Genomic DNA, 57,671 nt, shown 5'->3' on the forward strand with positions numbered 1-57,671 from the left:
TCTACCAAAAAAAATTATTTGGTGATGCGTATCTGTCCATTTATTAATCGGAGTCCACCGCATAATTTTTTCTTCAACTGCAAGGGGCGAGTCTTTCCACCTATTCATTCCTAGTCGTTTCGCTACACGTTCAACATGTGTATCGACAGCAAGAGCAGGTATACCAAAAGCATTTGACACGACCACATTTGCTGTTTTACGACCCACTCCTGGAAGCGTCATCATGACATCCCTATTCGGGGGTACCTCCCCACCATAATTATCAATCAATAATTGGCTAAGTGCTTGAATATTTTTTGCCTTATTCCGGAATAATCCGATTGACCTGATATCCCCTTGCAGTTCCTCGACATCAACCGCAAGATAGTCCTCAGGTGTTTTATATTTTTTAAATAGTTCCGCCGTTACTCGATTCACTAAAACGTCCGTACATTGAGCAGATAGAAGCGTCGCTATTGTTAATTCAAAAGGATTGTCATGCACCAATTCACAGTGCGCGTCTGGAAACATTTCACCGAATTGCTCCAGACAAAATCCCCATTGTTTTTTCGTCAGCATGGTATCCCACCTAATCCCGTTCTTCCAGCCAATTATAGAATGGAACACGTTTTACCGAAACAGTTTTTTCATTTTGCTGAGATGGTCGCGGTCCTACAGTTCGGAAAGACTTTGTTTGACGTTCAACATCAGACATTGTTTTAACATTTTTCTTCTTCCACTCGAAAAGAATCCGATCGATATACCGCAGACTAAGTTTTTGAGCAATAACAGCTTCTTTTAATGCTGCACGGATAATTTCAACAGTATGGCCATCATCATCAAGCCACATCGTTATTGATTCGCATTCCATTGGTGACAAAAACCGTCCAAATTCTTGTTCAAATAGCGAAAAAATTTCTCCTTCTGCATTCTTATGGGTCTCTTCCTCAACCTCATTTGTCGCAAGCTCAATATGATCAACTAAACGATTCCAGAGTGGTAGCAAAGAGAATGTCTCATACAATACACCTTTTTGATCCTCATTTTGACCAATTTGGAGAAAACCGCGTTGCATCAGGCGTTGTAATACCATGGATACTTCGTTTTCAGACAAATCCATTCGACTAGTAAAATCTGTAGGTGTTGGGAAATGATTCCCTTCTGATTTATAAGCCGTCATATGCATGATTAGCATCGCGTCCAAATCTTTTATTCCAAGACTCTTATAATGGTGAAAAAAAAGCTGGGAAATGTTAACATTTCCCTGCTCAATCCAAATCCGGAGTCGTTCTTCGTGTTGCATGACCGAACCCCTCTCTTCTATTAAAATCAAAAAGTTTTAAGGGTACAATCTATTCAATAGACGTGGGAATGGAATCGTTTCGCGAACATGTTCCACACCTGAAATCCATGCGACTGTACGCTCAAGTCCAAGTCCAAATCCTGAATGTGGAACCGCTCCGTATTTACTAAGATCCAAATACCATTCATAAGCAGATTCATCAAGGTTGTGTTCTTTAATTCGTTGTTTCATCAGCTCATAGTCATAAATACGTTCAGATCCGCCAATAATTTCTCCATAACCTTCGGGAGCGATTAAATCAGCACACAAAACAACATCATCCCTTGTAGGATGCGGTTGCATGTAGAAGGGTTTAATGCCTATTGGGTAATGTGTGATGAATACAGGTGAATCATAACTTTCTGCAATTGCTGTTTCGTGTGGCGCTCCAAAGTCTTCTCCCCATTTAATATCATCAAATCCGTTTTCATTCAAAAATTTGATAGCATCATCGTATGAAATACGAGGGAATGGTGCTTGGATTTTTTCAAGTTTAGACAAATCGCGGCCTAGTCTTTCTAATTCAATTGCACAGTTTTGCAAAACTGATTGAATAACATGCGTCACATACTGTTCCTGTACTATCAAGCTTTCATCAAACTCGACAAAAGCCATTTCAGGTTCAATCATCCAAAACTCGATTAAGTGACGACGTGTTTTCGATTTTTCTGCACGGAATGTCGGACCGAATGAGAATACTTTTCCAAGTGCCATCGCTGCAGCTTCCATATACAGTTGACCTGATTGCGAAAGGTATGCATCTTCATCAAAATATTTTGTTTGGAACAATTCGGATGTGCCTTCTGGAGAAGAACCTGTCAATATCGGTGGATCTACTTTGACAAATCCGTTCATATGGAAAAACTCATATGTTGCACGAATGACTTCGTCACGAATTTTCATTACTGCATGCTGTTTACGTGAACGGAGCCATAAATGGCGGTGATCCATTAAAAATTCTGTACCATGCTCTTTCGGCGTGATTGGATAATCTACCGCTTCATGAATGACTTCAATATCTTTCACTTGTAGCTCATAGCCGAAAGTTGAACGCTCGTCCACAGTTACTTCTGCTGTAATATAAAGTGAACTTTCTTGTGTAATTGACTTTGCTCTAGCAAATAGATCCTCGCCAACCGCTTCTTTAACGACTACTCCCTGTACGAATCCAGAACCGTCACGAAGTTGCAGAAAAGCAATCTTCCCGCTAGAACGTTTGTTGGCTAGCCATCCACCAATACGAACTGTTTCGCCTGCATGGTTAGGCATTTCATGAATCATGATTGTTTTCATATTAACCTCCAAGAATTTAATCTCTAATCTTATTCTTTCCAGTTTACTTCTACAAATACACGAATTCGTCGAATCGCTTCTTCCAACAGTTCGATTGATGTTGCATAAGACAAGCGAATTGTATCAGGTGATCCAAAACCAGATCCCGGGATAACAGCGACATTTGCTTTCGTCAATAATGCCTCTGCAAATTCATCAACGTTAGCAAACCCTGTTTTATTAACCGCTTCAGATACTTCAGGTAGTAGATAGAAAGCACCTTGAGGTTTAATCACGTTAAATCCAGGAATTGCCGCTAATTGCGGGTAGACCCGTTCCATACGCGATTCAAAATCTGCACGCATTGTTTCTACTGTATCTTGAGGACCATTATAAGCCTCGATTGCAGCATATTGAGAAGTCGTCGTAGGATTCGATGTCGAGTGACTCGCTAAACTCGTCATGGCACTTACTACTACCTCATCCCCTGCGACGTAACCTATACGCCACCCTGTCATTGAGTGTGATTTCGAAACACCATTAATGAGAAGTGTACGACTTTTAGCATCATCAGAAAGTTGTGCTATTGAAATATGCTTTTCATCACCATAAATGAGTTTCTCATATATTTCATCCGAAATGATCCAGATATCTTTCTCTTTACATACTTCCGCAATTTGCAGCAATTCTTCTTTAGAATAAATCATACCTGTTGGATTCCCAGGTGAATTGATGATTACTGCCTTCGTTTTAGAAGAAATTGATTCTCGAATTTGTTCTGCGGTTACTTTAAACTGTGCCGCAGCTGTCCCTTCAATATGTACCGGAACTCCGCCTGCCAACTTTACCTGCTCGGGATAACTGACCCAATAAGGAGTTGGTATGATGACTTCATCACCTGGATCGAGTAAAACTTGGAACAGCGTATACAATACGTGTTTAGCGCCAATCCCAATCATGATTTCTTTCCCAGTATAGTTTAGCTGTTGGTCTTGCTTTAACTTCTGGATGATTGCATCTTTGAGCGCTGGTAACCCACCCGAGGGTGTGTACTTTGTTTTTCCATCTTTCATGGAAGTGTAAGCTGCCTCAATAATATTAGCTGGCGTATTGTAGTCCGGTTCTCCCGCACCAAGACCAATGACATCGATGCCTGAATCTTTCATTTCTTTCGCTTTCGCCGTAATGGCAAGCGTTGTTGATGGTGTAAGCGTATTTACCCTCGCTGCTAATGATTTCGTCAATTAAATCGCTCCTTTAGAGATTCAAAATGCGTTTCCACCATTGTCCGTTCTCAAAAAAGACATAGACATAATTCAGTTTATCGTTTTCACTTTTGAATACTACTTCCCAAACTGCATTGTCTCCTTCAATTCCAAGCGTGACATGAAGAATCTTTTTTACATCCAATTCTTCTTTTACGTTTGCGATTGCTTTTTCTGCTGTAATTCCTTCAGACAACTTGACTTCCTTATAGCGGTCTTTCAATTTCCCGTCGATGAAAACAGCTTTTTCCACCCCGTCTTTGTCTACACCAAACACAGTTACACTCGGAACAGTACCATTAAAGACAGTAGCTGAACTTGCAGAAACGAGTTGTCCCGATTGAACCGCGGATTCGATGGCTTTCTTTTCTGCTGATGAAAAAGGCTTATCAGCATTATAAAAAACAGTGACAGTTATGACGATTGTTAACATTAATAGGAAGACAATGATGAATTTTATCCAGTTCAACATATTACTTCACGTCCCGAACCTTTAAGAAATATTTTCTACTAATTACCTACCTAATCATTATAGCAATTTTCGAGTTCATTAACCATATGATCTAACGACACTTTTTTCACAGGCACGTCCGGAAAAGCTTCAAGGAATCGCTTACCATACTTTTTCGTTTCAATCCGTCTGTCCAATATAATGAAAAAACCTTTATCTGAAGATGATCGAATCAATCTCCCAAAGCCTTGACGGAGTCTCATAACCGCTTCCGGTAGTGCATGTTCCGTGAACGGGTTTAATCCAGCTTCAGTCATTCTGGCCGCTCGAGCTTTGTAGACAGGTTCTTCCGGTGATGAAAATGGAAGCCTTACAACAATCACCGCTGTTAGAGCATCCCCAGGTACGTCGACACCCTCCCAGAAACTATTGGTCCCGAAAAGGACAGAATTGTTGAACTGTCTGAAAGACTTCAAAAGCCTAATTCGACTCCCCGAACTTATCCCTTGTGCAAATAGCGCATAGCCTTCTAACTGTTCACTTTCTGTAATAAGTTCATATGTTTTTCTTAACATATCTTGAGATGTAAACAGAACAAATAGCCTTCCACCCGTTGCCATTACTGTCTGAATCACCGCATCTGTAACGGCTTCAACATAATCAGATTGACTGACATGCTGGATATCAGGCATGTCCTCAACAATGAATATTTCTGCACCTTCATAGAAATGGGCAGGCGCATCAAATGTTACAAGCGGAATCGAATCATCTATGCCAAGTTGCCTAGATATGAAACGGTCATTTCCGGGAACTCTAAGTGTACCTGAAGTCCATACAATTCCAGTCTGTTCATTTTTCATCCTATTGGTAAACTTTTGAATCAGCTGAGACCCATCCAATGAGCGTTTAATAACAGTTAGGCTTCCTGGAACACTTCGTAAATCTTTTTCCATCCAGACAGTGAAATCTTCCGTGTTGTAGTCAAGAAAAACTTCTACCCATTCACCGGCTTTGATAGTCAGTTCTTGTACCCAGAAATTCCATTCCGCTAGAATAGCCTGTTCATCACGCGTCAAATTATCTAAATGGTTCGATAAACCATGCGTGAAAGATTCAGCTTTTCTAATGTAATCAGACAATGCTATAGCAACTTTCGAAAAATGCGATTGATTATATTCCAATTCAGAGAGTGAATAAACGACTCTGTTTCCTTGATGTCTTTTACGTCTTGGAGGATTGAAACCAGTCAAAGTGGAAATCGCATGATCGAACAAAGTTAGGAATTTGATAAATGCGGAATCCAGCAACTCTTTATTGTGAAAGCCATCGGTTCCAAATTTGTTATTCAGCTTGTCAATTTGCTGCAACAATTGTCCGGATGTTTCTGAAGCAAGCTGTCCAAGAACATATTTCCAATTCGTGTACGAAAACACTGTTTCATTCATAAAGGTTGCAGCTTGTACAAATTGATGTGCTTCATCAACAACTACTCCGGCTAGTGAAATGAATATACTTTGTTCGCGATTCAAATCCGACAGCAACATTGCATGGTTTGTAATGATTAAATTCGAATGTTCGGACCCTTGGAGTAGTTTATAGTGATAATCAGCAATTTGTTCATCCCACGCAAGCTTATTCGTTCGCTTCCTAATTCGATCGACAAATAACTGTCCACCGCCAGAAACATTAATCTCTTGCAAATCACCTGTTACGGTTTCTGTAAGCCAGACAAGGATTTGCATTATTGTAAATGTCTCATCGTACGATTCGTCGGCAATTCTTAGAAGTTCCTCGAATTTACCAAGTGAGATGTACTGCTCTCTTCCTTTAAGTAATGTCGCTGTCACATTGCAATCAAGAATTAATTGTACTTTCTTGAGTTCCTCATCCATGATTTTATCAGCCAGATGATTCGTGTATGTGCTAATAACAACTGGCTTCCCTGTCCGTATTGAATGTATGGCTGCCGGTACTAGATAACCAATCGTCTTTCCAATCCCAGTCGGAACTTCTGCAATAATTTCAGTTTGTGTAGACAAGGTATCCCACACTTCATCCATAAATCCAATTTGAGAATCTCTATGTTCAAACTCTGGGTAAGCTTTTTTTAATTGCTCTATTTTTTTTTCATTGTCACCGGGATATACCGGATTTACAAAGTTCTCAGGTTGTTGCATCACCACATTGCGATAGGGTATACCACGGAAAAATGAAAACTCATTGCCTGTACTTTTCGTCCGTGCAATTTTGAGCGCTTCATGAAAAAGTGTCGAAAGATCAGATTTTAATCGAAATGATCTGCGATGTAAGAGATTTAGTGTATCCTCCGGCAATGCGAATAACTTTTTCATGCAGATTAGAAATAACTTCGCGGTTGCTTCTGCATCCTCATCAGCGCGATGTGCAGACGCCAATGGTATGCCTAGTTCTTCGGTAATATCCTGCAGTCTGTAACTCGGAGCGGATGGTATCAAGACTTTGGACAATTCTACTGTATCGATTTTCTTCCCTGTCCACATCGCGATTCCGCATCTTGCAAATTCGCTTTGAAGAAAGGATAGGTCGAAATCCGTATTATGCGCAACAAATACAGTTCCTTCCAATAGAGTGGCGACTTCAGCTGCAATTTCTTCAAAAGATGGTGCATCCTTCACATCTTCATCAGAAATCCCTGTCAAATTACGGATGAAAGCAGGGATTTTTTGTTCAGGGTTTATAAAGCTGACGTACTTATCGCCGATTTTTCCTTCTTTAATAAATACAACCGCGATTTGAATCATCCGATCCCCTTTTGCCGGTGAATGACCGGTTGTTTCTAAATCAACGACTGCATAGGTTTTATTGTGCATTCGATCATCAACTTCCTGTTTATCATACTAATGCAGATTGTATCACATTCCGGCTTTTAAGTTAGTTCAAATCACCAACAGATTGAAAAAAAATCATAAAAAGCTCATTTGAAATCAAGTAACTGATTTCAAATGAGCCCTATAGATTAGAGGGCCATACCCTGCTTTTCCCGAATAATTTCTTTTACCTTGTTTTTATCATCCATAATCAGAACTGTTGGCTCATGCGTACTTGCTTCTTCGTCTGACATATAAACATAGGACAGGATAATGACGATGTCACCGCGTTGTACAAGCCGTGCTGCCGCTCCGTTCACACAGATGACACCACTTCCGCGTTCCCCTGCAATAATATACGTTTCAAACCGTGCTCCATTATTGTTGTTAACTACATGTACTTTTTCATTTGGCAACATTCCTGCAATCTCTAGTAACTCACTGTCGATAGTTATACTGCCTACATAATTTAGATCTGCTTCTGTTACAGTTGCACGGTGTAATTTACTGTTCATCATCATTCTGAACATGACAACCATCCTTTGTTGACATAATAATATTATCTATCAATCTTGTATTTCCAAACTTTACTGCACAGGCAAGAATTGCCTCGTCTGCAGAGAGTTCATATTCTGTAAGTGCTGGGTAAGACAAAAGAGATATGTAATCCACGAGGCCAGAGCTATTGTTGACAATATATGCTTCCGTTATCCGTTCAATTTCATCATTCGGCACACCCTCTTTAAACAATGAAACAGCTTTTTCGAGTGCCTGCCAAATAACTGGGGCTTGCGCACGTTCCGTCGCAGTCAATTTAACATTTCTGGAACTTTTCGCGAGTCCATCCTGATCGCGGACGATTGGAACCCGAACTATCGATGTTCTTAAGTTAAAGTCCCGTACAAACGTCTCGATAATCGCAAGTTGCTGGGCGTCTTTCATACCAAAATAGGAACGGTCAGGGTCGACGATATTGAACAGCTTCAAGACGACTTTCAAAACGCCGTCAAAATGACCTGGACGAGATGCTCCGCACAATGTATTCGCCTGAGGACCTGGCAGAATTCGAATGCCGCCATCTTGTGGATACATTTCTTCCGGTGTAGGCATGAAAAGAATGTCCACGCCTGCCTTTTTTGCTAAACTAGCATCTCTTTCTGCATCACGGGGATATGCATCAAAGTCCTCCCCTGGACCAAACTGAGCAGGATTAACGAAAATGCTCATGACGACGATGTCATTTTGCCCTCTCGCCTGCTCCACGAGCGATAAGTGACCGTCATGCAAAAAACCCATCGTCGGTACAAAACCGACTGTAGAGCCAGAACGTGCATTACGATCAATCAAACTTTGTAATTCAGATATCGTTCGAACAACATTCATTTCATTTGTCACCTCCACTGCCACCATACAATGCAACCAATTCTTCTTCCTCCATCGTAAAACGATGTTGTTCCGAAGGGAATGAACCATCTTTTACTGATGTCACGTACTTGTTCAATCCGTCACGAATAACCGTTCCGGCATCTGCATACGTTTCCACGAATTTAGGGACATGGTGACTTCCGTATTTAATAGTATCATGGAATACAAGTACCTGACCGTCTGTTCCTGCTCCAGCACCAATGCCGATTACTGGGATTGAAACAGCGGCTGAAACTTCCTCACCAAGCTGATAGGGAATACATTCCAATACAATCATGAATGCTCCAGCTTCTTCACATGCACGGGCGTCATCGATAAGCTTTTTCGCGGCTTCAGCCGTTTTCCCTTGCACTTTATAACCTCCGACAACCGATGCAGATTGTGGCAACAAGCCTAGATGTGCAACAATTGGAATTCCTGTTCCAGTGAGCAACCGAATCGTTTCAATTACGTTTCCTGCACCTTCAAGCTTTAATGCATTTGCATTTGTTTGTTGGAAAATCCGGACCGCTTCTGTTAACGTACTGTCCGCAGAGCCATGATACGTCCCAAATGGCATATCAACAACGATGAAGGTATCCTTTGCCCCCCTCCTAGTTGCCTTGCCATGGTGAATCATATCCTCTGTTGTTACAGCGATGGTTGAATCATAGCCAAGTACAACCATTCCGAGTGAATCACCAACAAGAATAATATCGACTCCCGCCTCTTCCGCAAGCTTTGCTGACGGGTAATCGTATGCCGTCAACATGACAATCTTTTCACTGGTCTTTTTCATTTTAATAAAATTTAGTGTACTCTTCATTTTACTATTCCCCTCTCTTTTGAGAAGAAACCGGATATAAAAACCCCTCTGTGCCAAAAATGGACAGAAGGGTTGTATCATCATGTGATGGTTTCCTCCGTCCCTGTCTTTTCATTAAGATCAAGGCAGATCATATTGAACTTTAGGTATTCGTATTTCAAAAGTGGTGCAGCTCACAATAGATACCGCCCTTTGGATTTACTATAACAAATTGAAAGTTCAATGTATACCTATCACTTTGTGATTTCAATATCTGCTGAATAGATTCCTCGAATTGTACCGTCACTGAGCTTCAATTCTAAGACCCCATCATCCGATATCCCAAGTGCAGTACCTACAATTGTTTCATTCAACATGACAGCTCGTATCTGTTTCCCCGTTGTGTTCGAATAGCCTTCCCATAACAGCTTGATTGGTCCAAAACCGTGTTTAACATACAAGTCTGTGTAGAGTTCGAGAAATCCGAGGGTTTTTGCAATAAGTTGCGCTCGGTCGACCGACTTACCGGTAACTATTTTAAGGGATGTCGCAATGTCTTGCAGTTCTTCCGGAAAATCCGTTTTTTCTTGGTTCACATTCATACCGATTCCTAGAATAACTGCTTTTACTTGATCAGGGTCCGCCTGAAGTTCAGTTAATATTCCAGTCACTTTTTTACCGTTGATCAAAATGTCATTCGGCCATTTAATATCTGGATCGATTCCTGTCATTTCTTGAATGGCTCGCGTAACTGCAACCGCCGCAACTAACGTCATCTGTGGCGCTTGTTGCGGCGTTAATGTCGGCCTGGTAATTACACTCATCCAGATACCTTTGCCCGCTGTAGAGTTCCACGGACGAGCCATTCGGCCTCTCCCAGCAGTCTGTTCTTCAGATATAACAACAGTTCCATTAAGTGCACCATTCTGTTCTTCATCATGTGCAATGAATTGTGTCGATTTACACGTATCAAAGTAATGGATGTGTCGACCAAAACTTTTAGTATTCAAATGTTTTTGTACATTTGCTTCGTTCACCCGGTCTGGTGAGTTGATGAGATAATAACCTTTTTTTCGAATTGTCCCTATTTCGTAACCTTCTATTTCAAGTTCTTTTACATATTTCCAGATGGCGGTCCTCGATAACCCGAACTGGTCGGCAATCTCTTGTCCAGAAACGGGTTCACCTTCTGCGTCAAACAACCTTTTTAACAATTCATTTTTTACCAGTGAATTCATTTAGAAACCATTCCTTTATGTCATTGGGCTCATTTTCAAGTGAACCGTGTAGGACAGCTTTTTCAATCTTCCCAATCCATTCACCAAGCCATCTGCCTCCTGATTGATTTGTCCATTCCATCAGTTTTTGACCATCGACAGCAAGAGCTTTTATTGACTGAATTGGTAGCGATTCTTTCATTCGTTTAATTTCTGTAGCCAAAATTGTTTCTTGGTGAGTATGGAACGTCGAAAAAATCTTTTCCGTCGTTAAAAGGACTGACAAATCATTTAAGTAATAGTCGTCAACAGTAAATTGTCGATTTAGTCGATTTGCGTATACATCATTTACTGAACTAAGGAACATCCTATCAACGTTCGACAATTTATATGCTTTTACGATTTCTGATGGTGAGAAGTTGCCCGCAACCATAAAGCAAGCCCAGCCTTCACTCGGCGTTTCAAAAGGTGCAGTCTTATTTAGTTTCTCTATGTCTGTCGGAAATAATGGTAAATGTGAAGCTATCCCTGTTTCTTGTATGCATAGAAAAGCTTTTATCGGATAATTGCCGGAAAATAATTTATCCATTTCAGATTTTAACCGTTCTACAGAAATGTATCGAATCTGTTCAGCATTGAGACGGATTGCTTCAAATGTCTTTTCTTCGATTTCAAAATCTAGGACAGCAGTGAATCGAATTGCTCTGAACATCCGAAGCGCGTCCTCTTTAAATCGATCTGCAGCATTTCCTACGGCCCGGATAATTCGTTTCGTCATATCCGCTTTGCCACCGAAGAGATCAATCAGTTCTCCATCAATTGTCATTGCGAGTGCATTCATCGTGAAATCTCGGCGCCGTAAATCTTCCGCTAAAGATTTTACGAAACGTACTTCATCAGGGCGGCGATGGTCTGTATATAAGCCTTCTGTCCGGTATGTCGTTACTTCTATAGGTTCACCTTTCATCAGCACAAGCACAGTTCCATGTTTGGTCCCTATATCTACGGTCATCGGAAATACTGCTCTCACTTCTGCAGGTTCAGCAGAAGTAGCAATGTCGATATCTGTTGGATTTTTACCTAACAAAGAATCGCGCACTGCGCCTCCAACAAAAACAGCTTCATATCCCGCACTTACAAGTGAAAGAATAACCTCACGGCTAGGTGCAGATCCGAAATTAACTGTCATCTATTTCCCGCCACTTCATAATAAAGATTTTCGTACTGGTCGACAATTGTGGATGAATGGAACTTATCAGATGCAGTAGCCAAACCATTTTCTCTGAAAGTTGCATGCAATTCTCTGTCTTTCAATAACATGAGCGCTTTTTCAACCGCTGCATGCCTGTCTCCTACTTTTACAATAAAGCCATTGATACCATCATTAATTACTTCTGGAATTCCACCCGTATCTGTTGCGATAGATGGAACTCCACAAGCAAGTGCCTCCAATAGTACAAGACCGAAAGCTTCCTTTTCCGATAAATGGAACATTAAATCACTGATTGCCAATAGCTCAGGTAAATCATCCCTTTTTCCAGTGAATATAACATTTCCCTGTAAACCTAACTCCATCACAAGCTTTTCCATATCAATTCGCTCGGGTCCATCCCCGACCAAAATCAGTTTTACGTCAATCTCTGTCATTATTTCCTTAAAACTGTGTATAATATCGGGAATCCGTTTGATTTTCCGGAAATTTGAAATATGGATAATAACTTTTTCTTCTGGTTTGATTCCCAAGTCAATTTTCAAAGCCCCGGGATCCAATGGCCGATACTTGTTTTCATCGATGAAATTATATATTGTCATCAAATCTCTTTTCGGTTTGATTAATTCTAAGGTCTCAAGGCGGAGAGACTCAGAAACTGTGGTTGTAATTGTTGATTTATCAATTCCATAACGAACTGTATTCTTAAGTCCTGGATCATGGCCAAGAATCGTTACGTCTGTTCCATGTAGTGTTGTAATAACACCAATTGTGGAATTTGCCATATCTTTGCCGAGTGCCGCAGATATAGCATGGGGTACAGCATAATGAACATGCAGAAGATCTAGTTTTTCTGTTTCAATCACCTCTGCAATGCGGTTGGCCAGCGCAATATCGTAGGGAGGATATTTAAATACCGAATAGCCATCAATTGTAACTTCATGAAATTGAATATTAGGATGTGCGTCCAGAAAACGGAATGGTTTGCTGGATGTAATATAATGCATTTCGTGGCCTCGTTCCGCCATCATTTTACCGAGTTCAGTCGCGACTACTCCGGAACCCCCGAGGGATGGATAGCAGATGACACCTACTTTCAATTTTTTCAATCACAGCACCCCTTCCGATTTACAGTTATATATTTCTAGTATTAATCGATAAAATTCTCTAGTCCATAGACAAGGTCTTTTCGTTCCATGACATTGTGTATGGCCATAAGAATTCCTGGCATGAAGGAATTCCTATTGAATGAATCATGGCGGATACTAAGCAATTCGCCGTCTCCGCCGAGCAATACTTCCTGATGTGCAAGTAACCCGGGTAGTCGTATGCTATGTATCTTCATGCCTTTTATATCTGCACCGCGTGCACCGGCTTGATGTTCTTTTTCATCAGGGTGTCCTTGTATATGTTCTTCTCTGACCGCGTTAATCATTTCGGCAGTTTTCACTGCAGTTCCTGAAGGAGCGTCGACTTTTTTATCATGGTGCATTTCTAGGATTTCGACATCACCCAAGTAACGTGCTGCTATTGCCGAAAACTTCATCATAAGCACGGCTCCAATAGAAAAGTTCGGGGCAATAATGCCTCCCGTCTGATTGTTGGCTGCCAACTCTGTTAAAAGGGCAATATTATCCTTAGAGAGTCCGGATGTGCCGACGACTGGTCGGATTCCTAGGGTTATTGCATCATGAACATTTTTAAAAACAGCTTCCGGATCAGTAACATCTAAGAGTACATCAGGCTTATTCGTATTTGCCAATCCTTCAAGAGAAGTATAAATTGGAATACCTCCCGGCTCTTCATTTACATCAGTTCCATGTAAAAATTGTCCATCGTACTTATAATCCAGAATAGCAATGACTTCCATATTAGGCGTATTCATAATTGATACTAATGCTGCGCTACCTAAACGGCCGCGTGCCCCAGCGATTGCAACTTTTATCGTCAAATCATTTCCTCCTTTTTGGTCCAGCGATCGGCGTCCCGTTTCTTGAATTTTTCGAGAACATCCGTAAGTGCTTTTTCTAAACTGATTCCTTGTGAATTAGCGAAGCAAATTAGAACAAACAACAAATCTCCAGTTTCTTCTTCAAGTGACTTTACCGCTTCAGTGGATTTTTTCTTTTTCATGCCGTATACATGCTGCACTTCTCGCGATAATTCTCCAAGCTCTTCAGTCATCCGAGCAACTAGTTCCATCGGTGGGAAGTAACCTTCTTCAAAGCTATTAATGTACAGATCCACTTCTTGTTGTAAGTTCTCCATTGTTTGTGATTGTTCCATTTGCGTCAACTCCCACTACCATCGTATTAATTAATAACAGTATTGTCAAAATAAAAATTATAGACGATAATAACCCTAGCGTTTTAAAAAGGAAGGTGTGCACGAAATGTTTCAAGGAATTAAGTTCAAAAATATCTTTTTCATCATTCTCGGTTCTGCAATTTTCAGCTTCGGACTCGTTCACTTCAACATTCAAAATGAACTTGCTGAGGGAGGATTCACTGGGATTACACTGATTCTACTGTTCGCTTTCGATTGGGATCCCGCAATAATGAATCTTCTCCTGAATATTCCAATGTTCATTATCGGATGGAAATTGTTAGGTAAAAAAGTATTTATTTATACGGTTATTGGAACTTTCGCAGTGTCGATTTTCCTGAAAGTTTTCATGATTTATCAGATTGATATCCATTTAAAAGATGATATGTTCCTGGTTTCCCTGTTCGCAGGCGTGTTTATCGGTGTCGGACTCGGAATCATCTTTAGGAATGGAGGTACAACAGGTGGTGTTGATATTATCGCACGTCTCGCCCATAAATACATTGGTTGGAGTATGGGAAAGACAATGTTTTTATTCGACGCGCTTGTCATTTTGGTTTCTTGGGCCGTTTATCTCGACCATCGCTCGATGATGTATACGCTCGTTGCACTATTTGTTGGTTCCAGAGTCATTGACTTTGTTCAAGAAGGTGCCTATGCAGCTAGAGGGGCATTCATTATTTCTGAATTACAAGATGAAATCGCTACAAAAATTACAGCGGATATGGATCGCGGTGTCACTGTTTTTAGAGGTTACGGTCATTTTACAAAGTCCGATAGAGAAATTCTTTATTGTGTTGTTGGAAAAAATGAACTTGTTCGTTTAAAAAACATTATTACATCCGTGGATCCACACGCATTTGTTTCTCTAACCGATGTTCACGATGTCATGGGCGAAGGTTTTACGCTAGATGAACAAAAACGCCCTCTAGAGCGCTAGATTGGCGGTGTGATGGTACTAACCACATCGCGCTGCCTACTGAAACGTCAGACATTAAGCCAAGAAGAAAAATCTACATTATAGGAATCTCTCACGGTGCTATATTTAATGGTTTCTATTAAAGCAAAAAGTCCGTCCCCCGAAAAACGAGGGACGGACTTTTTATGATTAATCTCTGTTCGTAAAGATTAAGAGTAAACGCACCAATTCCATTACTGCAACCGCTGTTGCTGCAACATATGTCATCGCTGCTGCACTCAACACTTTTTTCGCATGTCCTTCTTCTTCATTACGGATGATGCCAAGAGAGACAACCTCATTCATGGCACGGGATGAGGCATTGAATTCCACTGGCAATGTAACAACTTGAAACAGTACTCCGACTGCCAACAGGGCAATACCAATTCCAAGCATGGAATTCATGCTCGAGAAAAACAAACCAATCATAATGAAAACCCATGACGCATTTGAAGTAATATTTGCAACTGGTGCTAAACGGTGACGAAAACGTAGAAATGCATACGCTTCCTTATCCTGTATAGCATGGCCTACTTCGTGGGCAGCAATTGCTGTTCCCGCTACAGATGCTTCATCGAAATTATGTGGTGACAACGCTACGATTTTCGTTAGTGGGTTATAATGGTCACTCAAAAACCCATTTGTCTTAACGACTTGCACGTCCTGCAAACCATTATTATCAAGAATAAGTCGGGCAACTTCTGCACCTGTCATTCCTGAAGTTGAACGTATTTTAGAATATTTTTTGTATGTTCTCTTCACTTTGAATTGGGCATAAAGAGGCAATAAAATTATTGCACCTAGGTAAATCCAAAACATAATCAGCTTCCTCCCCTATTTCTCTGTAAGTTCTATTCTATAATGAACTCACTTCAACCGCAACTGATTGCAATTACCATATGACAGCTTTTGTCCTGTTCTTCCACAACCCAAAAGCAAGCATAATACAGGAAATGGATAGCCAGAATGTAAAATAACCGATGTGTTCCATATGTTTCATTAGGTCGTGGTAAATCGGCATCTGTCCATACACATAATCAATGACATCATTATGGAGTGTCCAAATAGCCGCAATCGCAATATGGACGAAAGAAAATCTATACAAAGGACTGTATAACACACCTTGAACTGCCATTCCAAAATGTGATGCAATGAGCATCCAGCCCATCAAGCCAATTTCGCCTGTCTCGATTAGCGTCAGGATATTCATGACAACCGCCCAAAGTCCATATTTAACGAGTGTTATTAGTGCAAGTGCTTCAATGAGTTTAAAATTCCTTCCGATAAGCCAGCCGAAGATTGCAAGTGTGAAAAACAAGCTTGCAGTTGGACTGTCCGGTACGAAAACCCAGAACTTCGGCTCCGTTATTTCTAGTTGCCACATATACCAATCATATCCAAAAACTGTGCCAAGTAAGTTTATAAAGAACAGTATCCAAAGAAATGATTTATGAGATAGAACGAGCCAAATTTTCTGTAGTATTAACCTCATAGGTACCTCTCCCAAATTACTTATTATATATAGAAAAAAAGAGTCAGTTTCCTGACTCTTTTACATTACTCGCTTTTCAAGCCTGAAATAAATTCGGCAAGTACTTGCAAATCTTCATCTGAGCCTTCCCAAGTTCCAGGAGGCATATCTCCAACACCATCATGAGCGATATCGATAACTTCCTCAGTAGAAAGACCGGTATTTACTAACGGCTTACCTAATCCACCTTGGAATGCATCCCCGTGACAACCGATACAGGATGCTCCAGCGTAAATCTGATAACCTTCTGATTCAGTGTCAAATTCTACTTCCTCAACAATCGCACCTTGTATTTTTTGCTTTTCCCAGTCATGGTTCACATATGATTCCCAAGTCAAATAGAACAAAGCTGCAAATGACAGAAGCATAAATGCTGTTGGAAGAGGGCGTTTAAATGGACGTCGTTCCTTCGTCGTATCCATAAATGGTACAAGCATCAATGCGCCGAACGCAAGTCCTGGCATAACAATTGCACCGATTACATTAAATGGTCCAGAAGCAAATTGATACTTCAATAATTGGTACATTGAAAGGAAGTACCAGTCCGGAACCGGCATGTACATTGTATCCGTTGGATCCGCTTGACGTTCAAGCGGGGACGGGTGAGCAACTGTCAATATTAAATACCCGATAAGGAAAACAGCACCAATCAGCCATTCTTTCAATAGGAAGTTAGGCCAAAAAGCTTCTGTTTTACCCGGATACTCTGAGTAATCCTTCGGGACGTTCGGCATTTTGTTAGTAGCCTTAATGCGCGAATCTCCGACAAATTTCATCCCTTTTCCGCGATGCATAATGTCCCCTCCTTTTTAAAATCATTGGACCCTGTTGTATTTTATAGAGGTCCTGAAATACCTTGTCTTCTGATCATGATAAAGTGTGCTGCAAGCAACCCAAGCAAAGCAGCTGGTAAGAAGAATACATGAATCGCGAAGAAACGTGTTAATGTTTGTGCACCGAGAATCGTCGTGTCTCCAGCAAGAAGTACTTTAATCGATTCACCGATGAACGGGACTGAAGCTGCAATTTCAATTCCTACTTTCGTAGCGAACAGTGCTTTCATATCCCATGGCAGTAGATATCCTGTGAACCCTAGGCCAAGCATGACCATAAAGATCAAGACTCCGACAACCCAGTTCAGTTCACGTGGTTTCTTATAAGACCCTGTAAAGAATACACGCAGCGTATGTAGGAACATCATAACGATAACAAGCGACGCTCCCCAGTGGTGCATACCACGCACAATTTCACCGAATGCTACTTCATTTTGAAGGTAATAAACGGATTTCCATGCATTTTCAATGTCCGGTGTGTAATACATTGTAAGGAACATGCCAGAAAGAATCTGGATGACAGTAATAAAAAATGTCAGTCCTCCGAAACAATAGATGAATGCAGAAAAGTGATGTGCAGGGTTTACGTGCTCAGGTACTTCATGGTCAGCGATATCGCGCCAAATCGGGGTGATATCCAACCGTTCGTCAACCCAATCATAAATTTTATTTAGCACTTCGGTCGTACCCCCTTACATTTTTAAACTAATGTGTTCGGTTTTGTTTTTCCGAGATACACGAAACCGTCTTCGATTTTAACGTCAAATACGTCAAGTGGCCCGAGCGGTGGCGTTCCTTGTACATTGTCACCATTTTTCATATAACGTCCTGCGTGGCATGGACAGAAAAATTTGTCTGGATGCTTTTCATCGCCGCCCCAGTTCACTGTACAACCAAGGTGTTTACAAACAGGAGAAAGCGCGATGACCGTATCGCCTTCTTTATAAACCCAGGCAGCGTTTGCTACGTCAGATGTATACCAGGCATCTTTTCGATCTTTAATAGTAAAATCGACACGAACTGGTACTTCCGTTAGCTCGTCCACTTTTTGCGGAGTCGGGATGAAATCTCCTTCATCTGTCTTCTGCAACACTGGATCAATTGCAAAACGGACCATTGGCATTAACATTCCAGAAGCCATGAATCCACCAACACCCATAAGTGTATAACTCATGAATTGGCGTCTTGACACTTTCTTGCTCATCATTTTCCCTCCTCTTACTTAAAGGTCAGTCCAACGGACATTCTATTGCTAATTGTAATACTAGGACATATCTATGATATATCAATACTAAAGGAAATTCAATCATGCATTCTGAATAGAATTAAGTTTGTGAACAAATATCGAATTTTACTGTTCTGACCACTTTTCCATGAACCTTGGCAATACTTGTCGCAGCTGATCTTCAATAATTGATTTTTTAAGTTGTGGGTCCATACTTTCAAGTGGAATCGGTGGTAGCCAGATGATTTCGCCTTCGATTTCAATACTTGTCCAAGAAGAATCAGTCGTTAAGAAAAACACATATTTGAAAGGTGCTAACGAAAGGTCTCGAGTCAATGTTGTAGCCATTTCTGATAAATTCGTAGACTGCGTATATGCGTATGGCGGCATAAGCATCATACGGCCTTTAAATTGTGTTTCGATAAATGTTGTTAGGTGCATCAGAAACTCAGATGATGATGCACTACTTTTCATGTTGCCTGGCTCTGTATCTACTTTAAGCAAGGGTACAATCAGTGTATCGATATATTCTTTCTGTTGCAAATATGTATCCATATCTTTAGCTGTCCAGTTCATCTCAATAAAACCTCCTTCGAAAATAAGTAAAGAACTCCATCTAGGTGGATGGAGTCATCATTCCTTTGCTATCTTCATGTCATTCAACGTCGCAGATAACGCGATAAACCGCTCTTTGTCATTCGAATCAAGCGCTTCATCCACTCTTTTCATTAGCATATCTACGGTCATTGCAGCGACACTCTCTTCAAGCAATTTTTCCGCAACTTTTCGATCACTTTCACTCACTTGTAGATAGGTTGGAAGAAATGGATTCTCTTCTCTGACGCTCGCATACTCTGGGCAAGAATGACTGTTCGGGAAATTAAGCTGAATATACATTTTGTCATCAGGGTGGAGTCTTAGGTCATGAAATGATTTCTCAGCATCTGCAGTCATTAGATTTCCTTTATAAAAGCGGAACGGGATGCTCTCCGAACCTGTAGTTGAAATCACCATTGCCCGGGGACAGTAATGCGCTTCATCCGTAAAGTGAACGTTTTGTAGAAGGTGCTCATGGCTTAGAAGATAGTTCAAAATCCACACACATTCACGGCGCTTCAATTTGTACCGCTTTAAGAACCAACGTACAAAGTCCTTTTTAGCGGCGACAGGAACCATGGCCGTCATGTCACCCCTCCTCGTCATTTTGTGCTTCCAGGAAAGCTCTCCAATACTCATCAACGGGAACAATTTTAACTATCTCTTTGATAACTTCAAAGGCCTCATCGCGTTTCCCTTCTTCAAGCAGGAATTTTGCATAGTTTCCGAGAAACCCTTGATCATCCTTTAACCCAATATATGCCTTACTATAGGACGCGTATGCATCATCAAATTGTTCTTCACGCTCATACGCATATGCCATAAATGCATCCAATAAAGGGATGTCTATCTGGTCATTTTTCATGTATGAAAGAAGATCTAGCAATTCTTCGTTTTGCTCTCTTTCGTTATACAATGATGCAAGTGTTATAAGTGCCTCACTATATTCAGGGTCGAGAACGAGCGCTTCTTTCAAGTGTCCTTCCGCCTCTTCGGGCAGACCTAGTTTCAGTGCAGATTTCCCCGCCATCAATTGTAGTTCTTTGACAAATTCATCTCTGCGAATTCCAGCTTTAAACATCTCATATGCTCTACGGTCTTCGCCCACCAACAACAAAGATTGTCCCGCAAGCATATAGGCAGAAAAATAATCAGGATCCATTTCAATTAAATTGTCGAGAAGCGCAACCGACCTTTCAGGATTACCGCTTTGATAGTATGCAAATGCTGCACCGAAAAGCGTATCCGGTAATGCATTATCTTCCATTAATTCCTCGTAATATGGAATTGCCTCTTCATAAGCCGCACCTGCGCTATACGTTTCAGCCAGTCTAGATAAAATACGAATGCCACCGATTTCATCCATTTCTTCATGTAACTCAAGGTATAACCGAGCTGCCTCTCCATACTTTCCTGAACCTAGAAGTAATTCCGCATAAGCAAAGCGAATAACTGGCTCATTTGAATCGATTTCATAAGCTTCCTTAATCTTCGAAAGCGCAGCTTCCGCCATTCCGGACATTTGATAGTAATCGGCTAATGCCAACAGTGCCTGTACATACTCTTCATTATCCGGACTCACATCGGTAAGCAACAGGAGCGCTTCATCCTCTTCGCCAAGCTCAAGTAATGTGCCGGCTCGATCTATCTTCAATTGAGCTTCGTCTGGAAGATGGAAGCGCAAAGTTTCGTATAGTTGATCGGCTTCTTCCATGAATCCGTAACTGGCGAACAGTCCCGCTGCTTCATAGAGCAAATCAAAATCGGTCGATTTGTTCAACTGATCAACCGTGCTGCTCAACGCTTCTACTTCTCCTTCTAAGATGTACTGCTCAATCTCTTCTAACTGTCCCATATTTTCACCTGTTCTTTCACGATATATACATTACTCAGTTATCCTTTTTTATTTGGCTGGGTGGCTAGTTTTTCTAGGTTGTCAAAAAAACCTGGATATGAAATGGCTATGCACTCAGGCTCTTCAATTTGAATGGGACCGGATGCAATAAGCGCTGAAATTGCCGCCATCATACCTAATCTATGGTCACCGTAAGAAGCGAGTGTCCCCCCTGTTAACGGTGTTGGTCCATGGATAATCATTCCATCTTCGGTCGCTTCAACGTTAGCACCAAGCTTGTTCAATTCTGACGAGACTGCGGCAATTCTGTCTGTTTCTTTGACTCTTAGTTCGCCTGCGTCCTTAATTATCGTAATACCTTGCGCCTGCGTAGCCATGAGCGCAATAACAGGCAACTCATCAATCAATCTTGGTATTAAGTCGCCACTGATTTCTGTACCCCGTAATTCTGCATAAGTGACCTTGACCGTGCCATACGGTTCTCCGACTCCATCTGTCTCTTCCAAGATTTCAACACTAACACCCATATCCTTAAGTACATCCAGTATGCCTGTTCTTGTAGGATTAAGTCCGACGTTTTTAAATGTGATAGAACTTCCTTGTATCATTCCGGCTGCAGCCATGAAAAATGCAGCAGATGAAATGTCTCCCGGAACAACAACGTCTGTACCCAGGAGCGAATCTCCCCCTGTAACACTAACCTTTGTTCCTTCCACATGAATGGTTGCTCCAAATTGCATTAACATACGCTCGGTATGATCGCGCGAAACAGTCTTTTCTGTAATCGTAGTTGTCCCTTGAGCATTCATGCCAGCAAATATGATTGCCGATTTTACTTGGGCACTTGCAACTGGCATTTCGTAATCAATCGCCGTGAGAGGCCCTCCTTCAATTAAGATCGGCAGAAGATTGGCGTCTACTTCACCTGCTATGGAGGCGCCCATCGCTGCCAATGGCAATGTTACTCTATTCATGGGGCGCATAGACAAAGATTCGTCTCCCGTCAAAACGGATTTGATATTCGATCCTGCAAGTATTCCCAGTAATAACCTCGCTGTTGTTCCAGAATTACCGGCATAAAGATTATCTATTGGTGTTTTCCAATTTTCCATTCCAGGACTATTCACCGAGACATCCGTACCATTTCTAACAATCTCTACTCCGAGTTGTTGGAAAATGTCAATTGTACGCAAACAATCTTCCCCGTCCAGGAAGCCAGTGATTTGGGTATGACCTTTCGCGATGGAGCCAAGCATTACTGCACGATGTGAGATTGATTTATCCCCTGGAACGGCTATTTCACCCAACAATACTGGTTTATCAAATTCCACTGTTTTCATTCCCACCAAAAGCCCCCCTTATACTATGTACATACTATAATCCATTGTTTTGGATAGAGACGTTTTTGCGCGTACTCGATCCTCTGCAGTTTGGAAACTGATCACAAGAATTCCGTATACATCCGTCCGTGTTTCGACGATTCGGATATTAGTTATACTAATTCGTTCAATTGCAAGTATTTTTGTGATTTCAGAAATAATGCCGGGGTGATCCGGGATATCTATATGCAAATCAAATGTCATATAGAGTGCGCCTTGCGAAGTTAATGGTAAATCGTCTCTGAACTTTTTAGCTTCCGCAAAATAGGCGTATATTTTTTCCGGATCATTTGACAGTAACATCTCCCGAACATTGCTCATTTCCACAAACCAACCGTCAAGTTGCTGTAATAGCTCTTCCCTATTCTGAGTTGTGATATCCCGCCACATGACAGGATCAGCAGAAGCAATTCGGGTCAAATCACGGAACCCTCCCGCAGCAAGTTCTTGGACGAACGGCTGATCTTCTTGTTGAAGTGCAAGCCGTCCTACTAGAGATGAAGCAATCAGATGTGGAAAGTGGCTGACGATAGCCGTCATCCGATCGTGTTCTTCAGCATCAAGTACGACAACCTTCCCTTTCGTCGGTGCTAATAATTTACGCAGGCGTTCAACTTTTTCTATATGTGTCCGAGAATCAGGTGTCAATATGTAATAAGCATTTTCAAACAACTGTTCTTTTGCCGCCGAGACACCACTTTTGTGGGAACCCGCCATAGGATGGCCTCCTATAAACGTAATTCCCATTTCGATTAAAGCAGATGCAACTTTCATAATCGAGCCTTTTATGCTGCCTGTATCAGTGATTATGACATCTTCCTTCAATTCCCAGGTAGCTGCCTCCTGTATCATACCAATCGTTGTATTTACAGGGGTGGCAAAGAAAATATAATCTGCGTGCAAGCAAGCTTCTTCAACGGTAGGGGCAATTCTATCGATGATCCCTCTTCGATAGGCTTCTTCCAACGTTTTTGGCGATTGGTCAAATCCCGTCACCTGTATGTCCGACCTTCTTTTTAGAGCTAGACCCAGCGATCCCCCGATCAATCCGAGACCGATAATGGTTACATGTGAACTCATGCGTGAGAACCTTCTACAGACAGCAATGAATCAAATGCAACAAAGAATTTGCTGGTCTGCTCTTCCGTTCCGATTGTCACCCGGACATATCCTGGCGTTCCAAGCGCATTTCCGCTCCGTATGATAAATCCTTGCTGTAACAATTTTTCTGCAGCTTCATCTGCATCGCCCGGTACTTGAATTAGGACGAAATTTGTTTCAGAATCATAGATGTGGATGCCTTTACGTCCAGCATAGTCCTTGAATCGTTCCCTTTGTTGACGATTCAACTCACGACACTTCTCAATGAATGCCGCGTCATCTAATGCCTTTTCAGCAAGCACCACTCCAAACGAGTTGTTATTGAACGGGTTTCTCACTTTGTTGAGATTAGTGATGACTTCAGGGTGGCCGATTGCATACCCTACCCTGAATGCTGCTAGACCATATGCTTTCGAAAACGTACGCAACACGATTGCATTAGGATATTGCTCTAGCAACGACACAGAATCGACATGATCAGAAGCTGTCACGTACTCAAAATAGGCTTCGTCAAGAACAACGAGAACAGTTTCAGGAACTTGTTCCAAGAAAGCTTTCAAGTCGGCGCTCGGTATGACATTCCCCGTTGGATTGTTAGGATTGCATACCCAAACAACGGTAGTTTTGCTGTCGATTTTATTTAGAAATCCATCAAGATCATGTTGTCCATCAGTTTTCAAAGGAACTTCCCTTATTTCGGCACCTTCAATTTTGGCGCTATGAGCATACTGCGGAAAAGTCGGTGTCGCCATCACTGTATTCACTTCTGGACTGAGGAGTGCCCGTGAAATGATCATCACAATTTCGTCAGAACCGTTTCCGAACAATATTGTATCTTCTGTCACAGAATGTTGTATGGCCAATTTACTTCGTAACGCACTGGCATGGCCGTCCGGATAGATTTCATGTTGAATGGAAGCTTTTGCCATGAATTCTTTTACAGAAGGAGCACAGCCATACGGGTTTTCGTTTGAAGCGAGTTTTATAACTTCTTTCAATCCGTACTGCTTTGTCACTTCTTCGATTGATCTACCAGGTTTATATGGAGACATTCCATCAAGTGCTTTTTTCCAGTTCATGTAAATCCCTCCAGTGAATTTTCACGTTATTATTTTTGCAAATCCGGTCGTAGTTTTACAGCTTCATTTTGATAGATATGTTTGATAAGCTGTTGCGGAGTATCTGTATTTACATGCATAAGAATTCTAATGCATAACGGCATAGCTCCCGGCACTTCTATTTCATTCGTACACATGACTGGGACGTACATCCAGCCATTGATTGAACGGACCGCTTTTGCAGGAAATGTCGATTTGACGTCCGTCGTAGTAGACACAAGGACAGAAATAATATCGGTTGGAGAGATAGCGTTCTCTTTCGCCATTTCTTCAACAAGTTCTTGCGTCGCTTCTAGAACTGATTGTTCTTCATCGGATTCGACAGTAGTCGCTCCTCTTACTCCTCTAACCATCACAGCTTCTCATCTCCTTCTGTTCTTTGCTTCAATAGATTGAAAGCATTTTCACATTGCTCTTTTGATAATTCTTTCACAAAGGGATTTCCTATTCCATCTAGCAAAACAAAATGCAGTTTGCCGAAAGAAGCTTTTTTATCTTTTTCCATATAATTCATGAATATATCGAATGCATGTTCATGGACAGGTTGGAAAGTGTAGCCATGCTTCTTGGCGAAACTGATGAAACGAGTTGTCATCTCTTCATTCACAGAACCATGACTTTCGCTCAAGATTAGGCTGTACGCCATACCAATCATTACAGACTCTCCATGGCTTAAACCACCGAACCCACATACCCCTTCCACCGCGTGGCCGAATGTATGGCCGAAGTTAAGATATTTTCGTACAGAATGCTCAAATTCATCTTCCGCTACGATTTTCGCTTTCACTTCTGTCCCCCGTAACAATTCGCTTGACAGCCAATCGAAATCGGGTTGTGAAAAGGACGGATTGTCTAGTAATGCAAGCGTCCATTCCTGATCCGAAATAAATGCATGTTTCAACAATTCAGCCATGCCGGATCTAATCTCACGCGGCGGTAGCGATTCAAAAAGCGATGTGTTAAACAAAACACCGACCGGCTGATGAAATGAACCGACCATATTCTTACCTTCAGGCATATTGATTGCTGTTTTGCCGCCTACCGCACTGTCATGCGCTAAAATCGTCGTGGGGCATTGGAGAAACCTTATTCCTCTCATGAACGTCGCTGCAACAAACCCTGTCAGGTCGCCGCAAGCTCCGCCGCCGAAAGCGATAATAAGGGAATCCCTCGTGAATTTTTCATTCAACAGAAAGGAAAGGCAATCGACGTAGACGGCAGATGTTTTACAGTTTTCTCCAGACGGGACCGTTTTCACGGCGATTTCACGATTCGCAGACTCCAATGCCTTTTGTAAAAGTGGTAAATGGAGGTCAGCAACCGATTCATCAGCAATGATTGCAATACGGTCCGCACTTGCTAGTAAACCAGCGTAGTCGGTCGCAAATAGATTGTATACATCTTTACCGAAATGGACACCGTATTCATGATTTTGGATATTAACAGAAAGTGTCCCCATGTTAAAACTCCTTTACATACCGTCTGTATTCTTCAAGTTCCTTTTTCAAGCCATCCATTGTATCCGAACGGAATTCTTCCATGATTGCTTTTGCCATCTCTGTTGCGATGACATGTTCGGCCACAACTGAAGCCGCTGGTACCGCACATGGGTCAGAGCGTTCGATTGTTGCGACAAAAGGTTCTTTCGTTTCGATATCAACGCTTTCAAGTGGTTTATATAGCGTCGGGATGGGTTTCATGACTCCCCTGACGACAATCGGCATGCCTGTTGTCATTCCACCTTCAAGACCACCTAAACGATTGGACTTCCGGTAATATCCAAGTTCCTCACTCCAAGCGATTTCATCATGGACTTTGCTGCCTGGCATTTTAGCCATTTCAAATCCGAGTCCAATTTCCACACCTTTAAATGCATTGATGCTCATCATCGCTCCTGCAAGTTTACCGTCCATCTTACGGTCGAACTGGACGTAGCTACCGATTCCAGGCGGACAGCCTTCAATAACTACTTCTACGACGCCCCCTGCAGTGTCTCCGCGGCCTTTTGCATCATCAATGGCTTGGACCATCAATTTAGAAGCTTCAGGGTCTGCACAATAGACAGGATCGTTTTCAATGATATCCCTTAGCTCTTCAGTCCCTTTTCTTGCATATGTATCTGGATTGGTTGTTACTCCTCCAATTTCCGTTACGTGTGCGACAGTATGGATGTCGAGTTCCCGAAGAAACTGCTTAGCAACCGCACCAATAGCGACGCGCATCGTTGTCTCGCGCGCGGAAGACCGTTCTAGAACATTGCGTAGATCCCGATGACCGTATTTCATGCCTCCGACAAGATCTGCGTGGCCCGGTCTCGGTCGGGTGATCTGCCTTTTCACATCAGCAGGATTAACATCTTCTGAAAGCGGTTCTACACCCATAATCGATGTCCAGTGTTTCCAGTCATCGTTAACGACCGTCAATGTAACAGGTGAACCTAACGTTTTACCATGACGGACACCTGACGATATGACGACTTGGTCTTTTTCTATTTGCATACGTCTTCCGCGTCCATGTCCACCTTGGCGTCTTGAAAGTTCTCCATTAATCATTTCAGCAGTTAATTCCATTTGGGCAGGTAGCCCTTCAATAATTGCAGTTAGTTGCGGACCGTGTGATTCTCCAGCTGTGAAGTACCTCATTCCATTTCCTCCTCTGACGAATGATCAATCATTCGTTTATAGCACTTTACCAAAGTAAAGTACATTTGACTATATGTTAATATGAAAAATATCCGGAATCTACCCGGATACCTTAAATTTTCTTATAAAAGAACGTATCTTCTGATTCAAAACCATATTTTGTGGGATTAAAAATTTGTTCAGTACTACCTACAAATAAAATCCCGCCGGGTTTCAATGCCTTGGAAAAGTTCATATAAATTTGATGTTTCGCTTCTTCTGTAAAATAGATCATGACATTTCGACATACAATTAAATCGAATCCTGAATCGTATCTGTCTTTCAACAAATTTTGCTGTTTGAACGTCACAGTCCTTTTAACTTCATCCTTCACTTGATAATGATGACCTTCATTGACAAAGTACTGTTTTACTACAGGATAAGGTACTTCCTTTAATGCCCTCTCAGGATAAAGACCTACTCTTGCACGTTCAATTACACCCGAGTCAAGGTCTGTCGCCAATATGGAAATATCATGTAGCGGTACATGCGATGATAAAACGAGTGCGATTGAATACGGTTCTTCCCCAGTCGAGCAAGCAGCACTCCAAATTTTTAGTTTTTTATTCTCAGAAAGAAGTTTAGGAAAAATCTTTTTTTCAAGTGCATCCCACCGCTGGGCATTGCGATAAAATTCTGAGACGTTGATTGTCATACGATCAAGAAATTCCTCAAGTAATACCTTATCATTATGTATAGCGTCGTAATATTCGATGAAATCCCCAAATCCTCGTTTTTCATAAAGAGAAGTGAGTCTTCTTTTCATCTGCGCTTCTTTATAGAGTGATAGGTCTATTCCAGTAATTCTTTTAATATTTGCTATAAATAAAGCATAATCCGGCAATATGTTTCCTCCCGTCCCTATATTCTAACTATTATAACGGATTGGAAGCATTTTCGGAAGAACAAATACAAGAGAAGCCAACTTACAGGCGTTTAGCGCGTGCCAAAGTACACAAATTGATGCATTCGACGCTAAGTGTTTAAAGTATTGAGTCATACTGCGGGGTTACGTAAAGACAAATAACAAAAACAGCCGTGCGTCATTCGCACGGCTGTTCAGTGTAATTAATTGATCCAGTTGTTCATTGATTTGTCATAAGTGATTAGCTCTTCTTCTTTAAAGAAAAGACCAATTTCACGTACAGCGGATTCTGGAGCATCCGAACCATGAATAATGTTTTTACCAACAGTAACAGCGAAGTCTCCACGAATTGTGCCAGGTGCTGATTCTTTTGGATTTGTTGCTCCTGTCATAAGACGACCAACAGAAATAACATTTTCACCTTCCCATACCATAGCGAATACAGGACCAGATGTGATGAAATCTACTAACTCACCGAAAAAAGGACGCTCTTTATGCTCGCCGTAATGCTGTTCAGCAAGCTCTTGTGAGATTGTCATAAGCTTAGCGCCTACAAGTTGGAAACCTTTACTTTCGAAACGACCTACAATTTCACCAATTAGATTACGTTGAACTCCGTCAGGTTTAACCATTAAAAATGTTCTTTCCATTATTAACACTCCTTCTTGTATGTATCAGGATTTCTCCTTTTCGATCGTACCACCCGATGCTTGATTTTTCAACTGTTAGCGCATTAATACTTACGTGTACCAATGAAAGCCGATATTTGCATAAACGCCTTTTTAGCTTCACCTTCCGGCAATGGTAGTAGTTCAGCCATTGCTTTTTGCAAATACAAGTCACTAACAGCCTGAGCCTTTTCAATAGCATCCGTACTTTTTATATAAGTTAACATTTCATCGCGTTCTGATTCCGTCAATGTACCGTTAAAAGAACGCTCCATGAAAGGTTTAAACTTTTCATCATTTTTTATGTATAAGACTGGTAACGTCAGGTGTCCATTCAACAAGTCACTTCCTGCAGGTTTTCCAAGCGCTTTGTCCGTGGAAGTAATATCTAGAATATCGTCTACAATTTGAAAAGCCATTCCAGCAAAATAACCAAAACGACGTAATTTCCTAACAATTGCAGGATCTGCTCCGGAAACCAATGCCCCCAGTTCGCAACTGGATGATAGGAGAAGTGCAGTTTTTCTCTTAATACGACGTAAGTAATCTCGAATTGTCTGATCAGTTTTTCGCTGATGATCAATCTGAATGATCTCACCTTTACAAATCTCTAACATAGTTACTGCAAGTAGTTGATGTACTGCCGGAATTTCGATTTCACCTATGGATGTTAGTGCACGTGAGAAGATAAAGTCCCCAGTATACATTGCAATTCTGTTATCCCACCGCGCCTTTACCGTCTCTAGGCCACGACGTATATCTGAGTCATCAATAACATCGTCATGCACAAGCGATGCCATGTGAACCAATTCAAGTGAAACAGCTACTTTTGCCACGTCTTCCAAATAATAAGTACCAAATTTGGAAGCTAGAATCACAAAAATTGGTCGAATCCTCTTGCCACCTGCACGCAACAAGTGGAGCGATGCTTGCCGTATAATTGGGGAAGATGAATTGACGGATCGTTCAAGTTCCTTTTCTATATAAGCGAGATCCTTCCGGAAATCGGCATAAAGCGACATTAACTTCAATTTCTCCAAAACGATTACCTTCCCCTGCGGTCTTTATTGTTTATAACCCACATGGCCAGCCGCCGCGCCACCACTATATGACTTATATGAAACGTCTACGAATCCCGCTTCTGTGAAGAGCTGGGCAAGCTGCTTCATTCCCGGGAAATCATTCGCTGACTCCTGAAGCCACGAATACTCTTTAAAACTTTTCGCGAATAATTTCCCCATAATAGGCATGATGAATTTAAAATAAAAACGGAATAATTGTCGGTAACCCGGTAGTTCGGTTTGAGATGTCTCCAGACAAGCTACCATGCCGCCCGGCTTTAAAACCCGATTCATTTCTTTCAAAACCGTCAAATAATCTGGTGCGTTGCGCAAACCAAAACCAATTGTCACGTAATCAAAGGAATTGTCCGGAAATGGTAATTCCATTGCATTCCCTTGTAGGAGATTAATATTTGGATGATTTGCGACCTTAGGGCGTCCAGCTTCCAGCATCCCTTCACTGAAATCTAGGCCGGTAACGCTTCCTTCAATCCCCGTCGCCTCTGCAATTGCAATCGTCCAATCTGCAGTGCCGCAACAGACATCTAGTGCATGTGCACCCTTGTGAACAGCCATACGGGACATGATGTCATCACGCCATTTTTTATGCTGATTGAAACTAATTACAGAATTCATCTTATCGTAATCGATAGATATTTTTTCAAAAACATTATGGACTTTCTCTTCTTTTGATAGTGACAAGAGTCATGCCTCTTTTCTCAATTCAGTTTACCAAGGAGCGGGACCGAAAAATCACGGATCTTCTGCTGTAAGAAAGGTTCGAGGAAATCAGCCGAGTCGACCGCTACTTGCAATTCAGTACGAAGGTGTTCTATCGCTATTTCCATATTGTGAGACTTCAACCCGCTACTCGAATTGTATTCCCAATTAGTTGTACCATCTGATTTAATACCCTCAAGCCACATAAGCGGCAATGCTGCACTTGCAATGGGGACGTATTCCGAAAATCCAAATGTAAGTAAAAAATCCGTTATACATCCTGCTTCGATAATGCGTACGGTTTCCACCAGTTTATCCGGACTGTCCGGTAAACGGTTATGAAAAGTTGCCTTCTTCTCGTTAATTCGACCGATTGTTTCAGACAATGAACGGATAAAACCGAAATCGGGGAGAGAAGCTAGAAGCCGGTAATGAACACCACTAAAATGGTCTCCTGACAATACCTTAAGTTGTTGCTGTCTCGACGTGGCGTTGGAAACATCGATTGAATTATGCGCATCAAACGCTGCATGTACTGCACCGACCGCAACTGCTGCAGTATTTACACGATCATTCCATCTTTCCCCGTTTAACAAAGGCAAAAGTAGAAAGAAAGATTTGATAGAGTCTACGGACATTCGCCCTACATCTCTATCTATAATTGGCTCGTAAATTGATCGCTCAACCTCAAGTATATAATTTTCAATATGTGCTTTAGTTTTTTGTATTTCCATCGTCGAATCTCCATTCAATGACGTCTAATGAAAATTGTATCAAGCGAATTAGTCTTTCCCTTCGCTTGTTAAGACACCATATGCGGTATGAACGTCTGCATTTCCACGAATCTTCATGGCTGACGTATGATCAGTAAATTGTGCGATCATCACTTCACCACGGTCTAACTTTTCCGTATGATGGAACTTCGTGTCGTTCCCACGAGTTAAACCGATTACATTGACACCGTCTTCCTTAGCTTTAATTACGATATAGTCGGTTTGTGTCATTTTCACCTCTCCTGTCTAATCTTTAACGGTTTTATCATATCATAGAAAAGGAGTTGCCCGCAAAGGTCTCAGGACATTTTGATAAGAGATAGGATTTCCCCGCGCTTAACATCGTCATTTTCGTAAATACCACGCGCTACTGTAGTTACAGTCTTGGAACCGGGTTTTTTTACCCCTCTCATAGTCATACACATATGTTCAGCTTCGATTACGACATAAACACCGACCGGATTCAGCATCTCCATTAAGGTATCAGCCACAGTGGATGTAATACGTTCCTGAAGTTGAGGTCTCCTTGCAGTTGTTTCAACAGTTCTAGCTAGTTTACTAAGACCAGCGACAACACCATCACGCGGTATGTATGCAATGTGAGCGTGACCAAAAAACGGCACAAGATGATGTTCACACATTGAGTAAAATGGTATATCTTTCACAAGTACTACTTCATCATAGTTTTCGTTGAAAACCGTTTCAAAATAATCTTTAGGATCTTTATTTAAGCCTTCGAACATCTCGGCGTACATTTTCGCAACCCGCTTCGGCGTATCTATGAGACCTTCACGCTCGGTATCTTCACCGATTGCTTCGAGAATCATTGAAACTGCCTTCTCTATTTTCTCATAATCGACAACATTCTTCATACGAATCTTCCCCAATCGGATATAAAGTTATTCCAACAAAAATAGTAGCACACTCCCTCGACTCCGTACAGTTCCTTTACTTTATATGTTGTGTTTTAGTTGGAAATTGGAAAGAAGTCCGCCCCAAGCATCTGAAAAACAGATGCTATGGACGGACTCCTATGTAAATTCAAAGATTATTTAACTGCGTCTTTAAGCGCTTTACCAGCTTTAAAAGCGGGAACTTTGCTTGCTGCGATATCGATTTCTTCTCCTGATTGCGGGTTACGACCTTTACGTGCTGCGCGCTCACGAACTTCGAAGTTACCAAAACCGATCAATTGTACTTTCTCACCTTCAGCAAGAGTAGACTGGATCGTATCGAATACAGCTTCGACAGCTTTTGTAGCATCTTTCTTAGTTAATTCTGCTGCTTCAGCTACAGAGGTAATCAATTCTGTTTTATTCACACCATTCACCTCCTCTCAAAGGGCATTAGCTAGCTTCTAATACTGTAAAAAGAGTATCACAAGAAAATCTCTGACGCAACAATATTATCGCGAAACTGCCAATATCATGCACTTTAAGGGCGAAAAACAGAAAAAGATCCGTTTTTGACGGATCTTTTTCCTTTATACGATAAATGTAATCATACCTTTATTACCATCGTTAACCATCTGCTCAATCGTCTCCCGCAGACGTTTTCGTGCGTTCATCGGAACCGATGCAGTTTTAAAACGAATGCTTTCTTTCATGACTTCATGTAGTGGCGTTCCGAATAATTGGGTTTCCCATAACGCCTCTCTGTCATGTAAATATGCATTCTTCAATTCTTTCAATAAATGATGGCTGTGAAATTCAGATCCGATTAATGGCGAAAATTCAGCTTCCATATCGACCCTGATGATATGAAGTGAAGGTGCTGTTGCTTTCATACGGACACCAAAAAAGTTGTTCTGTTTAATTAATTCTGGTGGTGATGGATTGAAATCATCAATTGTCGGAAGTGCGACACCGTACCCTTGTTTTCTAGCTGTATCAATTGCTTCCGAATACATTTCATATGACTTTTTCGCTTTTGCAGCATCTTTAACAAACAATAACCAGTCTTTTTTTGAACCAATCTCCTGTCCCATGATTTCTTCACAAATTTCACGGAAAGCCTGTTCATCCATATCGATTTTCACAATCGCTTTCCCTTTGCCCGCATCAACTTCAATAACATCAGCATTTTTAACATACTTTTCTTCTTTCAGTTTTTCTGCCAATTCTTGAACTTTACGAATTTTCGAAGCTTCCAAGAATCCTTCGTTTATAACCCTGTCAATGTTAGCATTCAACTCATGCTCACTTCCCAGCACATCCATCCAATCCGGCTTTTGTATTTCGATATCCGAAATTGGGAATTCATACAGTGCTTCTTTTAAGATGAGCTGAATTTCCTGCGCATTCAACTGGTCTGCGCTGATAGCGATAACAGGAACACCATATCTCTCATGCAACTCCTGCTTCAGAGTGACTGTTTTTTCATTCGCTGGCATTTTAGAATTCAGCACAATGACGAACGGCTTACCGATATCCTGTAGTTTAGTAACGATTTCCGCTTCTGCAACTTCAGCTGCAGCTCTTGGAATATTATTGACCGTTCCATCCGTTGTAACCAGAATTCCAATTGTGGAATGATCCCGAATTACTTTGTCGGTACCGATGCGGGCAGCTTCCTCGAAAGGTATTGGTTCGTTGTGCCAAGGCGTGTGAACGTATTTCGGTCCATCCTCATCTTCATACCCTTTAACACCGTCTATGACATAGCCCACGCAATCAGCAAGCCTGATTTGAAACTTTAAGTCTCCATCCCCTACCGAAACCGAAGTCCCTTGAGCGGGTACAAATTTGGGTTCTGATGTCATGATCACGGGTCCAGGTGAACTTTGTGGAAGTTCATCCTGTGCTCGTATTCGATCCGCCGCGTCCGTCATGTTCGGAATCACAACTTCTTCCATCACCCTTTTAACAAATGTAGATTTCCCTACACGAACAGGACCAACGACTCCAATGTAAATATCTCCATCTGTACGTCTAGCCAAGTTTTCATATAATTCTTCTTTCATCCATCGTCCTCCTTTATATGCGCATATTAGTTTATGTAAATAAAAAACGTTTCATGCACGTAGCATGAAACGTTTTTTATTTTGAATTCCTCATAAATATAGGTTCATTCTTTTCATTCACCGTATAAGGGAGAGAGTAGGCCGGTAAAACCGGATTATTATCTGCTAGTAGATAGCGGATATCTTCGCCTTCTTTAACATCCGGCTTTTCTTCTTTCAAAATCCGGTTCAAGTCAATTGAATAATCGATGTAAAATATGCCATCGCCTCCGATTACCAGTGGCAACATAGTTTCCGAGTAGGGGCTAGGGACCGTCAGCGGCTCTTTGAAACCCATCGCTTTGAAGTCAACAGCATAAACATTGTCACCGACCGCATCCTTGAATGAAACTTTGCCATTAATGTTTTTTCGCAAATTCAAGTCACGAATACGTTCAGCTGAGCGTAGATCAACGAGCTTAACAGTTGGGTCCGTTTCAACGTTTGTCAACACATATTGGTAAATGCCACCTGTTTCATAAGCATTAGATGGTATTTTTTCTGTAAAAGCAGGAACAAGTTTAGCAAACTCAATCGGATATTTGATATAAATATCTGTTTCAAGCTCACGTGTTTTGATAGGCAATAGTCCTCCCGAATTCTGTTGGAAGGCATCTACCGCCTTTTGCATTGATTCCAGCTGATCGGCGTAAGGGATTTCCTGACCAGTTGTTTTTTCGGAAGGGTACATACAGCCTGATAAAACAAAAATAAATGAAGACATCAGGAGTAAACTGATTCTTTTTACTGACTTTTTCATCATGCTCCTCCTGTCGGGCCATTAAACACAAGATAAATCATCGCAAAAAATGCGAAAATCAACAAAGAATAAGCGATTAGCGCTAGTAGAAATTTAATTATTTTATTTTTAAGCTTATGTCGGCTTACATAAATAAGACCCATAGAAATGAACATGAATCCCATTGCATAAAACGATAGCCACATCTTATCCATTGAGGACAATTTAAGTCCTCCTTTCGTATAGTTAAAGAATTACCTTGTACCGAAGAGATCTTCCACTTCCTGTTTTTTCATGCGAGTCATTAATTGATCAACAGCATGTTTCGGCGGTATGTCTTCAAATAGAATAGAATACAGTGCCTCTGTGAGCGGCATGGAGACCCCGTACTGGGCTGCAAGCTGATGGGCAGCTTTAGCTGTTCTGACACCTTCAATGACCATTCCCATACCTGATACAACTTCATCTAGACTATTTCCTTTACCGAGCATGTTACCTGCATTCCAGTTACGTGAATGAACGCTTGTACAAGTGACAATCAAATCTCCCAGACCCGTTAGGCCTGAAAACGTCAAAGGATTTGCCCCCATCTTAACACCGAGTCTAGAAATTTCTGCTAACCCTCGTGTAATAAGCGCAGCTTTTGCGTTGTCACCATAACCAAGGCCATCAGAAATACCGGCAGCAAGCGCTATAACATTTTTAAGTGCAGCTCCAATTTCAACACCTAGTAGATCAGAATTGGTATAGACACGGAAGTAATTGTTCATAAATAAGTCCTGAACTTTTTCCGCAGCGTCTAAATCCAGAGAAGCAGCCGTCACTGTCGTCGGATGACGCAGCACAACTTCTTCCGCATGGCTTGGTCCTGAAAGCGCAACAATAGCAGATCTCTTAGTGGAATCCAGTTCCTCCGAAATCATCTCGGAAATCCGCTTCAACGAATCAGGCTCAATGCCTTTAGAAACATGAACAATCAATTTCGGATTGAGTTCCATAGTATTCAGTTCTGAACAGATTTCACGAATTGCTTTTGTTGGAACAGCTATGATGACGGTATCCCCGTGCATCACAGCCTTTTCCAAGTCAGATGTTGCTGTCAAATTGGCCGGTAAAGAAATACCCGGTAAATATGAATGATTTGTATGTTTTTCATTCACTTCGGAAGACTGGTCAGAACGTCTCGCCCAGAGTAAACAGTCATGACCATTTTCTGCTAAGACAAAAGCAATTGCTGTCCCCCAGCTTCCGGCGCCTATAACGGTTACTTTTTCCATTTCATACAGACATCCTTTCTTCTCCAAATCCGGTCAGCTTCTTGCACGTGTTATGAGCCGGATTGGCGTTCCCTCGAAGCCGAATGATTCCCGAAGACGGTTTTGTAAAAAACGCTCATAAGAGAAGTGCATGATTTCAATGTCGTTCACAAAGACGACGAAAGTTGGCGGTTTGACGGCTACTTGCGTGGCGTAATAAATACGCAGTCTACGTCCTTTGCTACTAGGTGCTGGATTTCTTGCAACCGCATCTTCGATTACTTCATTCAAGACACTTGATTGGATTCGTAGTGCATGGTTTTCACTTATTAACTTAACTTTTTCAAACAAAGTATTTACGCGCTGTTTCGTTTTAGCTGAAACAAAAGCGATTGGTGCATAGTCTAGGAATAAGAAATTATCTCGGATATCCGCTATAAACTTATTCATTGTTTTATCGTCTTTCTCAACAGCATCCCACTTATTGACAACAAAAAGGACACCTTTTCCTGCATCTTCCGCGTAACCGGCAATTCGCTTGTCCATTTCACGAATACCTTCTTCCCCATTTATAACAATGAGAACGACATCGGAACGGTCAATTGCTTTTAATGCACGAAGAACAGCATATTTCTCCACATTTTCATATACTTTACCTTTTTTACGCATACCTGCAGTATCGATAATTTTATATTTCTGCCCATCATATTCATAAGCAGTATCGATGGCATCTACTGTCGTGCCAGGGATATCACTAACGATAACTCGTTCCTCGCCTAAAAATGCGTTAACAAGTGATGATTTCCCAACATTCGGTCTGCCGATTAATGAAAACCGAATTACATCATCTTCAATTTCTTCAGCTCCGGGCTCAGGAAAGTCGTTTGCTACCGCGTCAAGCAAATCTCCAAGTCCTAGTCCATGTGAACCCGAAATCGGATAAGGTTCACCAAATCCTAGGGAATAGAAGTCATAAATCATATCCCGCATATCCGGATTATCAACCTTATTCACTGCCAAAACGACAGGTTTTTTCGTTTTATACAATATTTTGGCGACTTGTTCATCTGCATCCGTTACTCCTTCACGGCCATTCACGAGGAAAATGATTACATCCGCTTCATCTATTGCAATTTCCGCTTGTAGCCGGATTTGTTCAAGGAAGGGTTCATCTCCAATATCGATTCCACCAGTATCAATCAGGTTGAATTCGTGCGCGAGCCAATCGGCTGAACTATAAATACGGTCACGGGTAACTCCTGCTACATCTTCTACGATTGAAATACGTTCACCAACGATTCGGTTAAATATTGTCGATTTCCCGACGTTCGGCCTACCGACGATCGCTACAGTTGGTTTATTCATAATCTAACATCCTTCCAGCTTATCTTCTGCATATTATACACAAAAAAAGACGATGATGCCCGTAAAAGCACCATCATCCATATAATTACTCGTTCATAATGTTCACTTGTTCGTTTTCTGGGGATCTAAATCGGGCTGATTGGTTGAAAGTGAAGCTATATTACCATCCCAATTAGTCTCTATTGGCAAACTTCTTCAACTGATCACCAATGACGTCTCCCATTGAGAAGCCTGATGCTTCTTCAGGCATTTCATAGCTACCGTATGAATTATTATCTTCTTTTTCTACAAGATCTTTAATGCTCAAAGAGAGTCGCTTCTCATCTGTATTTACTTCCAACACTTTAACTTCAATCTTTTGACCTTCCTGCAACACTTCGTGCGGCGTACCGATGTGCTGATGGGAAATACGTGAGATATGAACAAGACCTTCGACGCCTGGGAACACTTCCACGAATGCACCGTATGACACAAGTCTTTTCACGGTTCCATCAAGTTTCGTCCCCTTTGGAGCCTTTTCTTCGATACCTTCCCAAGGACCAGGCAAAGTGTCTTTAATGGAAAGCGATATCCGTTCTGAATCACGGTCTATTGACAAAACCTTCACATTCACTTTATCGCCTTCTTTTAAAACATCCGACACTTTTTCAACATGATCATGTGACAATTGTGAAATATGGACAAGTCCATCAATTCCTCCAATATCGACAAAAGCACCGAATGCTGCAAGACGTTGGACAGTACCCTCAAGTATTTCGCCTTCTTTAAGACCATCCAGTATCTCACCTTTTTGCGATTCTTTATCTTCCTGAATAACCGCACGGTGGGATAGAATTAGTCGGTTTTTCTCTTTATCCATTTCAACAATTTTGAAAGTCATTGTCCGGCCTTTATATTCTTCGAAAGATTCGACAAAATAATCTTCGACAAGTGATGCTGGTATGAAGCCCCGTACGCCCAGGTCGACTACTAATCCACCTTTAACGACGTCTTTCACTTCCGTTTCAATCGTTTCTTTTGAGTTAAATTTCTCTTCAAGTGAACCCCAAGCATCTTCCGCGTCGACTTTCCGTTTTGAAAGAACATAATTATCTTCTTCGATTTTCATAATAATAAGTTCAAGTTCATCACCTTCAGCAACCGCATCCGAAGCCGTCTCAATGTGAAGGCTTGATAGTTCACTGATTGGAATAACACCATCAAACGGAGCTCCCGCAATTTCAACTGTCACCGATTTGTCTTCGATTTTCGTCACTTTTCCAGTAACACGGTCACCTTCATTGTAGTTGTTCTCTGTTTCTAAGTTCATCTCTTCAGTCATTATGTAGACCTCCTTCATAAAGAATCTTACTTCCATATTATGCGAATCGATTCATAATAACAAAAATTTACCCTTATTTTGTTCATTTATTTTGTTCGAGAAGGTTTTTGATCTCACTCATTATAACTTCTGTAACCTCTTCAGCCGACGTCCTATTTTCACGGTAAGGCGTCATGTCAAGCGGTTTTCCATAGACAACTGTTAATCTTTTAAATGCTTTATAAGGTCCTATAATTGCGCAAGGAACAACGACAGCATCTCCGCCTTTCAAAGCAAAAAATCCTGCACCTGCAAGACCTTCGCCAAGTTCGCCCGTCTTGCTCCGTGTGCCTTCAGGAAACATTCCGACCACTTTCCCTGATTTCAGGATTTTAAGTGTATTACGAAACGCCTCTCGATCACTCATCCCGCGTTTCACCGGATATGCATTCACTTGTGGCAGGACACTTTTTAATACTGGCAATTTGAAAAGTTCTTCTTTCGCCATGAAGTGAACAGGTCGTGGACAGGTGATCCCAACAACAGGCGGATCGACATTCTCAATATGGTTCGTACAGAGAAGAACACCTCCTTCTTTAGGAAAGTTTTCCTTGCCAATTACTTTAATTCTATATAGCGGATAAAAAATAGTGCTACACAGAAATTTGCCTAGTGGGTATAAATTCATAAACGCATCCTCTTTTCGGCCAGTTCGCTAATTTTTTTCGCCACATCCTCGATGGTCATGGAAGTTGAGTCAATTAGAACGGCGTCTTCTGCCTGTCTCAGCGGAGATACCTCTCTCTCCATATCCGCACGATCACGTTCGCTTATTTCAGCCTTCAATTGTTCAATTGAAGTGATGAAACCGCGACGTTCATCTTCAATATGACGCCGCCTTGCTCTTTCTTCGACAGACGCAGTCATAAAAATCTTGAGTTCCGCATCTGGCAACACAGCTGTCCCAATATCACGGCCATCCATGACAACACCTACTCCTTCGGCTAATTGCCGTTGCTTATCGACCATTAGGCATCTAACACCACTGTGAGCAGCAACTGCAGACACATTGGCAGTTACCAGTTGTGAGCGAATGGATTCAGATACATCTACACCATCAACAATTATGGCTTGACCTACCGGTGACGGTAATAGAACGATTTCAATCTGTTCAAGTAATTTCTCCAGTTCCATTCCATCATTACTATTTATGTTGCGGTCTAATGCCTTATGCGTAAGTGCACGGTACATTGCTCCTGTATCAATATACGTATAACCTAGTTTTTCAGCTGTAATTTTGGCAATTGTACTTTTTCCAGCAGCAGCCGGACCGTCAATCGCGATTTTTATTCTTTTTGTCATTTCTCAAACCCCCGTAATCAATTCGAAAACATTGTATCATAAGTATGACGTCAGCGCCTTTGTTAGGTTGTGAAAGAAAAGGTAAAAGCCGCGGAATTTGTATTTTTCTTTGAATTAACCATTTCCCTTCGGCGCGCTAGTCATGAAAATGAAAAGAGAAAAGCCCTTTTATCACGGACTTTCCCCCATTTAAATTCTATTTAATATCTCTCATTTGCAATTGTCGTTCAAAGCAGAACCGAATGATGGATTGACGCACAAATGCATTTACTTTCTCAAATTCCAGCGAAGCAATTATTCTTCCATCTTTCTCCCATACTCTGACGACCTTTGCAGATAATTTAACATACTTAATATCGTGACTATTGAACGGTAATACGATAATTAACGATACGACTTCCTCAGCGACTAGTGTTGTGAAGTTTGACAAAAAAAGTGCGATACCGCCTGCACTTAAGTCTGCAGCGACATATTGGCTGAATAGACTATTTTTCTCCACAGCGACATCTATTGCTGATTCTACTCTTACAAATTGGCGTCTTTGTATCTTAATGAGCTGATCATCACCAGGATAGGTTAATTTCAGCATGGGGATCCCTTTATTAAGGCGACCACTTACTTCTGTCCGAAATGCATATGAAATTTTGGTGCTATCAGTGAAGTTCACTTGTAACTGCGTTCCATCCATGAAGAATGAAGTGCGTCCGGTTTCAATATGAGTTGGATAGTCAATCATCACGTACCCATCACTCATATCGACCACTTTACTTTTAAACTTTTCACCGTCTTTAGTAAAATCCTTGTCAATAACAATAATTGTCCCTATCGAAAGTAGCACATGTAACACCTGCCATCTATATGTCATACATCCTATTATGTCATGACAAGATGGAAAATCCAATGCCTATTTTACTGTAACCTTTCCGTTTTAATTACTTCGGATGTTTCAGTGTCGACAATAACAGCATACGTACCTGTTTCACCATTTTCATCTAATGTGACAGTCATATAATGTGCAAGTCGCTGTTCCATCTGACGATTTTCAACATATGCATATTCTTCTTTAACAATCGTTACGTTGGTGTGGAAAAATGATTTCCAATCCTTTTTCGTTATCGGTTGCTTCGAAGTTTTCTCTTTACGTACATATTCAGAAGCATCCAATCCGATTATACCTGCATTATCTTTGGCGATTTTCAAATGAATGATATCTGAAAATACTTTTGCACCATATTCAGGTTCTACTCGAACAAACACCATATGCCATGCTGTATTATTTTCCCTTGCCTCTTCATAAACAAGATCCTTATACCCCGCATCTTTTAAAAACGACTCAGCTTTCTTTTTCAAGTCTTCAAACGGAAGGCTTTCTTTTCCAAAAGGTCTTTCCGTTAATAATGATAAGACATGGCCACCTTTTTCTGTGATGTCGATGTAACCGACAGACTCCTCTTCCGCGAAACGAATATGATAAAACGGATAGGGAGATCCTGGTTGGCTTTTTTCTACAACAATGGTTTCGTTTGATAGGTGTGGGAACAATTTTTTAAAGTTGGTAACAGCCTGTTCTTTTGTAACTTTCGGATCTTCTATTTCTTTAAGATCTTTCTTTTTCATCGAATCCGACTCACTTGCCGTGAGCGGGAAATCACTTTCTGTATACTGCTTTACAGCAGTGCCCATTCCTGTCCAATCGTGTCCAGCACTTGCACTATCGAGTCTTTTATTCCATCCATCAACCGACAAATCTCCGGTCACCATGCCTGCAGTTGCAACTTGCCACTCATCCGACATGGAACTCAGATTCTTGGAGGCTAATTTCATTACTCGGTGATATTCAGCATTATCCTTTGAACGGTCAGTTTCCTTTGCAAAGTTACCAAGTCGTCCAAGATAATTCATCCAGGATGTAGAAAAACTTGGATCCATCGGCAGAGAGGATACGGAGTTTTTTATATCAGATGATAAGCGCCAAATGTCCTCCCGTGCTTCAGATGAGCCTTCTGTCTCATTAAATATTAACGTTTTCTTCACCGCAATATCTAATTCTTCCAGCTTCTTCGACGCATCAGTCATCTTATTAGCATATTGGTTGCTTAAGGCTATGGATAGCTCTTTATTTTCAGTCGCTTTAGTATAAGAAAAAATTGAAAGTGCTGCTACAGAGTATATCAAAACAAACATCAGTTTTTTCATAAATCAGCAAATAACAGCAGGAGCCTTTTGTTATTCCCACTATATTTGCCCTATCCTCCTTTCGTGTTCAAATGTTAGTCCTTAATGGCAAAATACATGCAGCCCAATCTTCTTTATTTGTGGTCGCGACCAAATCCATTCACTTGTTGCTGTAATAGGGTTAAAGTAGTAAATCGAGTTTTCTGACGGATCCCAGCCATTAATCGCATCCAGGACCGCCTCTTTTGCTCGTTCGTTGGGAGTAAGCCATATTTGACCATCTGCAACAGCAGTAAAGGCCAGTGGTTGGAAAATTACGCCACCTACAGTATCCGGAAAGTCAGGATGCTCTATGCGGTTTAAAATGACTGCTGCAACTGCTACCTGGCCTTCATATGGCTCGCCCCTTGCTTCACCGTAAACCGCATTTGCTATCAGATTAAGATCTGCATCCGAATACTTTGCAGGTAATTGAACATTCTCTTTTTTCCCTGCGCCTTTATCCACTTGAGATGCTAGCGGCTTACTTCCGTAATGAGTGAACTTATTTCCTTTATTCATATTATCTTTAACGAATTTCTCATCATAATTAGATGCATCCACTAATTTCTTTCTTGTCTGTAACCCTGCAATTCCGTCAACTGGAAGTCCATATTCCTCTTGAAAGTTACGTAAAGCCCAATAGGTTCCATAACCGAATTTCCCATCAATTGTCCCAGTGTAATAACCGATATACTGAAGTCTTGACTGCAGTTCAATAACGTCATCTCCGAAAGCTCCTCGCGCAACATTCTGCGTGCTGAATGCCTCAATTTGACCGGGAGACGCAGCATATGCACTTCCGAGGAGAAGGACGATTGTAATCATGCGGATAATCAATTTTTTCAAGTTCATTCCTCCTTTTAAATCAGTTTGTCCAAAATCATCATTATTATTAGCAAAACAAAAAAATGATTCAGCAATTGCTGAATCATTTAGTGTTCATTCGGGTTTTACGTCTGAATTGTTGCATTGCGAATGAATGTGCATATTTAACTCGTGTTAAGCCAAACCACCATAGAAATAACATAAAAGGAATAATCAGATACAGCCACAAATCATCTACGGCAAGGATGCCATTGTATATGAAGTGAAGACCATATGGAGCTAGTAATGCTAAAAATAAGTACTTATTAACGTGTGCTTCAACTGCGAACTTAGCACGTCCAAAATAATAACCCATGACAACACCGAAAAGGGCATGACTTGAAACTGGCAGTAAAGCACGGAGAAAAGCTGTATCAGTTCCAAATGTTAAGAGATAAATAATATTTTCAACTGTTGCAAAACCTAAGGAAGCGCTGGCACCATAAAGGATTCCATCATAAGCATCTTCAAATTCTACATGACGATAAATCGCTAACAGAAGGATAAGCCATTTAAAAAACTCTTCAAGACCGCTGGTAAAGACTACATTTCGAAAGAAGTAGTTAGAAAAAATGTTTTCCTCTTCGAAAACATGTTGAATGAACAATATTGGGAAAGTCATGATAGCACCATATAAGAATGTATGAAATAATGTCAGAGATGGTTCTTTTGCAATTTGTTTTCTTAAATAAAAATAACTGAAGAGCGCCAATCCCGGCGCAATCGCTACGGTAAGCAAAATGAACATAGGCTGGCCTCCATTTCCGCTTTATTATACCATCAATTCCCTTAAACAGGAGGAACTAAAATGCTGAAAAATATTCTACTCGTACATACAGGCGGCACAATTTCGATGGAACTGGATATCACAACGGGCGGCGTTATGTTAAGTGCGACCAATCCACTAGCATTAGAAATATATAACATCCAACATTTCGCTACGATTACAGAAGTGGAAGCATTTAATTTACCTTCCCCTCACATTACACCCGTAGAGATGTTGGGGCTGCAAAAATTAATATCTCGACATATTGAGGACAATCACTTCGATGGTGTAGTCATTACCCATGGCACGGACACACTTGAAGAGACAGCATATTTCCTAGAACTGTCAACGAATTTCAGCATCCCCATTGTATTAACAGGTGCCATGCGCTCTTCCAATGAAATCGGATCGGATGGCGTTTACAATCTGATGTCTGCTGTCAGGGTTGCAGCTTCAGACTACGCCCTCGGAAAAGGTGTGCTCGTCGTCCTAAACGATGAAATCCATACAGCGACTAACGTGACAAAGACTCATAGTAGTAGCGTATCAACTTTCCAAAGTCCGCAATACGGTCCAATCGGTATCGTAACGAAGTCGGACATTCATTTTCATCATGCGCCACTTTCCCGAACGTATCTCCCAATAGTGAAAATCACTAAAAAGGTAGCAATGTTCAAAGTCTATGCGGGAATGGATTCAGACTTGCTAATATCAATCGCCTCACTCGGGTATGACGGCTTGGTTCTCGAGGGACTTGGACAGGGCAATGTTCCACCTGATCTAATCACAGGAATCAGACAGCTCCTTTCTGACGGTCTTCCAATTATTCTAGTTTCCCGTTGTTTCAACGGAATTGCTCAAGACATTTATGCTTATGAAGGAGGAGGGAAAATGTTGAGTAAAATGGGTGTGCGTTTCGAACACGGACTTAGTGGTCAGAAAGCGCGTTTAAAACTATTGCTAGAACTATGTTCGCAATAGTTTCCTAAGCAACGAAAAAGGCTACGCTTCACCTGTTTTAATCAGGTGAAGCGTAGCCTTTTTCATTTCTCGTTTTTCTTCATTTCGATTGCTCGCGCGATTATGTCACCATGAAACTTTCCATTTTCAATGAAAATTTCATTGGCATTATTTCCAGCTGCTATTACCCCCGCTACAAAGAGCCCTTCCACATTCGACTCCATCGTTTCTTCATCAAAAGTGGGACGTCCACTTTCTTTATCAATTGTAATACCTATTTTCTCCAAAAAAGCGTAGTTAGGATGATAGCCAATCATCGCAAAGACAAAATCATTATCGAATTCGAATGTCTCTCCCTTTTTTTCAAACACAACAGATGAGTTAGTGATTTTGAGTATATCCGCATTAAAATGCATATCAATGTCACCACTGCGGACAAGACTGTCAAATCCCGGTAAAATCCATGGTTTGATACTCGGTGAATAGTCAGAACCCCGATAAATTACGGTAACCTGTGCGCCGGCACGTTCCAATTCTAGCGCTGCGTCAATGGATGAGTTCTTACCTCCAATGACAACAACCTTCTTTCCGAAGTAAGGGTGTGCTTCTTTAAAATAATGGAAAACGTTCGGAAGTTCCTCCCCTTCAATTCCCAATCGATTTGGATTGTCATAATAGCCAGTCGCAACAACAACGTTTGCAGCTTGGTACTCGTTTTTGTCTGTTAAAACGCGAAAGTCTTGACCTACCTTAGTGACGTCTTCCACTTTTTCGTAATTATTGATGGGTATTTTTTTAAATTCAGCTACTTTACGATAATAGACAAGCGCATCATTTCGCTTTGGTCTATCTATTGCAGTGATAAACGGAATATCCCCAATGGATAATTTAATACTGGTACTGAAAAAGGTTTGATGCGTTGGATAATGATAAATCGAGTTCACAATAGTACCCTTTTCAATAACAAGTACGTCATGACCTTTATTTTGCAATTCAATTGCCGCTGAAAGACCACATGGTCCTCCCCCTATCACAATTACATCTTTTAGTACCATTTTAACTTTCGCTCCTTTAGGACGGTTCAAGTGTATCTGATTGCAATAATATGACATTCTGGCTCTGCCCCTAGACGTAACGGTATCTTAGAAGTGCCATATCCATTGCTGATAAGCTTTACCCGACCATTCTTGATGCGGAAGGATCCTTTGTCTTCCAGACCGTATTTACCGATTCTAATTTGACCTCCGTGTGTATGTCCAGCCAGCAATATACGAGGTTGATAAAGCTGTTCCACTTTCCTAAAAAGTGAAGGCGTATGTGTAACAAATATAACATTTTCATACTGTACGATGGATTGAAGAGAAGAATCAATATCGACATTCCCGCTAGATGGATCATCCGTTCCGCCAATCCCCCACTTTGAATGACCAGGAATTGCTACATTTTCATTATCAAGGATTTTTCCTCCGTAGCGGCTAATCATATCCCTAATTTGCTTTTCTCCTGCCTCACGGTCATTGTTCCCCCAGATAAAAAACAACGGACCTAAACTGGCTAACTGACGGATATTCTTCTCGACACGCGCTAATGGGACACCTTTTTCGGCAAGATCCCCGCCGATGATAACTACATCAATTGTATTTTCGAATTGAATTTTAGCTAGTAGCTTATCATCGATTTTACGCCTATGAATATCAGAAATGAAAAATACTGATAGCCTTTTGTCGAGTAAGCTTTGACTTTCTATGTTCATGCTATGGTGAACAACGTTCCTTCTTCTGGCGCTCATAAACATGAATGTGATGAAGCCGACTATAATTAATACTAATAACTTAATTGTTTTATTGACCGTAATCATGCCCCACCTTTCATAGGAAAAAGGCAAAGCAAGTACACTTTGCCTTCTTCCACAATGTTATTTATCAAGGAATAACGAGCGTCTGGCCCACACTAATTTCATTTGAAGACAAGCCATTCGCATTTCTAATTTTATCTACACCTGTTCCATTGCCATAATATTTCAGTGAAATACGATATAGATTCTCATTACTGGCCACTTTATGCGTTTTAGCAGTTGGTTTTGGTTCAGGTTTTGGTTCAGGTTTTGGTTCAGGTTTCTTCTCTGGCTTTGGTTCAGGTTTCTTTTCTGGCTTAGGTTCCGGCTTCACTACTGGTTTCTTCTCAGGAATTGGATCGGCTTTGACTACTGGCTTTTCCGCTCCACTGACCGGTTTACTTGTACTTTCCCCATCATCTTCGCTATCTGTTTTACTCTCATCATCCTCGGCCTCAATTGCAATATCCTTATCGGTGGCATCATTTTTTTTATCGGCCGCTTCCTTACTAGTTTCAAAGCGTATACCCGTTTCGCCACCTTTTGCAGATGTCATATCACCAGGGGAATAAAAATCAGAAATGAAATAAACTAAAATGAGTACTGGAATCAGCGTAAATAGTCCAAGAATTATGTTAATCATCAAATGGCCGGATTTCTTTTTCGGCTTCCGACCTTTCCTGTGTAATTCCGTACGCGATGGAAGGTCTCCAACTTCCGAACCTTCGTCTAAACTGATTTCTTTCCTGTGCTCTTCGAATTCAGTCTTGTAATCATCTTTTTTCATCGCCACATTCTCCTATCGCATCGTACTATTCTTCTATTATGACGAGTTTTGTCGTAAAAATCAAATACACATTGGTGAAATCACTACTGCCGCTACGCTTTCATCTTGGAAAAGATTGCGTCCAGATTTTGAATTGAGCTTGTGCCTGCAGGACGCGACGAATTTAGGACACCTTTTGACTAGCTGAAGGCTCATACTAAGTGAACTTTTTTGAGAAACCAAGCTATTATCCAAGAAGTACAGCTAGTCTTTGATCCCAATCCATCGTTCGTTTATCGAATGGAATCGACTTTTGTCCAACAGTTCCTATAAATTCTGCAGTTCTGCAAACTGAACAACAATATTGAGGTTTCACTTCACAGTTCTCACCAAAAAAACGTAAAATTTCGTGTCGAATGCATTGATCTGAGTGGATTAGTCGAAGCATCGTCTGTAGCTGTGCCTCTTTTTCCCTTATTAACTCATTCATCCGAATAATAACGTCTTCGATTGACATCCGTTCAATATAGTAATCCATGACACGTTTTCCTGTTTCGCTGATTCGCGCTAATTCTGCAGCCTCATTAGGTGAAACATTATTCACTAGAAGCTGTTGATAATGCCGAATTTCAGTTTCTTGTGGTATATCGTCTTGAACAATAAACCGTGTCCTCGATTCGTCTTCTGGAGAAAAAAGCAATGTTGCAGCAGATTGTTTACCGTCCCGGCCTGCCCTTCCAACTTCTTGAATATAACTTGCAATGGCCTGGGGCACATGTTCATGGATTACTTGACGGATATCATTCTTATGTATACCCATCCCAAAAGCATTTGTAGCGCAAATCCAACCAATTTCACCCGTAATGAACTGCTCTTGGATAAATGCACGATCTTCTTGTTCTTTACCAGCGTGGTAAGATGCGACTGATACACCGTCCGTCTGGAGGATTGCTGAAAGTTTATCCGCACGTTTTCTTGAAGCAACGTATATAATTCCAGGACCCTGTGTTTCAATTATACGACTTCTTATCCAATCCGTTTTCATCATCCCGTTGTCAACTTTAATAATCGAATATGAAATATTCGGACGATCAAGTGATTGCTGATGGATGATTGGTGTCCGTAACTGTAAATAATGGCAAATATCAGCTTTTACCTTATCATCCGCTGTAGCCGTTAAAGCCAAAATACCCGGACGCGCCACACCGTTGAACAATTCCCCAATCCGTAAGTAATCTGGCCGAAAATCAAATCCCCATTGCGATATACAATGCGCCTCATCCACTACGAATAACGACACATTCAAAGTGCGGAGTAGTGCAGTCACTTTTTTCTGCAACAGCATTTCAGGTGAAATAAAAATAAATTTATAATGGTGCAACTCATTCATTATTCGTGTCTTTTCAGAATAAGTGTGGAATGAATTCAAAGCAACCACTCGTTTTTCTCCATTTCTTTTCATGATGGCCACTTGGTCTTCCATTAAAGCAACCAAGGGTGAAACGATTAAGACTGCTCCTTCAAAGACATATGCTGGTAGTTGGTAGCAAAGGGATTTCCCAATGCCTGTAGGCAAAATGGCAACCGTATCTTTTCCTGCAATTACATCGCGAATCACTTCCTCTTGACCCGTCCTGAATTGGTCAAAACCAAATTTCTCTTTCAAAATTTTGTGAATCTCCACTAGCATTCCACTCCAGTCCGAGCACCTAGAATTAGTCGTAGTTGAAAATAGGACAAGTGCTCGAATTCCGATTTCAGCACTCGAAGTCTTCGTGTTCCAAATTCACTAACTTTCGCAATGACTGCCACTACATCTTCCTCTGAAACAAAATCAGTTAGAGGGAATTCTAAGTCATTAATAGACATTTCGACGAAGTGATCTTCAATCGTACTTGTTTTCAATTTACGTACATTGACTATGTCTTCAATCGATAGTCCACGGATAAAAAGCTGTTTCGTTTTTACTGACGAATCAGTCAAGTATGTCGAAACCTTGACATTTTCAGCTAATTTTCTCAACAAAGGCAAATCGGATGAATTCAAGATTACAGTTAGTAATATATGTAATGCTTCTATAAAAAGTAGACGGATGTCAAATGGATTTTGTTTCAAAGTATCCGATAATTGATCCCAAGTCCATCCGCTCATTTTAAAACCGCTCAATCGATAGGTGATAACTTGCTTTTGAATGTCGTCTATTCCGCTTCGTGTAAAGCAAACGCGAAGCTCTTCGCTAAGCAAGCGAGAAAACGCAGGATCGCCAATAGGCAAAGTATGTAAGAAAGATTTTACAAAGTGCTGGATATCGCGGTCTTTTTGAACTGGCATGAAAGACTTTTCACCTGCCTTAAAATTAGAGACCGTTTGAACTGTAAGCGATAACCTTCCAAAAAAAATCATTTCACGACCTCTATAATCCCAACCGTTAAATTGATAAGATTGAATTTTTGCAACTTCGGCATTTCCCTGTTCAGTCAACTTGACGTATGAATCATTCATGGTTAAAATAAGTTCTTGATCCGCCAATTGATGAGCAACTAAATTAAACTCTTCTAACGACAACTTTGGTAAAATGCCAAAGAATTCTTTTAAGCCGTAATATTCGACATCCTGCAAAGTCTGACCCGATTTTTTGCCGCGTAACAGGTGAAAACCCGCATAGATTTTGCGTTCCCCATCTATTCTACTTATGATGGTTAATAGTATTGAAAATAGATTCATTTTGAATTCCTCCGATAAACAAACGTTTTTTGTTGAAAACTCTTGTCAACATCATTAGAATGGATTATGAAGTAAATTTTTTGTACGGAGAAAAGAGGAGAAAAAGACTATGCCTAAATATACAATCGTCGACCAAGATACATGCATCGCATGTGGGGCGTGTGGAGCAGCTGCTCCAGATATATACGATTATGATGACGAGGGGATTGCTTACGTTATCCTCGATGATAACACGGGTACAGCGGAAGTTCCAGAAGAACTAATGGAAGATTTGGAAGATGCTTTCGATGGCTGTCCAACCGATTCAATCAAGACTGCCGATGCACCATTTGATGGCGATGCGTTAAAATACGAAGATTAATTTCAAATTAGTAGTCGACATACACCAACCAGTATTACTAGCTCAGCGCCTCTCAGTTGACGTTGGAATTACCATACCGACCAACTACACTAGATTACTCCACAAGCATGTCCTATGCAGTGTTGAACGCGCTGAACTCACCTTCAGGTCACTAAATTAATTAATACATAGAAAAGCCGTACCGGTAAAACTTCCCGGTACGGCTTTTCTCTATATATAGTAGTTTGACTCGTGACATTTGTAATTTAAGAAGCTAATTGTGACCGCTGTTGAGCAATCCATTTTTGCATACTATTGAAAAGTAGCAATGTAATAACCATTAGAATAACACCTTTGACAAGGTTAAATGGTAAGATTCCCAATACAATCATTGAGTACAATGCATCACCTGACATGGCTGGCATATTAAGGAAGTAACCGTACATTGGTAAAAACAATACATAGTTCAGGACGCTCATGCCGACTGCCATCGCAACTGTTCCAGCAATCAGACCGACCGTAAGGCCTTTAGCCGTCCGGAATTTATTGAAGATGAAATAGATAGGTAGTATAAAGAGTACACCCGTTACAAAGTTTGCAAGTTCTCCTACAGGTACTCCTGTCGGGCTCCCTGACATGAACCAGTGCATAATATTTTTAAGCAATTCAACCGATATTCCAGCTACAGGTCCCATAGTCATAATTGCCAAAACGGCAGGAATCTCACTGAAATCGATTTTCAGAAATGCCGGTAATGCAGGTAACGGGAAGTTAAACTGCATCAAAACAGTTGAAATACTCCCTAGTATCGCGATCAAAATCATCTTACGTAATTTCTTGTTTGTCATTTGTTCCTCTCTCCTTTTGCGATTCACTTCAAAAGAGGAAAGGCCGTTCCATCCTATATATGTCGACAAAAAATCCCTAAAGCAAATAGGCTTTAAGGAGTTAAAAGGTACGTTTCGCTTCCGATACATGTCGCAATACGTCATCAGCTTCGCTCGTTCACATCAATATGTGTCTAACTTAAGGACACTCTGGTGTTCACTTACTTGCATCTATTGCTGCATTCATCTCGAAATCTTCACAAGTTAAAAGGAAAAAATATCCTATTTACCCATGATTAAACAAGCACCCTTTTTGTGGACAACACAAAAAGATGGCCGCACCTTCACCTTCTCCCATCCAGACTATACTGTCGGCTCCGGAATCACACCGGTATCAGCTGCTAAGCTCGCGGGCTTGGAAAAAATTTCCTTTACCGCCGGTCGGGAATTACACCCTGCCCCGAAGATGAATCAATATTATGTTACATTTCTATTGTATATATAAAAGAGTGCTTTGTAAACAGTTCAGTTTACAAAGCACTCTATTTTTATTTCAAAATGAAAGGTAGCGGATTAGACCCAATCGGAACCGGTAAAGGTTGACCGAAGTTAAAACCGTTCCATTCTTCTTGAACTACATTTTCAAATTGAAGCTGTTCACCAAAGCTAGCGGCCGTTAACAGCATACCTTCAATCATTAACATTCCTTTTATCGGCTCAATCCCTTCCAAGTCCAGGGGTTTTGTGAATGTTACAACAGTCACTTCAGTTCCTGTATTCACTTCAAATCCGATAGCAGCTGGAATGACTGCCTGGAAAACATCATTTGGCTTTATCCTCATCTGTTGCAGCGCCTTTACGATAGATGGCTGCGGTTGAGAAAAGTTGGATGAAAGAAACTGCTGTCCATCTTCTTGCTCAAATAAGTAGTAATTAAAGTGATTGATACCACTCTTTAACACCATTGGCGTACTGGGCTGCCCGACTTCGGAAAACACGACTGCCGATTCATCTTCGTTCTGAAATTGTATTTCTTTAAAACCATAAAACGTATCCTGTAATGTATTGAAATACACTTCCATCGAAGCAGACGCCAAGTCGTAGCCATGCCCCTTCGGAAGCCGGTGGACAAGGTCTGAATCATCCCGAATAAAAACACCTTCATAAGGGTGATATGCAGTAAATCCGAGCGCTTCCTCGTCGATACGCACCGCATATTTTGTGTATAAATCATAACTTGTCGGATTCAAAGTCCCAAAATCCGCTTCGATTTGACTGTTTGGAATAACGAATGAAACAGGAATGCTAGATGCCTGATCACCTGCAAGTCCTATGTGGAATAATGTAGCATCTTCAAGATCTTCAGGATAGACAGCAAAATGATGCATACCACTCTCCATGTCTGCCATCATGGTAGAAGACTTTTCAGTCTGTTCTTCAACGGTTGCCATTTTAGCCGATTCATCTTCTACCGTAGAAGTGTCAAAGTCATTACTCTTCGTCACAGCCGAGTCTGCACTTTCAGACTTCATTGCGCTGTCATCTCCCCGAAACATCGATGGGATTAGAAGCCCTACAACTAGCAGAGCGGCGATAGCTACCAATGCCGGCATCCACCTTAAAGATCGCTTGCGACGGTGATCGCTCAGCCTTTCGTCCTGTTTAAGCCGTTCAATAATTTTCGATTTTGAACGGTTATCCTCTATATCAGGTAAATCTCCGAGGAGATTTTCAATCTTGTTGTTATTCCATTTTTTTTGGGTCATCAAGTTCCCTCCCTTCTGTCGGAAGAGCATTCAATTTCTTTTGTAAAGCTTTGATTGCCCTGTGTTGAGTGGTCTTTACTTTGCCTTCTGTCCAGCCAAGGATTTCAGCTGATTCAGCAATTGAAAGGTCATGGAAATAACGCATAATGATAACCATTTTCTGATCACCTGTACACGTATTAAGTGCGTTTAACAGCTCTTGCATTTCTTCACTGAGCGTAACGATTTCCTCCTGAAGGATTCCTGTCGAAACGAGCTCACTTTTTTCCCAGTCGAATTTATCAAAGAGATGTTTTTTTCGCACTGTGTTTTTCCTGAAATAATCTATTGCGACATTTTTGGCAATTGAAAAGAGCCATGTCTTTTCGGAACTTTTCCCCTCAAAACCGACGTACGCCCGCAGCACCCTTACATATACTTCATGCATAAGGTCTTCAGCTTGATCACGGTCCCTTGTCAAATAGATAAGAAACTTGAACACATCCTGATGATACTGCTCGTATAGTCGGTGAAAAACGGAGTCGTTCATAAAATTCCCCCGCTCTATTAATTAGTCGTTCTTCAAGCTATTTAGTTACATATTTTTTAATAGCAATGTACAACAGAAAATCGTACCTTCAACGTCGCTCCTTGTTGCAGTAATTCTGCCGCCGTGGGAGTCGATTATACTTTTCGCGATAGCAAGTCCTAGGCCCGTACCGCCTTTCCCCCTTGTTCTCGCTTTATCCGCTTTATAAAATCGTTCGAAGATGTACGGAAGATCCTCTACTGGAATCCCAACGCCTGTATCCGTGACTTTTATTTCAATCTTATCTACAAGCTTTTCAATACTAATTTTGACGCTACCTCCATCAGGCGTATGGCGTATGGCATTGTCGATTAAATTAGTAAATACTTGCTCCAACCGATCTTCATCAACGTTTATTATTAATTCTTGGGTTTCTGGAAATTCGAAAGACAGTTCAACATTCGCTTCTCGCGCTACTTGCATGAACTTAAATACAATTCTGTCCAGGAAAGGGATTATTGACAAATCTTCTTTGTAAAGCCGCATATGACCGGACTCCATCCTAGCGAGATCCAGAAGATCCGTCACAAGGCGTCCCATTCTTTTCGACTCATCGTGAATGATTTGCACCATCTCGTCGCGTTCCTCATCACTGTTGGTCACACCATCTATAATCGCTTCACTGTACCCCTGCAGCATGGAAATGGGCGTTCGAAGTTCATGGGAAACGTTTGCGATGAAATCTGAACGGAGCTTTTCAAGTTTATGCTGATCCGTCATATCTCTTAAGACTGCAACAGCCCCACGAATACTATTTCCGCTGTAAAGCGGGCTTATCGAAATACCATAGAACTGACCATTCAGTTCCAATTCATCCTCCACTTCCTCCGCAAACGTAATAACGTGTTCAAGCATATGGAAAATTGCTGGCGGAATATGGCGATTTCCTTCTAGTTCCTCATTTTTAATATACCAATTTTGCAATAGTCTTTCTGCTTGGGGATTACTTAAAAGAATCGTGTAATCACGATTGAATGTAATGACAGCATCCGTCATTGAAGTCAAAATGCTTGATAGTTGTTCCTTATCCTGATTAATTAGTTCTACATGATATTTAAGTTGTCTACCCATCTGATTAAATGCCGTAGCGAGTTGACCAATTTCATCATTTTGATTTACAGGCAAACGAGTGTCGAAATTACCTTTTGACAATTCAAAAGCAGCTTGCCTAAAACTCCTTAAAGGTAGAGTAATTCGAGTAGACAGGAAAAATGCAAAAAATGTCGTTAAAATAAATGCTATAAATGCTGATAAAAATACAATATGCGTAGTTCTTTTCGTAGTTCTGTGGACGGCTTCAAGACTTTGGTAAATGACAACCGTACCAGTTACTTCATTTTCTATTTCAAGTGGGTAAGATAAAACAAGATATTGCTCCATGACATCTTCTTCAATATTAGAAGGTAGAATCATTTCCTTCACGACTGGCTTATCCAGTTTTTGATTGAATTGGAATAGAGATTCATTCAGGATTTTTTCCTCTATCTTTTCCTGGTTTACTCCCTTATGAAACGAATCGGTAACTTCTCGGTCGGAACCTACAACCATTGCATTTGTTTCTTCGTCAAGAATGTCATGAATAATTACTTGCATCGAAGGTCCGCCTTCATGATCTTCGACGATTTTCCCGATTGTCGTTACTACCCTACGTAAGGTATCCTCGGCTTGTTGCGTATGAAAATTATCAAGGAATTCTAGTAACAGTACTGTTACGATAAAAAGGACAAAGGAAACGAGAAGCAATATGGTTGCCCATAGCTTCCCGACAATTGAATTCCATATCCTATTCATTAGGAATCTCGAACTTGTAGCCGACTCCCCACACAGTGACAATCATTTTTGCCGCATGTTCAGAAACGCGACTGAGCTTTTCCCGAAGTCGCTTAACATGCGTATCGACAGTACGAAGGTCGCCAAAGAATTCATAATGCCATACTTCTTTTAACAATTGCTCTCTGTCGAAAACTTTGTCCGGCGACTTCGCAAGGAAATAGAGAAGTTCATACTCTTTAGGCGTTAGCGCCACTTCTTTACCATCTGCTGTAACACGGTGTGCATCGTGATCGATTGTCAATTGTGGAAAAACGACTAAATCTTTCGATGTAGATGCTGATGCTGATCCTGGGAATGTAACTGATCTTCTTAAAATCGCCTTAACGCGCAGTACAACTTCACGCGGACTGAACGGTTTCACTATGTAATCATCCGCACCCGCTTCAAAACCGGTTACTCTGTCAGACTCCTCGCCTTTTGCTGTCAGCATTATAACAGGCGTCATTATTTTCTTTTCTCTCAATTCTTCCAGCACTTCAAGGCCATCTTTTTCAGGCATCATCAAGTCAAGTAAAATACAGTCATAATTATTAATAAGAGCCTTTTCAAGAGCTTGGGCTCCATCAACCGCTTCGTCAATTTCATATCCTTCTCGCGTAAGATACATATTTAACAAACGGCGGATTCTCTCCTCGTCATCTACTACTAACAGTTTCAACTTTTCGTCCATAGATGTATACCCCTTTCAACATGCTTCTTAGTCCATTGTACAAGTCGCCATGTAAAAAAGAAACAGAAAAGCAGCGGTGGCTTGCTTTGAACCCGTTTCAATATGACGGATCAGTGAAGTACTGTAGTTTTTAATGTATTGTTCGGCTGTTGTTATGTAAACAATAAAAAACTTCACAGAAGTAGTTATCCAACTACATCCATGAAGTTCTCAATTACTATTCAATTGTAAGTTGCCTTACCTTGTCTTAAGCATAGGAGTGTAACCCAGCAATGATTAAGTTAACAGCAATTAGATTAAACATAATAATAATGAAACCGATAACTGCTAGCCATGCTGATTTCTCGCCGTCCCACCCTCGTGAAAAACGCAAGTGGAGGAATGCGGCATAGAATAACCATGTAATAAGAGCCCATACTTCTTTTGGATCCCAACCCCAGAACCTTGACCAAGCCTCATGAGCCCAAATCATAGCGAAGATGAGTGCACCAAGTGTGAAGACAGGGAAACCAATCAAAACAGAACGATACCCAATTTCGTCCATCATTTGCGAATTCGCTTTTTTAGCGAAAGGCTGTAGCAATGCTGCAATTGGACGTCGGAAAATAAGTCTCAGAATCAAGTATAAAACGATTCCGCTCGCGACTGACCAGACGAATGTCGTAAACGTCTTCGCATTTATGATTGGCGGCATTTCGGCCCATGGCGTCATTACACCCGGTGTAAGCGATTCATAACCAGCCATTCCGAAAAGTGGTGGATAATTGTACTCGATTTTAGCAGGTTGTTCATTTTTATCAATGTATGTGAATTCTGCTTCATAGCCTGCTATTTTAAACGACGTCGAAGACAATACGAACCCAATTACTAGTATAAGTGTGAAGATAACCGCTTCTAGCCAGAAACGCTGTTTCGACTTTTTCGTCAAATCAATATTCTTCAATAAGTAGATGAGTCCCGCAACAGCACTTATTGCAAGAATCGATTCACCAAGTGCAGCCGTAATTACATGAACCCACAACCAATAACTTT

Annotated in this window: 62 protein-coding genes and 1 riboswitch (2 of these 63 cut by a window edge); of the genes, 3 read left to right on the top strand and 59 right to left on the bottom strand. The window is 41.1% G+C overall.

From position 1 onward, the window contains the following. From nth to AC1TO4_RS05060, 14 genes are all read right to left on the bottom strand, one after another. A protein-coding gene (nth, locus tag AC1TO4_RS04995; protein WP_482101853.1) for an endonuclease III crosses the window boundary here: on the bottom strand, window positions 1-558 show its 5' portion. The gene continues 96 nt to the left of window position 1, outside the view; the window shows 558 of its 654 coding nt (coding positions 1-558); it begins with the start codon at window positions 556-558; the stop codon falls past the left edge of the window. Between the two features lie 10 nt (window positions 559-568). Further along, window positions 569-1,282, bottom strand: a complete 714-nt coding sequence (locus AC1TO4_RS05000; RefSeq protein ID WP_482101854.1) for a DnaD domain-containing protein — start codon at window positions 1,280-1,282, stop codon at window positions 569-571. Window positions 1,283-1,318: 36 nt separating this feature from the next. Continuing rightward, a complete protein-coding gene (asnS, locus tag AC1TO4_RS05005) occupies window positions 1,319-2,614 on the bottom strand; it encodes an asparagine--tRNA ligase (protein ID WP_482104425.1) in 1,296 nt (431 codons plus the stop codon). Between the two features lie 29 nt (window positions 2,615-2,643). After that, window positions 2,644-3,837: a pyridoxal phosphate-dependent aminotransferase gene (locus AC1TO4_RS05010; protein ID WP_482104426.1), complete on the bottom strand. Its 1,194-nt coding sequence runs from the start codon at window positions 3,835-3,837 to the stop codon at window positions 2,644-2,646. A 13-nt stretch (window positions 3,838-3,850) separates the two neighbouring features. Beyond that, window positions 3,851-4,330, bottom strand: a complete 480-nt coding sequence (locus AC1TO4_RS05015) for a cell wall elongation regulator TseB-like domain-containing protein (RefSeq protein ID WP_482104427.1) — start codon at window positions 4,328-4,330, stop codon at window positions 3,851-3,853. A 50-nt stretch (window positions 4,331-4,380) separates the two neighbouring features. Next, window positions 4,381-7,158 (bottom strand): ATP-dependent DNA helicase DinG, encoded by a 2,778-nt coding sequence (gene dinG, locus AC1TO4_RS05020; RefSeq protein ID WP_482104428.1) that lies wholly within the window; start codon window positions 7,156-7,158, stop codon window positions 4,381-4,383. A 146-nt stretch (window positions 7,159-7,304) separates the two neighbouring features. Continuing rightward, complete coding sequence (gene panD / locus AC1TO4_RS05025) at window positions 7,305-7,685, bottom strand: aspartate 1-decarboxylase (RefSeq protein ID WP_482101859.1); 381 nt, start codon at window positions 7,683-7,685, stop codon at window positions 7,305-7,307. Then, window positions 7,660-8,538: a pantoate--beta-alanine ligase gene (gene panC, locus AC1TO4_RS05030; protein WP_482104651.1), complete on the bottom strand. Its 879-nt coding sequence runs from the start codon at window positions 8,536-8,538 to the stop codon at window positions 7,660-7,662. Before panC ends, panD begins: the two co-directional genes overlap by 26 nt. Window position 8,539: 1 nt before the next feature. Next, entirely contained in the window at window positions 8,540-9,385 is an 846-nt protein-coding gene (gene panB, locus AC1TO4_RS05035; protein WP_482104429.1) for a 3-methyl-2-oxobutanoate hydroxymethyltransferase, read from the bottom strand. A gap of 233 nt (window positions 9,386-9,618) precedes the next feature. After that, the gene (locus AC1TO4_RS05040) at window positions 9,619-10,602 is read right to left on the bottom strand and encodes a biotin--[acetyl-CoA-carboxylase] ligase (protein WP_482101861.1); all 984 of its coding nucleotides are present in this window, start codon (window positions 10,600-10,602) and stop codon (window positions 9,619-9,621) included. Next, window positions 10,580-11,770, bottom strand: a complete 1,191-nt coding sequence (locus tag AC1TO4_RS05045) for a CCA tRNA nucleotidyltransferase (RefSeq protein WP_482104430.1) — start codon at window positions 11,768-11,770, stop codon at window positions 10,580-10,582. The genes AC1TO4_RS05040 and AC1TO4_RS05045 overlap by 23 nt, the downstream gene beginning before the upstream one ends. Then, on the bottom strand, window positions 11,767-12,900 hold the full coding sequence (bshA, locus tag AC1TO4_RS05050; protein WP_482104431.1) for an N-acetyl-alpha-D-glucosaminyl L-malate synthase BshA: 1,134 nt from the start codon (window positions 12,898-12,900) through the stop codon (window positions 11,767-11,769). Before bshA ends, AC1TO4_RS05045 begins: the two co-directional genes overlap by 4 nt. A 41-nt stretch (window positions 12,901-12,941) precedes the next feature. Then, complete coding sequence (gene dapB, locus AC1TO4_RS05055; RefSeq protein ID WP_482104432.1) at window positions 12,942-13,742, bottom strand: 4-hydroxy-tetrahydrodipicolinate reductase; 801 nt, start codon at window positions 13,740-13,742, stop codon at window positions 12,942-12,944. Next, complete coding sequence (locus AC1TO4_RS05060; RefSeq protein ID WP_482101865.1) at window positions 13,739-14,077, bottom strand: nucleotide pyrophosphohydrolase; 339 nt, start codon at window positions 14,075-14,077, stop codon at window positions 13,739-13,741. The genes dapB and AC1TO4_RS05060 overlap by 4 nt, the downstream gene beginning before the upstream one ends. Window positions 14,078-14,183: 106 nt before the next feature. On the opposite strand from AC1TO4_RS05060, the gene AC1TO4_RS05065 reads away from it, so the two are divergent. Beyond that, on the top strand, window positions 14,184-15,056 hold the full coding sequence (locus tag AC1TO4_RS05065) for a YitT family protein (RefSeq protein ID WP_482104433.1): 873 nt from the start codon (window positions 14,184-14,186) through the stop codon (window positions 15,054-15,056). 168 nt (window positions 15,057-15,224) lie between these two features. Here AC1TO4_RS05065 and AC1TO4_RS05070 read toward each other — a convergent pair whose 3' ends face one another. The 34 genes from AC1TO4_RS05070 to prsW form a co-directional block, all read right to left on the bottom strand. Continuing rightward, window positions 15,225-15,893, bottom strand: coding sequence for a zinc metallopeptidase (locus tag AC1TO4_RS05070; RefSeq protein WP_482101867.1), 669 nt, complete (start codon window positions 15,891-15,893; stop codon window positions 15,225-15,227). A gap of 73 nt (window positions 15,894-15,966) precedes the next feature. Next, window positions 15,967-16,566, bottom strand: coding sequence for a lipoprotein heptaprenylglyceryl N-acetyltransferase LhaT (lhaT, locus tag AC1TO4_RS05075; RefSeq protein WP_482101868.1), 600 nt, complete (start codon window positions 16,564-16,566; stop codon window positions 15,967-15,969). A gap of 65 nt (window positions 16,567-16,631) precedes the next feature. Beyond that, the gene (locus AC1TO4_RS05080; RefSeq protein ID WP_482104434.1) at window positions 16,632-17,399 is read right to left on the bottom strand and encodes a c-type cytochrome; all 768 of its coding nucleotides are present in this window, start codon (window positions 17,397-17,399) and stop codon (window positions 16,632-16,634) included. 41 nt (window positions 17,400-17,440) lie between these two features. After that, a complete protein-coding gene (gene qcrB / locus AC1TO4_RS05085; RefSeq protein ID WP_149579895.1) occupies window positions 17,441-18,115 on the bottom strand; it encodes a menaquinol-cytochrome c reductase cytochrome b subunit in 675 nt (224 codons plus the stop codon). A gap of 23 nt (window positions 18,116-18,138) precedes the next feature. After that, the gene (locus tag AC1TO4_RS05090; protein WP_482104435.1) at window positions 18,139-18,645 is read right to left on the bottom strand and encodes a QcrA and Rieske domain-containing protein; all 507 of its coding nucleotides are present in this window, start codon (window positions 18,643-18,645) and stop codon (window positions 18,139-18,141) included. 144 nt (window positions 18,646-18,789) lie between these two features. Continuing rightward, on the bottom strand, window positions 18,790-19,239 hold the full coding sequence (locus tag AC1TO4_RS05095; RefSeq protein WP_482104436.1) for a YpiF family protein: 450 nt from the start codon (window positions 19,237-19,239) through the stop codon (window positions 18,790-18,792). 57 nt (window positions 19,240-19,296) lie between these two features. Beyond that, complete coding sequence (locus AC1TO4_RS05100; protein ID WP_482104437.1) at window positions 19,297-19,848, bottom strand: ReoY family proteolytic degradation factor; 552 nt, start codon at window positions 19,846-19,848, stop codon at window positions 19,297-19,299. Between the two features lies 1 nt (window position 19,849). Further along, window positions 19,850-21,115 carry a tetratricopeptide repeat protein gene (locus AC1TO4_RS05105; RefSeq protein WP_482104438.1) on the bottom strand — a complete coding sequence of 422 codons (1,266 nt, stop codon included), beginning with the start codon at window positions 21,113-21,115 and terminating at the stop codon, window positions 19,850-19,852. 38 nt (window positions 21,116-21,153) lie between these two features. Next, entirely contained in the window at window positions 21,154-22,455 is a 1,302-nt protein-coding gene (gene aroA, locus AC1TO4_RS05110; protein WP_482104652.1) for a 3-phosphoshikimate 1-carboxyvinyltransferase, read from the bottom strand. A gap of 18 nt (window positions 22,456-22,473) precedes the next feature. Next, the gene (locus tag AC1TO4_RS05115; RefSeq protein ID WP_482104439.1) at window positions 22,474-23,574 is read right to left on the bottom strand and encodes a prephenate dehydrogenase; all 1,101 of its coding nucleotides are present in this window, start codon (window positions 23,572-23,574) and stop codon (window positions 22,474-22,476) included. Further along, window positions 23,571-24,674, bottom strand: a complete 1,104-nt coding sequence (hisC, locus tag AC1TO4_RS05120) for a histidinol-phosphate transaminase (protein WP_482104440.1) — start codon at window positions 24,672-24,674, stop codon at window positions 23,571-23,573. The genes AC1TO4_RS05115 and hisC overlap by 4 nt, the downstream gene beginning before the upstream one ends. A 29-nt stretch (window positions 24,675-24,703) precedes the next feature. Beyond that, window positions 24,704-25,066, bottom strand: a complete 363-nt coding sequence (aroH, locus tag AC1TO4_RS05125) for a chorismate mutase (RefSeq protein ID WP_482104653.1) — start codon at window positions 25,064-25,066, stop codon at window positions 24,704-24,706. Next, window positions 25,066-26,172 carry a 3-dehydroquinate synthase gene (aroB, locus tag AC1TO4_RS05130; protein WP_482104441.1) on the bottom strand — a complete coding sequence of 369 codons (1,107 nt, stop codon included), beginning with the start codon at window positions 26,170-26,172 and terminating at the stop codon, window positions 25,066-25,068. Before aroB ends, aroH begins: the two co-directional genes overlap by 1 nt. Before the next feature lies 1 nt (window position 26,173). Then, window positions 26,174-27,355 carry a chorismate synthase gene (gene aroC, locus AC1TO4_RS05135; protein WP_482104442.1) on the bottom strand — a complete coding sequence of 394 codons (1,182 nt, stop codon included), beginning with the start codon at window positions 27,353-27,355 and terminating at the stop codon, window positions 26,174-26,176. A 112-nt stretch (window positions 27,356-27,467) separates the two neighbouring features. After that, a complete protein-coding gene (locus AC1TO4_RS05140; RefSeq protein WP_482104443.1) occupies window positions 27,468-28,238 on the bottom strand; it encodes a CheR family methyltransferase in 771 nt (256 codons plus the stop codon). Window positions 28,239-28,462: 224 nt separating this feature from the next. After that, on the bottom strand, window positions 28,463-28,909 hold the full coding sequence (gene ndk / locus AC1TO4_RS05145) for a nucleoside-diphosphate kinase (protein ID WP_482101879.1): 447 nt from the start codon (window positions 28,907-28,909) through the stop codon (window positions 28,463-28,465). Between the two features lie 83 nt (window positions 28,910-28,992). Beyond that, window positions 28,993-29,967: a polyprenyl synthetase family protein gene (locus AC1TO4_RS05150; protein ID WP_482104444.1), complete on the bottom strand. Its 975-nt coding sequence runs from the start codon at window positions 29,965-29,967 to the stop codon at window positions 28,993-28,995. Between the two features lie 24 nt (window positions 29,968-29,991). Next, the gene (locus AC1TO4_RS05155) at window positions 29,992-30,690 is read right to left on the bottom strand and encodes a demethylmenaquinone methyltransferase (RefSeq protein ID WP_482104445.1); all 699 of its coding nucleotides are present in this window, start codon (window positions 30,688-30,690) and stop codon (window positions 29,992-29,994) included. Between the two features lie 17 nt (window positions 30,691-30,707). Next, window positions 30,708-31,442 (bottom strand): heptaprenyl diphosphate synthase component 1, encoded by a 735-nt coding sequence (locus AC1TO4_RS05160; protein ID WP_482104446.1) that lies wholly within the window; start codon window positions 31,440-31,442, stop codon window positions 30,708-30,710. A 48-nt stretch (window positions 31,443-31,490) separates the two neighbouring features. Further along, window positions 31,491-31,712 (bottom strand): trp RNA-binding attenuation protein MtrB, encoded by a 222-nt coding sequence (gene mtrB, locus AC1TO4_RS05165; protein WP_482101883.1) that lies wholly within the window; start codon window positions 31,710-31,712, stop codon window positions 31,491-31,493. 68 nt (window positions 31,713-31,780) lie between these two features. Next, window positions 31,781-32,353: a GTP cyclohydrolase I FolE gene (gene folE / locus AC1TO4_RS05170; protein WP_482101884.1), complete on the bottom strand. Its 573-nt coding sequence runs from the start codon at window positions 32,351-32,353 to the stop codon at window positions 31,781-31,783. 176 nt (window positions 32,354-32,529) lie between these two features. Further along, window positions 32,530-32,802, bottom strand: coding sequence for an HU family DNA-binding protein (locus AC1TO4_RS05175; RefSeq protein ID WP_482101885.1), 273 nt, complete (start codon window positions 32,800-32,802; stop codon window positions 32,530-32,532). Window positions 32,803-32,964: 162 nt separating this feature from the next. Next, complete coding sequence (gene spoIVA / locus AC1TO4_RS05180) at window positions 32,965-34,443, bottom strand: stage IV sporulation protein A (protein ID WP_482104447.1); 1,479 nt, start codon at window positions 34,441-34,443, stop codon at window positions 32,965-32,967. Window positions 34,444-34,519: 76 nt separating this feature from the next. Further along, window positions 34,520-35,242, bottom strand: a complete 723-nt coding sequence (locus tag AC1TO4_RS05185) for a hypothetical protein (RefSeq protein ID WP_482104448.1) — start codon at window positions 35,240-35,242, stop codon at window positions 34,520-34,522. Next, window positions 35,242-35,436, bottom strand: coding sequence for a DUF2768 domain-containing protein (locus AC1TO4_RS05190; RefSeq protein WP_482102019.1), 195 nt, complete (start codon window positions 35,434-35,436; stop codon window positions 35,242-35,244). Before AC1TO4_RS05190 ends, AC1TO4_RS05185 begins: the two co-directional genes overlap by 1 nt. 39 nt (window positions 35,437-35,475) lie before the next feature. Next, window positions 35,476-36,498 carry an NAD(P)H-dependent glycerol-3-phosphate dehydrogenase gene (locus tag AC1TO4_RS05195; protein ID WP_482104449.1) on the bottom strand — a complete coding sequence of 341 codons (1,023 nt, stop codon included), beginning with the start codon at window positions 36,496-36,498 and terminating at the stop codon, window positions 35,476-35,478. Between the two features lie 33 nt (window positions 36,499-36,531). After that, entirely contained in the window at window positions 36,532-37,842 is a 1,311-nt protein-coding gene (der, locus tag AC1TO4_RS05200; protein ID WP_482101889.1) for a ribosome biogenesis GTPase Der, read from the bottom strand. A gap of 172 nt (window positions 37,843-38,014) precedes the next feature. Continuing rightward, entirely contained in the window at window positions 38,015-39,163 is a 1,149-nt protein-coding gene (gene rpsA / locus AC1TO4_RS05205) for a 30S ribosomal protein S1 (protein WP_482101890.1), read from the bottom strand. A gap of 82 nt (window positions 39,164-39,245) precedes the next feature. Next, window positions 39,246-39,830, bottom strand: coding sequence for a lysophospholipid acyltransferase family protein (locus AC1TO4_RS05210; RefSeq protein WP_482101891.1), 585 nt, complete (start codon window positions 39,828-39,830; stop codon window positions 39,246-39,248). Beyond that, window positions 39,827-40,504, bottom strand: a complete 678-nt coding sequence (cmk, locus tag AC1TO4_RS05215; protein ID WP_482104450.1) for a (d)CMP kinase — start codon at window positions 40,502-40,504, stop codon at window positions 39,827-39,829. The genes AC1TO4_RS05210 and cmk overlap by 4 nt, the downstream gene beginning before the upstream one ends. A gap of 196 nt (window positions 40,505-40,700) precedes the next feature. Then, entirely contained in the window at window positions 40,701-41,342 is a 642-nt protein-coding gene (locus AC1TO4_RS05220; RefSeq protein WP_482104451.1) for a flagellar brake protein, read from the bottom strand. 71 nt (window positions 41,343-41,413) lie between these two features. After that, the gene (locus AC1TO4_RS05225; protein WP_482104452.1) at window positions 41,414-42,688 is read right to left on the bottom strand and encodes a PepSY1/2 domain-containing protein; all 1,275 of its coding nucleotides are present in this window, start codon (window positions 42,686-42,688) and stop codon (window positions 41,414-41,416) included. A gap of 93 nt (window positions 42,689-42,781) precedes the next feature. Then, a complete protein-coding gene (gene sleB / locus AC1TO4_RS05230; RefSeq protein WP_482104453.1) occupies window positions 42,782-43,573 on the bottom strand; it encodes a spore cortex-lytic enzyme in 792 nt (263 codons plus the stop codon). Between the two features lie 76 nt (window positions 43,574-43,649). After that, complete coding sequence (gene prsW / locus AC1TO4_RS05235; RefSeq protein WP_482101896.1) at window positions 43,650-44,333, bottom strand: glutamic-type intramembrane protease PrsW; 684 nt, start codon at window positions 44,331-44,333, stop codon at window positions 43,650-43,652. Window positions 44,334-44,393: 60 nt separating this feature from the next. Here prsW and AC1TO4_RS05240 point away from each other — a divergent pair, with 60 nt between their 5' ends. Further along, window positions 44,394-45,332, top strand: coding sequence for an asparaginase (locus AC1TO4_RS05240; protein ID WP_482104454.1), 939 nt, complete (start codon window positions 44,394-44,396; stop codon window positions 45,330-45,332). Window positions 45,333-45,394: 62 nt separating this feature from the next. On the opposite strand, the gene AC1TO4_RS05245 is transcribed toward AC1TO4_RS05240, so the two are convergent. From AC1TO4_RS05245 to AC1TO4_RS05265, 5 genes are all read right to left on the bottom strand, one after another. Further along, window positions 45,395-46,366: a YpdA family putative bacillithiol disulfide reductase gene (locus AC1TO4_RS05245; RefSeq protein ID WP_482104455.1), complete on the bottom strand. Its 972-nt coding sequence runs from the start codon at window positions 46,364-46,366 to the stop codon at window positions 45,395-45,397. A 26-nt stretch (window positions 46,367-46,392) separates the two neighbouring features. Then, window positions 46,393-47,169, bottom strand: coding sequence for a metallophosphoesterase (locus tag AC1TO4_RS05250; RefSeq protein ID WP_482104456.1), 777 nt, complete (start codon window positions 47,167-47,169; stop codon window positions 46,393-46,395). Between the two features lie 64 nt (window positions 47,170-47,233). Next, window positions 47,234-47,932, bottom strand: a complete 699-nt coding sequence (locus tag AC1TO4_RS05255) for a LysM peptidoglycan-binding domain-containing protein (protein WP_482104457.1) — start codon at window positions 47,930-47,932, stop codon at window positions 47,234-47,236. A gap of 226 nt (window positions 47,933-48,158) precedes the next feature. Continuing rightward, window positions 48,159-49,595 carry a RecQ family ATP-dependent DNA helicase gene (locus tag AC1TO4_RS05260; RefSeq protein WP_482104458.1) on the bottom strand — a complete coding sequence of 479 codons (1,437 nt, stop codon included), beginning with the start codon at window positions 49,593-49,595 and terminating at the stop codon, window positions 48,159-48,161. Further along, entirely contained in the window at window positions 49,595-50,635 is a 1,041-nt protein-coding gene (locus AC1TO4_RS05265) for a YpbB family protein (protein WP_482104459.1), read from the bottom strand. Before AC1TO4_RS05265 ends, AC1TO4_RS05260 begins: the two co-directional genes overlap by 1 nt. A gap of 109 nt (window positions 50,636-50,744) precedes the next feature. Here AC1TO4_RS05265 and AC1TO4_RS05270 point away from each other — a divergent pair, with 109 nt between their 5' ends. After that, entirely contained in the window at window positions 50,745-50,996 is a 252-nt protein-coding gene (locus tag AC1TO4_RS05270) for a ferredoxin (protein ID WP_340795973.1), read from the top strand. 245 nt (window positions 50,997-51,241) lie between these two features. Here AC1TO4_RS05270 and AC1TO4_RS05275 read toward each other — a convergent pair whose 3' ends face one another. From AC1TO4_RS05275 to ccsB, 6 genes are all read right to left on the bottom strand, one after another. After that, entirely contained in the window at window positions 51,242-51,823 is a 582-nt protein-coding gene (locus AC1TO4_RS05275; protein WP_482101903.1) for an ECF transporter S component, read from the bottom strand. Window positions 51,824-52,144: 321 nt separating this feature from the next. After that, window positions 52,145-52,274: riboswitch (FMN riboswitch) on the bottom strand. A 76-nt stretch (window positions 52,275-52,350) separates the two neighbouring features. Further along, a complete protein-coding gene (locus AC1TO4_RS05280; RefSeq protein ID WP_482104460.1) occupies window positions 52,351-53,568 on the bottom strand; it encodes a hypothetical protein in 1,218 nt (405 codons plus the stop codon). Further along, window positions 53,546-54,097, bottom strand: a complete 552-nt coding sequence (locus AC1TO4_RS05285) for an RNA polymerase sigma factor SigX (protein WP_482104461.1) — start codon at window positions 54,095-54,097, stop codon at window positions 53,546-53,548. Before AC1TO4_RS05285 ends, AC1TO4_RS05280 begins: the two co-directional genes overlap by 23 nt. A gap of 45 nt (window positions 54,098-54,142) precedes the next feature. Beyond that, the gene (locus AC1TO4_RS05290) at window positions 54,143-55,927 is read right to left on the bottom strand and encodes an ATP-binding protein (protein ID WP_482104462.1); all 1,785 of its coding nucleotides are present in this window, start codon (window positions 55,925-55,927) and stop codon (window positions 54,143-54,145) included. Next, on the bottom strand, window positions 55,920-56,639 hold the full coding sequence (locus tag AC1TO4_RS05295) for a response regulator transcription factor (RefSeq protein ID WP_482104463.1): 720 nt from the start codon (window positions 56,637-56,639) through the stop codon (window positions 55,920-55,922). The genes AC1TO4_RS05290 and AC1TO4_RS05295 overlap by 8 nt, the downstream gene beginning before the upstream one ends. 247 nt (window positions 56,640-56,886) lie before the next feature. After that, window positions 56,887-57,671: the 3' portion of a c-type cytochrome biogenesis protein CcsB gene (gene ccsB / locus AC1TO4_RS05300; RefSeq protein WP_482104464.1), read on the bottom strand. 400 nt of this gene lie beyond the right edge of the window; only the last 785 of its 1,185 coding nucleotides appear in the window; the start codon falls outside the window, past its right edge; it ends in the stop codon at window positions 56,887-56,889.

Source organism: Sporosarcina sp. Y838, from assembly GCF_056786515.1.

Excerpts from the sequence above, each read along its gene's own strand:
- AC1TO4_RS05225 (WP_482104452.1), bottom strand. The coding sequence starts at position 42,688 with ATGTTTGTTTTGATATACTCTGTAGCAGCACTTTCAATTTTTTCTTAT.
- cmk (WP_482104450.1), bottom strand. The coding sequence starts at position 40,504 with ATGACAAAAAGAATAAAAATCGCGATTGACGGTCCGGCTGCTGCTGGA.
- AC1TO4_RS05015 (WP_482104427.1), bottom strand. The coding sequence starts at position 4,330 with ATGTTGAACTGGATAAAATTCATCATTGTCTTCCTATTAATGTTAACA.
- AC1TO4_RS05090 (WP_482104435.1), bottom strand. The coding sequence starts at position 18,645 with ATGATGAGCAAGAAAGTGTCAAGACGCCAATTCATGAGTTATACACTT.
- der (WP_482101889.1), bottom strand. The coding sequence starts at position 37,842 with ATGAATAAACCAACTGTAGCGATCGTCGGTAGGCCGAACGTCGGGAAA.
- AC1TO4_RS05065 (WP_482104433.1), top strand. The coding sequence starts at position 14,184 with ATGTTTCAAGGAATTAAGTTCAAAAATATCTTTTTCATCATTCTCGGT.
- asnS (WP_482104425.1), bottom strand. The coding sequence starts at position 2,614 with ATGAAAACAATCATGATTCATGAAATGCCTAACCATGCAGGCGAAACA.
- AC1TO4_RS05210 (WP_482101891.1), bottom strand. The coding sequence starts at position 39,830 with ATGAATTTATACCCACTAGGCAAATTTCTGTGTAGCACTATTTTTTAT.
- folE (WP_482101884.1), bottom strand. The coding sequence starts at position 32,353 with ATGAAGAATGTTGTCGATTATGAGAAAATAGAGAAGGCAGTTTCAATG.
- AC1TO4_RS05070 (WP_482101867.1), bottom strand. The coding sequence starts at position 15,893 with ATGTTTTGGATTTACCTAGGTGCAATAATTTTATTGCCTCTTTATGCC.
- AC1TO4_RS05100 (WP_482104437.1), bottom strand. The coding sequence starts at position 19,848 with ATGACGGCCATGGTTCCTGTCGCCGCTAAAAAGGACTTTGTACGTTGG.
- panB (WP_482104429.1), bottom strand. The coding sequence starts at position 9,385 with ATGAAGAGTACACTAAATTTTATTAAAATGAAAAAGACCAGTGAAAAG.
- AC1TO4_RS05280 (WP_482104460.1), bottom strand. The coding sequence starts at position 53,568 with ATGACCCAAAAAAAATGGAATAACAACAAGATTGAAAATCTCCTCGGA.
- AC1TO4_RS05270 (WP_340795973.1), top strand. The coding sequence starts at position 50,745 with ATGCCTAAATATACAATCGTCGACCAAGATACATGCATCGCATGTGGG.
- AC1TO4_RS05185 (WP_482104448.1), bottom strand. The coding sequence starts at position 35,242 with ATGAAAAAGTCAGTAAAAAGAATCAGTTTACTCCTGATGTCTTCATTT.
- rpsA (WP_482101890.1), bottom strand. The coding sequence starts at position 39,163 with ATGACTGAAGAGATGAACTTAGAAACAGAGAACAACTACAATGAAGGT.
- lhaT (WP_482101868.1), bottom strand. The coding sequence starts at position 16,566 with ATGAGGTTAATACTACAGAAAATTTGGCTCGTTCTATCTCATAAATCA.
- dinG (WP_482104428.1), bottom strand. The coding sequence starts at position 7,158 with ATGCACAATAAAACCTATGCAGTCGTTGATTTAGAAACAACCGGTCAT.
- mtrB (WP_482101883.1), bottom strand. The coding sequence starts at position 31,712 with ATGACACAAACCGACTATATCGTAATTAAAGCTAAGGAAGACGGTGTC.
- AC1TO4_RS05060 (WP_482101865.1), bottom strand. The coding sequence starts at position 14,077 with ATGGAACAATCACAAACAATGGAGAACTTACAACAAGAAGTGGATCTG.
- AC1TO4_RS05245 (WP_482104455.1), bottom strand. The coding sequence starts at position 46,366 with ATGGTACTAAAAGATGTAATTGTGATAGGGGGAGGACCATGTGGTCTT.
- AC1TO4_RS05285 (WP_482104461.1), bottom strand. The coding sequence starts at position 54,097 with ATGAACGACTCCGTTTTTCACCGACTATACGAGCAGTATCATCAGGAT.
- AC1TO4_RS05275 (WP_482101903.1), bottom strand. The coding sequence starts at position 51,823 with ATGACAAACAAGAAATTACGTAAGATGATTTTGATCGCGATACTAGGG.
- AC1TO4_RS05080 (WP_482104434.1), bottom strand. The coding sequence starts at position 17,399 with ATGCATCGCGGAAAAGGGATGAAATTTGTCGGAGATTCGCGCATTAAG.
- AC1TO4_RS05040 (WP_482101861.1), bottom strand. The coding sequence starts at position 10,602 with ATGAATTCACTGGTAAAAAATGAATTGTTAAAAAGGTTGTTTGACGCA.
- AC1TO4_RS05240 (WP_482104454.1), top strand. The coding sequence starts at position 44,394 with ATGCTGAAAAATATTCTACTCGTACATACAGGCGGCACAATTTCGATG.
- AC1TO4_RS05095 (WP_482104436.1), bottom strand. The coding sequence starts at position 19,239 with ATGAACTGGACAGCTAAAGATATGGATACATATTTGCAACAGAAAGAA.
- prsW (WP_482101896.1), bottom strand. The coding sequence starts at position 44,333 with ATGTTCATTTTGCTTACCGTAGCGATTGCGCCGGGATTGGCGCTCTTC.
- AC1TO4_RS05115 (WP_482104439.1), bottom strand. The coding sequence starts at position 23,574 with ATGAGTTCACATGTAACCATTATCGGTCTCGGATTGATCGGGGGATCG.
- AC1TO4_RS05160 (WP_482104446.1), bottom strand. The coding sequence starts at position 31,442 with ATGGAAATACAAAAAACTAAAGCACATATTGAAAATTATATACTTGAG.
- panD (WP_482101859.1), bottom strand. The coding sequence starts at position 7,685 with ATGTTCAGAATGATGATGAACAGTAAATTACACCGTGCAACTGTAACA.
- aroB (WP_482104441.1), bottom strand. The coding sequence starts at position 26,172 with ATGGGGACACTTTCTGTTAATATCCAAAATCATGAATACGGTGTCCAT.
- AC1TO4_RS05190 (WP_482102019.1), bottom strand. The coding sequence starts at position 35,436 with ATGGATAAGATGTGGCTATCGTTTTATGCAATGGGATTCATGTTCATT.
- ndk (WP_482101879.1), bottom strand. The coding sequence starts at position 28,909 with ATGGAAAGAACATTTTTAATGGTTAAACCTGACGGAGTTCAACGTAAT.
- aroA (WP_482104652.1), bottom strand. The coding sequence starts at position 22,455 with ATGAAAACAGTGGAATTTGATAAACCAGTATTGTTGGGTGAAATAGCC.
- AC1TO4_RS05250 (WP_482104456.1), bottom strand. The coding sequence starts at position 47,169 with ATGATTACGGTCAATAAAACAATTAAGTTATTAGTATTAATTATAGTC.
- AC1TO4_RS05000 (WP_482101854.1), bottom strand. The coding sequence starts at position 1,282 with ATGCAACACGAAGAACGACTCCGGATTTGGATTGAGCAGGGAAATGTT.
- AC1TO4_RS05265 (WP_482104459.1), bottom strand. The coding sequence starts at position 50,635 with ATGAATCTATTTTCAATACTATTAACCATCATAAGTAGAATAGATGGG.
- sleB (WP_482104453.1), bottom strand. The coding sequence starts at position 43,573 with ATGAACTTGAAAAAATTGATTATCCGCATGATTACAATCGTCCTTCTC.
- panC (WP_482104651.1), bottom strand. The coding sequence starts at position 8,538 with ATGAATGTTGTTCGAACGATATCTGAATTACAAAGTTTGATTGATCGT.
- AC1TO4_RS05195 (WP_482104449.1), bottom strand. The coding sequence starts at position 36,498 with ATGGAAAAAGTAACCGTTATAGGCGCCGGAAGCTGGGGGACAGCAATT.
- spoIVA (WP_482104447.1), bottom strand. The coding sequence starts at position 34,443 with ATGAAAGAAGAATTATATGAAAACTTGGCTAGACGTACAGATGGAGAT.
- AC1TO4_RS05255 (WP_482104457.1), bottom strand. The coding sequence starts at position 47,932 with ATGAAAAAAGATGATTACAAGACTGAATTCGAAGAGCACAGGAAAGAA.
- AC1TO4_RS05105 (WP_482104438.1), bottom strand. The coding sequence starts at position 21,115 with ATGGGACAGTTAGAAGAGATTGAGCAGTACATCTTAGAAGGAGAAGTA.
- AC1TO4_RS05295 (WP_482104463.1), bottom strand. The coding sequence starts at position 56,639 with ATGGACGAAAAGTTGAAACTGTTAGTAGTAGATGACGAGGAGAGAATC.
- hisC (WP_482104440.1), bottom strand. The coding sequence starts at position 24,674 with ATGAACTGGAAAAAAGCACTTGATGGAATGTCTCCATATAAACCTGGT.
- aroH (WP_482104653.1), bottom strand. The coding sequence starts at position 25,066 with ATGGTTAGAGGAGTAAGAGGAGCGACTACTGTCGAATCCGATGAAGAA.
- aroC (WP_482104442.1), bottom strand. The coding sequence starts at position 27,355 with ATGAGGTACTTCACAGCTGGAGAATCACACGGTCCGCAACTAACTGCA.
- AC1TO4_RS05290 (WP_482104462.1), bottom strand. The coding sequence starts at position 55,927 with ATGAATAGGATATGGAATTCAATTGTCGGGAAGCTATGGGCAACCATA.
- AC1TO4_RS05045 (WP_482104430.1), bottom strand. The coding sequence starts at position 11,770 with ATGACAGTTAATTTCGGATCTGCACCTAGCCGTGAGGTTATTCTTTCA.